Below are 54,251 nucleotides of genomic sequence, written 5' to 3'. Positions count from 1 at the left end.
GGCGCGCCGCGGAGACGGGACGGGACGCGCAATCGTGGACCTGTACGAGTACCAGGGGCGGGACCTGTTCGAGCGGCACGGCTTGCCCGTGCTGGCCGGCGGCGTCGCCACTACCCCGGAAGAGGCCCGTGCGATCGCCGAACGCCTCGGCGGTCGCGTGGTCGTCAAGGCGCAGGTGAAGGTCGGCGGCCGAGGTAAGGCCGGCGGCGTCAAGCTCGCCGAGGGCGCCGAGGAGACGGTGGCCCGCGCCACCGACATCCTCGGCATGGACATCAAGGGTCACACCGTCCACAAGGTCATGATCACGGTGACCGCGGACGTGGCCGAGGAGTACTACTTCTCGTACCTGCTCGACCGAGCGAACCGCACCTTCCTCTGCATCGCCAGCGTCGCCGGCGGCATGGACATCGAGCAGGTCGCCGCCGACACCCCCGACAAGGTCGTGAAGGCCCCGATCGACGCCGTTAAGGGCGTGGACGAGGCCAAGGCCCGCGAGATCGTGACCGCCGCCGGCTTCCCGGCCGAGGTCGCCGACCAGGTGGTCGAGATCGCCGTCGGCCTGTGGCAGGCGTTCGTCGCCGAGGACGCCACCCTGGTCGAGGTCAACCCGCTCGCCAAGAACGGCGACGGCCGGATGCTCCTGCTCGACGCCAAGATCAGCCTGGACGAGAACGCGGCGTTCCGGCACCCGGACCACGAGGCGCTGGTCGACCAGGCCGCGGTGGACCCGCTGGAGCAGGCCGCCAAGGCCAAGGACCTCAACTACGTCAAGCTCGACGGCGAGGTCGGCATCATCGGCAACGGCGCGGGTCTGGTCATGTCGACCCTCGACGTGGTCGCGTACGCCGGTGAGCGGCACGGCAACGTCAAGCCGGCCAACTTCCTCGACATCGGCGGTGGCGCGAGCGCCGCGGTGATGGCGAACGGGCTGGAGATCGTGCTCTCCGACCCGGCCGTGAAGAGCGTCTTCGTCAACGTCTTCGGCGGCATCACCGCCTGTGACGAGGTCGCGAACGGCATCATCCAGGCGTTGGCTCTGCTGGAGCAGCGGGGCGAGCAGGTCAGCAAGCCGCTCGTCGTCCGTCTCGACGGCAACAACGCCGAGGCTGGCCGGGCGATCCTGGACAGCGCGAACAACCCGCTCGTGCAGCGGGTGGACACCATGGACGGTGCGGCCGAGCGGGCCGCCGAGCTGGCAGCTGCGGGGGTCTGATCATGGCTATCTGGCTGACCAAGGACTCGAAGGTCATCGTCCAGGGGATGACCGGTTCCGAGGGTTCCAAGCACACCCGGCGGATGCTGGCCGCCGGCACGAACGTGGTGGGCGGCGTCAACCCGCGCAAGGCGGGCCAGAAGGTCGACTTCGACGGCACCGAGCTGCCGGTCTTCGCGTCCGTAGCGGACGCGATGGCCGAGACCGGGGCCGACGTCACTGTCATCTTCGTGCCGCCGCAGTTCACCAAGGCCGCAGTGGTCGAGGCGATCGACGCCGCGATCCCGCTGGCCGTGGTGATCACCGAGGGCGTGCCGGTGCACGACACCGCATCGTTCTGGGCGTACAACGTGGCGAAGGGTGAGCAGACCCGGATCATCGGGCCGAACTGCCCCGGCATCGCCTCGCCCGGCGCGTCCAACGCCGGCATCATTCCGGCCGACATCACCGGCTCCGGCCGGATCGGCCTGGTCAGCAAGAGCGGCACGCTGACCTACCAGATGATGTACGAGCTGCGCGACATCGGCTTCTCCACCTGCGTCGGCATCGGCGGTGACCCGATCATCGGGACCACCCACATCGACGCCCTGGCGGCGTTCGAGGCCGACCCGGAGACCGACGCCATCGTCATGATCGGTGAGATCGGTGGCGACGCCGAGGAGCGGGCCGCCGAGTTCATCAAGACCAACGTCACCAAGCCGGTGGTCGGCTACATCGCCGGCTTCACCGCTCCTCCCGGCAAGACCATGGGTCACGCCGGGGCGATCATCTCCGGCTCGGCCGGCACCGCCGAGGCGAAGCAGGCGGCGCTGGAGGCTGTCGGCGTCAAGGTCGGCAAGACGCCGACCGAGACCGCGAAGCTGATGCGGGAGATCATGTCCGGCAACTGAGCCGGTCAGGCAACACCGAAGGGGGTCGACCGCAACCGGTCGACCCCCTTCGGCGTACCTGCGCTGCCGGCGCGTCCCGCTGGTGGCGCAGCCCGCTCAGTCGTTGTTCCAGAACGGGTAGTTGCCGGTGGCGCGCAGGATCGCGCCGCCGATGATGTTGATCACGCCGAACACGATGGCGAGGTAGCCCAGTAACGGTGACTGCCCGTACCGACGGGCGTCGCGGATGGACAGGTAGCCGAAGATGATGCCCAGGATGCCGCAGCAGATCAGCCCAAGCACGATGCCCAGCACGCCCCAGAGCGTGGTCCGGTCCCGTCCCCGGGCCGGTGGGGGCGGGGATGGCGCGTATGGCGTTGTCACGGCGTCCTCCGGGCGGTCGTGGGCGGCGAGCCGGCCGGACCGCGACCGGCGGACCCGACCCGGGTGGCGGCGACTCGCGCCCCCTCTGGCCGAGGCTAGACCGGGCCGGATGGCCTGGGCCCCGGTTCGGTCAACTCGCCGCCCTTCGGGCGGCTTAACGGACTGCCACCGCCCGCGCGACGTGCCAGAGTAGAGCGGATGTCCCCCGTCACCCCTGACCGTCCCAGCCGTCCCGGCGGTGTGAGCGCCGACGACCGGCCGGTCGATCGTGCCGCCAGGGCCCGACGGGTGCCCGCGCCCCGCGCGGGCGGGGCGCCACGCGGGCGCGCGCCGTTGCCCGTCGCCGCGGGGGTGGCGGCCGGCTGGGCCGCCCTCACCTCCTACCTGCCGGTGGCCATCGTGCTCGGCCTGGTCCAGCTCGGCACGGATTCGACGACGCTGGTCAGCACCCTGCGCACGGCGCTGGCCGGTTGGCTGCTCGGCCACGGGGTGCCGCTGCACACCGACTCCGGCCCGCTCGGGCTCGCCCCGCTGGCGCTGACCGTGCTCGCGCTCTGGCGGCTCAGCCGGGCCGGTGTGCACGTCAGCCGCGCGATCGGCGCCCGGGACACCCGCTCACCGCGCCGCGCGCTGCTCGCCGCAGGCGCTGTCGGCATCGCGTACGCGCTGCTGGGCGCACTCGCGGCAGTGCTGGTGGGGGCCGGTGGGCCGACGGTGTCCCCGATCCGGGCGGGCGCCACGTTCGCGGTGGTCGGCACACTCGCCGCACTGATCGGCGCCACCCGCATCACCGCCGTGACCCGGCTCCTCGTCACCCGGCTGTCAAACCCGGTGCGGGACGGCATTCGCACCGGCCTGGTGGCAGGGCTGCTGCTGCTCGGCGCGGGTGCCGGTGCGGCCGGCCTGGCGGTGGCCACCGGCGGCGGCGACGCGGCGGACATGATCGGGGCGTACCGGACGGGGGTCGCCGGGCAGGCCGGAATCACCCTGGTCAGCGTCGCGTACGCGCCGAACGCGGCGATCTGGTCGGCCAGCTATCTGCTCGGGCCGGGCTTCGCGGTCGGCACCGACACCGCGGTTCGCACCAGCGAGGTGTCGGTCGGCGCACTGCCAGCCGTGCCACTGCTCGCCGGTCTGCCACGAGGCCCGGTGGACGGCTTGGGCGCCCTGCTGCTTGCGGTGCCGGTGCTGGCCGGAATGGTGGCCGGCTGCCTGCTCGCCCGCCGGGTGGCCCGACTCGCCGGGCCGGAGCGGGCCCCGCAGCGCTGGGCCGAGGTGCTGGCCCCGGCGGTGCTGGCCGGGCTGGTGGCCGGCGTGCTGCTCGGTGTGGCCGCCGCGGTGTCCGGCGGGTCACTGGGCGCCGGCCGGCTGGCACAGGTCGGGCCGGTGGGCTGGCAGGTCGGTGCGGTGGCCGCTGTCGTCATCGCGGTCGGCGCACTGCTCGGCGCCGCCGCCACCCGGGCCCTCACCCGCACCCCCGCCCAGTAGACGCGCGCGGGGCGCCCCGGACGAATCCGGAGCGCCCCGTCGAATCCGAGCTTGTCAGGGCTGGGTGGGCAGGGCCACGTTCGCCACGATGCCGAGGATGATCAGGATGATGCCCAACCCGACACCGACCGCGCCGCAGATCAGGCCGGCCTTGGCCTGCCCGGCGTTGTTCGCCTGGCCCTGGGCGACCTTCTGCCGGGCGAGGTAACCGGTCACCACGGCCGCGATGCCGACCGGGATGCCCAGGTAGAAGCAGCAGATCAGCGGGATCGACGCGATACCGAGGATCATCGACACCAGGCCGAGGGTGTTGTTCTGCCCCTGGCCCCCCTGCGGGTAGCCGGCGTTCGGGTACGTCGGACCGCCGCCGCCGTACTGGGGCTGCTGCTGGCCGTACGGGTCCTGACCGTACGGCTGTCCCGAGGTCGGCTGGCCGTACGGCTGACCCGAGGTCGGCTGCTGGCCGTACGGGGCCGCAGGCGGCTGGCCGTACTGCGGCGGCTGGGGTGCGTTCGGGTCCTGGTTGGGCTGCTGGCCGTACGGGTCCTGGCCGGGGTTACCGGGTTGCATTCGAGAGCTCCTTGAACTGGTTCCGTCAGTTACTGCTGTTGTTGCCACCCATGATCGCTGTCAGTCCTCGGAATGCACAGCGCGGCAGCACCACGACATCGTCACGGTGCTGCCGATCGACGGTTGCCGTTGGGGTGGTGACCGGGCGACACGCGGTGCTCCTCAGTGCAGCGACACCGCTGGTGTGCCGATCGGTGCGGGGGTTCGGACCGACGAGGTGTCAAGTCCGAGCGAGCGGCAGCGTACCGGGTCGATGCACGTCGGCACTGTCAAAGATCGGCGCGCCGCCCAGCCGGAGGGCTTCCTGACCTGCCCGATAGGGTGGCCCGGTGACCGAGCCCGCGCCTGTCGCCCGCATCGTCGTCCTCATCTCCGGCTCCGGTAGCAACCTCCAGTCGCTGCTGGATGCCGCCGTCGACCCCGCGTACGGTGCGCAGGTCGTCGCGGTCGGCGCGGACCGTGACGGCATCGCGGGCCTGGACCGGGCCGAGGCCGCGGGGGTGCCGACCTTCGTCGAGCGGGTCCGTGATCACGACACCCGGGAGGACTGGGACCGGGCGCTCACCGCACACGTCGCGAAGCACCAGCCGGACCTGGTCATCTCCGCCGGTTTCCTCAAGCTGGTCGGCCCGCACTTCCTCGCCGCCTTCGGCGACCGCTACCTGAACACCCACAACACCCTGCTGCCGGCGTTTCCCGGCATCCACGGCCCGCGTGACGCCCTCGCCTACGGCGTGAAGCTCACCGGGGCCACCCTCTTCTTCGTCGACGCAGGCATGGACACCGGGCCGATCGTCGCGCAGGTCGCGGTGCCGGTGCTCGACGACGACGACGTGGACACGCTCACCGAGCGCATCAAGGAAGCCGAGCGGCGCCAGCTCGTCGAGCAGGTCGGTCGCCTGGTCCGCGAAGGCTGGACCATCACCGGAAGGAAGGTCACGGTTCCGTGAGTCCCACTCAGGACGGGCGCCGCCCGATCAGGCGGGCGCTGGTCAGCGTCTACGACAAGACCGGGCTGGTCGAGCTGGCTCAAGCCCTGCACGCCGCCGGTGTGGAGATCGTGTCCACCGGAAGCACGGCGGGCACCATCGCCGCCGCCGGTGTGCCGGTGACGCCGGTGGAGACGGTGACCGGGTTTCCCGAGGTGCTCGACGGCCGGGTGAAGACCCTGCACCCGAAGGTGCACGCGGGTCTCCTCGCGGACCTGCGCAAGGACACGCATGTCGCGCAGCTCGACGAGCTGGGGGTTGCGGCGTTCGACCTGCTGGTCTCCAACCTCTACCCCTTCCAGGCGACCGTCGCCTCCGGCGCCGACGTCGAGGAGTGCGTGGAGCAGATCGACATCGGTGGCCCGGCCATGGTGCGGGCCGCCGCCAAGAACCACGCCTCGGTTGCCGTGCTCACCGACCCGGCCGGTTACCCGGCGCTGATCGGCGCGCTCGGCGAGGGGGGCTTCACCCTGGCCCAGCGCCGCGCGCTGGCCGCCCGGGCGTTCGCCGACATCGCCGAGTACGACGTGGCGGTGGCCCGGTGGTGCGCGCAGGAGCTGGCGCCCGCCGACGACTGGTGGCCGCAGTTCGCGGGGCTGGCGCTGCGCAGGTCGACGGCGCTGCGCTACGGCGAGAACCCGCACCAGCCGGCTGCGCTCTACACCGACCCGGACGCCCCGGCGGGGCTGGCCCAGGCCGAGCAGCTGCACGGCAAGGAGATGTCCTACAACAACTACGTCGACGCGGACGCCGCCTGGCGGGCGGCGAACGACTTCGTCGACCAGCCGGCCGTCGCGATCATCAAGCACGCCAACCCGTGCGGCATCGCGGTGGGCGTGGACGTGGCCGAGGCACACCGCAGGGCGCACGCCTGCGACCCGGTGTCGGCGTTCGGCGGCGTCATCGCGGTCAACCGGCTGGTCTCGGTCGAGCTGGCGCGGCAGGTGGCCGAGATCTTCACCGAGGTGGTGGTCGCGCCCGGCTTTGACGAGGGCGCGGTCGAGGTGTTGCAGGCCAAGAAGAACATCCGGCTGCTGCGGGCGCCGGCCTGGACGCCGGCGCTGGTGGAGTTGCGGCCGGTGACCGGTGGTGTGCTGGCCCAGGTCGCCGACCGGGTGGACGCCCCCGGCGACGACCCGGCGACCTGGCAGTTGGCGACCGGCGAGGCCGCCGACGAGGAGCTGCTGCGGGACCTGGCGTTCGCGTGGCGGGCGGTCCGTGCCGTGAAGAGCAACGCGATCCTGCTCGCGAAGGACGGCGCCACCGTCGGGGTCGGTATGGGTCAGGTCAACCGGGTCGACTCGGCGCAGCTCGCGGTCAACCGCGCCGGCGCCGAGCGGGCTCGGGGTTCGGTCGCCGCCTCGGACGCGTTCTTCCCGTTCGCCGACGGCCCGCAGATCCTCATCGACGCCGGCGTCCGCGCCATCGTGCAGCCCGGAGGCTCGATCCGCGACGAAGAAGTCATCGCAGCGGCCAAAAAGGCCAACGTAACGATGTACCTGACGAAAACCCGCCACTTCTTCCACTAGGCCGCCAAACCCCGCGAGACCCCGTTGATCATGAAGTTGTTGCCCGGCCGGTCGGCGTGTCGGGACAACAACTTCATGATCGACGTGTGAGGGGGCGGGTCAGGCCGTTGGGGTTGTGGGGCGGAGTTCGGCGAAGTGGCAGGCGGACGGGTGGGGGTCCGCCGCTCTCGGGACCGTTTTCGGGTCCTCCACGGCGCAGATCTCCTGGGCCTTCCAGCAGCGGGTGCGGAAGTGGCAGCCGCTCGGCGGGTCGGCCGGGCTGGGCACGTCGCCGACCAGCCGGATCATGTTGCGCTGGTCGCGGGCCTCCGGGTCGGGCACCGGCACAGCCGAGAGCAGAGCCTGGGTGTACGGGTGGGTGGCCCGCTCGTAGATCTCGTCCTCGGTGCCGATCTCGACGATCCGGCCGAGGTACATCACCGCCACCCGGTCGGCGATGTGCCGCACCACGGACAGGTCGTGGGCGATGAAGATGTACGACAGCCCCAGCTCGTTCTGCAACTGCTTCAGCAGGTTGATCACCTGGGCCTGGATGGAGACGTCCAGCGCCGACACCGGCTCGTCGCAGACGATCACCTCGGGTCGCAGCGCGAGCGCGCGGGCGATCCCGATGCGCTGTCGCTGACCGCCGGAGAACTGGTGCGGGTACCGGTTGATGTGCTCCGGGTTGAGCCCGACCACGTCGAGCAGTTCCTGGACCCGCTTCTGCTTGCTGCCCTTGGGCGCGGCATCCGGGTGGATCTCGAACGGTTCGCCGATGATGTCGCCGACGGTCATCCGCGGGTTCAGCGACGTGTACGGATCCTGCATCACCATCTGCATGTTGCGGCGCACCCGGCGCAGTTCACCCCCGGAGGCCTTGAACAGGTCCTTGCCCTCCAGGGTCGCGCCTCCGGAGGTGGGCGTCTCCAGGCGCATCAGCAGCCGGGCGAGGGTGGACTTGCCGCAGCCGGACTCGCCGACGACACCCAGCGTCTCGCCCCGACGCAGCTCGAAACTCACCCCGTCGACGGCCTTCACCGCGCCGACCTGCCGCTGGAACAGCACCCCCTGCGTGATCGGGAAGTGCTTCACCAGGTTGTCGACGGAGAGGATCGTCTCGCCGCGGACCTTGCCGGGGCTAGCGGGCGGCGCTGTCATCACGGACCTCCTGCGCGAAGTGGCAAGCGCTGGTCCGGCCGTCGCCGAGGACCAGGTCGTGCGGCACGACGTCCACGCAGACCTGCTGGACGTACGGGCACCGGGGGTGGAACGGGCAGCCGGACGGGATGCGCATCAGGTTCGGCGGCAACCCCTTGATCGTCGACAGTTCTTCGCCGCGGACGTCCAGGCGCGGGATCGACTCCAACAAACCCTTGGTGTACGGGTGGGCGGGCGCCTTGTAGAGCGAGCGGACGTCGGCGTGCTCGACGATCCGGCCGGCGTACATGACCGCGATCCGGTCCGCGACACCGGCGACCACGCCCAGGTCGTGGGTGATCAGGATCATCGCCATGTTGCGTTCCTGGCGCAGGTCGGCCAGCAGGTCCATGATCTGGGCCTGGACGGTCACGTCGAGCGCCGTGGTGGGCTCGTCGGCGATGAGCACCTTCGGGTCCAGCGCCAGCGCCATGGCGATCATGACGCGCTGCCGCATGCCGCCGGAGAACTGGTGCGGGTAGTCGCCGATCCGCTTGGCGGCACCGGGGATCTTGACCAGGTCCATCAGCTCGATGGCACGACGTCGGGCGTCGGACCGGGACATGCCGGAGCGCTGACGCAGCGTCTCACCGATCTGCCAGCCGACGGGAAACACCGGGTTCAGGGCCGAGAGCGCGTCCTGGAAGATCATCGCGATCTCCTTGCCGCGTACCTGCCTGCGCTGTTCCTCGGAGCGGGTGAGCAGGTCCTGACCCTGGTAGAGGATCTGGCCGGAGCGGACGAACGCGGGCGGGGTGTCCAGGATGCCCATGATTGCCTGGGCGGTGACCGACTTACCCGAGCCGGATTCGCCGAGCACGGCCAGTGTCTCGCCGGCGTCCAGGTGGTACGACACGCCGTTGATCACCCGGGCCACGCCCTCGTTGGTGCGGAACTCGACGTGCAGGTCCCGCAACTCCAGCAGGTGGCCGCCCTCGGGCGTGGCGGAGGCGGGCGTCGGTTGAACGGTCATGGCTGTGCCTGCCTTTCGCTCGCGACTGCGGGGCTCGCTTCGCTCACTCCTCGCGCTCGCATGAGTCACCGCAGCTTCGGGTCGAAGGCGTCACGGATCGCGTCGCCGAGCATGATGAACGCCAGCACGGTCAGCGCGAGGAACGCCGACGGGACGATCAGCGGCGTGGCCGCCTCGCGCATGTGGATGCGGCCGGTGTCGATGTCCTGACCCCACGAGATGGTGGGTGCCTTCAGGCCGATGCCCAGGAAGGAGAGCGTCGCCTCGGCCGCGATGAACGAGCCGAGCGCGATGGTCAGCACGACGATGACCGGGGCCAGCGAGTTCGGCAGGATGTGCCGCCACATGATCCGGCTGTTGCCGGCGCCGAGCATCCGGGCTGCCGCGACGTAGTCCTGCTCCTTTGCGGTGATCACCGAGGAGCGGACCACGCGGGCGGCGGTGGTCCAGCCGAGCAGGGCGAGCACGAAGACGACAGCGCCGATCCGTGCCCACTGGCTGTCACTGGAGACCCGCTTGAGCAGCACGATCGCGGCCAGCAGCAGCGGGATGCCGAGCACCACGTCGATCACCCGGGAGAGAACCGCGTCGACCCACCGGCCGAAGTAACCGGCCAGCATGCCGATCACCAGCGCGATGATCCCGGTGCCGAGAGCGGCGAGCGCGCCGACCAGCAGCGAGGCGCGGGTGCCGTAGACCGCACGGGAGTACGTGTCGCAGCCCTGGAAGTCGTACCCGAAGATGGCCCCGCCGGACGGCCCGGCGTGCTGCCGGGAGAGCAGGCAGTCGTTCGGGTTGTTGGCGGTGAACACCCCGGGGAGCAGCGCCATCAGGGTGAAGATGACGACCAGCGTCAGCGAGATCCAGAAGATCGGGTTGCGGCGCAGGTCCCGCCAGGCGTCTCCGGCCAGGCTGCGGGGCTTGTTCGCGGCGCCGACCTGATTGGGTGTGCCCGGCTCGCCCGAGGGGCCACGCCGCGCGGCCTGGTTCTCGGTCGCCGCCACAGTCTCGAAGTCACTCATGCGGCACCTCGCTGCGCTCACTCATAGCGGATCCTCGGGTCGAGTACGGCGTACAGGACGTCCACCACCAGGTTCGAGACCAGGTAGACCACGACGAGCACGCTGACGATGCCCACCACGAGGGGGCCGTCCTCGGTGCGGATGCCGCGGAAGAGGTTGAAGCCGACGCCGGGGATGTTGAAGACGCCCTCGGTGATGATCGCGCCGCTCATCAGGTTGCCCAGCTCCACACCGAGGAAGGTGACCACCGGGATCAGTGAGTTGCGCAGCACGTGGACGATGACGATGCGGCGCTTGACCAGGCCCTTGGACCGGGCGGTCCGGACGTAGTCCGCGCGCAGGTTCTCCGCCACCGAGGCCCGGGTGAGCCGCAGCGCGGTGGCCAGCGACAGCGAGCCGAGCACGATGCCCGGCAGCAGGAGCGCGTAGAACGTCGGGTCCGAGCCGGCGGTGGGCGGGAACAGCTGCCACTTGACGCCCAGGAAATACTGCGCCAGCGGCGCCAGCACGATCGTCGGGATGCCCAGCACCAGCAGGGTCAGCACCAGCGTCGAGTTGTCGAAGATGCTGGCTCGGCGGATACCGGCGATCACGCCCGCGCTGACTCCGAAGATGATCGCCACGGCGAGGGCGATGAGCGCGAGCCGCACGGTGACCGGCCAGGCCTGCTGGAGGATGTCACCGATGCTCCGACCGGTGAGCGACTCGCCCAGGTTGCCCTGGAGCAGGTCCTTCACGTAGTCGAAGTAGCGGTAGAAGAAGCCGCCGACGCCCGTCTGATCCAGGTTGTACTTCTCGGTCAGGTAGGCCCGTTGGGCTGGCGTCACCGGCCGCTCACCGGCGAGCGCCTGGATCGGGTCGCCCTGTCCGGCGAATGTCAGCGCGTAGACGATCAGGGTGGTCCCGAAGAACGCCAGGACCATCTGCAGTAGGCGCCGCAAGATGTAGCGGAACATGCTTAGCAGTCTCTCCGGAAATGTGCGAAAGGGTCGCAGGACGGCATCTCTGGTCGTACCCGAAATATCCGAGACGTGCCGTCAGGCCCGGGGGAGCCGGCACCACCGACGCCGGGTCCGCTGCTGCGGCCCGGCTCCGGTGGCGCGATTTGGGCCACCCGGGCGTCGTCGCCCGGGTGGCCCGCACCGTGGTCAGCTCAGCTGGCCGCTTCGATCTTGACGAGGTTGACCCGCTGGAACAGGTCCATCTGCACGTTCTTGACCTTGGACGAGTGGCCGAACACGTTCTCGCCGAAGCGGAGCGGGATCACCGGCATGTCCTTGGCCAGGATGTCCTCCGCCTGCTGGTACTTGGCGATCGCCTCGTCCTGCGTCTTGGCGGCGGAACCCTCCTTGACCAGCTTGTCGAACTCCGGGTTGCTGTAGCCGTAGTAGTTCGACGAGCCGTTCGTGCTGTACAGCGGGCCGAGGTAGTCCTCCATGGTCGGGTAGTCCATGACCCAGCCCATCCGGAACGCACCCACCGGCGTCTTCTTCTCGACCTTGGTCAGCAGGTCGGCGAACTTCGGCTCGGCCGAGCCGACGGCGTCGACACCCAGGTTGGCCTTGAGCTGGTTGACAGTGGCGTCGACCCAGTCCTTGTGGCCGCCGTCGCCGTTGTACGAGATGACGATCTTCGACGGACCACCCGCGGCCTGATAGAGCTTCTTGGCCTCGGTCGGGTTGAACTCGCCGGCGGTGCCCGCGGTGTTCTCCCGGTAGCCCGGCAGGACCGGCGAGACGAAGGAGCGCGCCGACTGCTGAGAGCCCTTGAAGACCGACTTGGTGATCTCGTCACGGTCGATCGCCATCGAGATGGCCTTACGCACGTCCGGGTTGCTGTAGTCCTTGTCGAACGTCGGGAACGCGAGGAACTGGAACGACGACATCGGGCTGGTCTGGTACCGGTCGCCCAGGTCGCTCGGCGCGGTGCTCAGGCTCTCGGTCGGGATCGTCGGCAGCACGTCCAGGTTGTCCGCCAGGACGTCCGCGTAGGCCGCGGTCAGCTGCTGGTAGATCCGGAACTCAACGTTCTTGACCTTGGGCTTCTCACCCGGGTACGCGTCGTAGCGCTCGACCTCGATCTTGCTGTCGTGCTGCCACGTGCCCTTCATCTTGAAGGGGCCCTGCCCGATCGGCGCCTGCTCGTAGGAGTCCTTGAGCACGCCCGGGGCCGAGAACGCGGCGTCCGGCATCGGGTAGAACGCGTTGTAGCCGAGCACCGTCTTGAAGTCGATGTACGGCTCGGAGAGCGTCACGGTGAAGGTGAGGTCGTCGACCTTCTTCAGACCGGACATCTCCTTGGCCTTCGGCGCCTTGCCCTGGAGGTCGTCGTAGCCAGCGATCTTCTCGAAGAAGTAGTTGCTGTCCTGACCGTTGGGGGCGTACGCGCCGTAGTTCCAGGCGTTGACGTAGTCCTCGGACGTGACCTTCTCACCGTTGTGGAAGGTGAAGCCGTCCTTGAGCTTGATCGTCCAGACCTTGTTGTCCGACGAGGTCACCGACTGGGCAGCGACCTCGTAAGGCTTGTTCTGGGCGTCGTAGTCGACGAGCGGGCTGAACAGGCCGGCGATCACCTGCGAGCCGGACGTCTCGGTGGTGTTGGTGGGAACCAGGTGCTTCGGCTCGCCGATCTGGATGCTGACCGCCGAATTGCCGTTGCCGCTGGATCCACCGTCTCCGCCGCTGCCGCAGGCCGCGAGGCCCAGCGTCACCGCGAGCGGGAGGGCGGTCCAGGCGGCGAGTCTACGAACTCGCATTGAGCCTCCTCATCTCCTCACGCTGCGCAGTCAGGCCCGACGCTGGGTTACGCTGCGCAACAAGCGGCAACGGTAGGTCGGGAATGGGCCTTTGACAACGACGCGGTTGCGGGTGGGTAACGGTCCGGGGGTGGTCCCCTTGTCGAAGGCGGATCCGCCTGCTAGCGAAAACCGCCGTAAACCTCGCCAGCCTGCAAAAGTCTTGCCTTTCGTGGGGGCGGCAGTGCCGGTCTGAGGCGGGATGGGGCTCTCTGGGCGGGCCATCCGATCTCCGTCGTGCTCGGCCCGCCTGTCTGGTTCGACGGTGACCGAATGAACAGAAAGTGACTGAGAGTGACGTGCAACACGTTACTTACGGTCATGTGCAACGGTGGCGGCCGAGGTGGCGACGAGCCGCGCGGGCGAGGTCCGTCGGAACTGCGGCCGGTGGCCGTGAGACGATCTGGACGTGACGGCGACGCTTCTGGACGGCAAGGCAACCGCGGCGGAGATCAAGGACGAGCTGCGAATCCGGGTGAAGGCACTCGCGGAACGCGGCATCACCCCCGGACTGGGCACGGTGCTGGTCGGGGCGGACCCGGGCAGCCAGGCGTACGTCAACGGAAAACACCGCGACTGCGCCGAGGTGGGCATCGCCTCGATCCGCCGGGAGTTGCCGGCCGACGCCACCCAGCAGCAGGTCGACGACGTGCTGGCCGAGCTGAACGCCGACCCGGCGTGCCACGGCTACATCGTCCAGCTGCCCTTGCCGGCCCATCTCGACACCCAGCGGGTGCTGGAGCTGATCGACCCGGACAAGGACGCCGACGGCCTGCACCCGGTCAACCTGGGCCGGCTCGTCCTCGGCTACGACGGCCCGCTGCCCTGCACCCCGCGCGGCATCGTGGAGCTGCTGCGCCGGCACGACGTGGCGCTGCGCGGCGCGACCGTCGCAGTGGTCGGTCGGGGCAACACCGTCGGCCGACCGCTCGGCCTGCTGCTCACCCGCCGCTCCGAGAACGCCACCGTCACCCTCTGCCACACCGGCACCCTCGACCTCGCCTCGCACACCCGGGCCGCCGACATCGTCATCGTCGCGGCCGGCGTGCCGGGCCTGCTCACCGCCGACATGATCAACCCCGGTGCGGTCGTGGTGGACGTCGGCATCACGCGCGTGATCGGCGCGGACGGCAAGGGCCGCTACACCGGCGACGTCGACCCGGAGGTGGCCGAGACGGCCGGCGCCCTGGTCCCCATGCCCGGTGGAGTCGGGCCGATGACCCGGGCCATGCTGCTCACCAACGTCGTCGAGCGCGCCGAGCGCGGCTGAGCCCGCGCGCCGGTAGCGCCGAACCAGGACGGCGGTGACGTTCGCCCCATCCCGGCGATGGCCGCCGCCCCTGGCCTGATCGGTGCCAGGATGACTGATACGGTCCGGAAAACCGACTGGTATCAGGGAGTGGGACGACCATGGGTAAGAAGGTCACTGTCGTCGGGGCTGGCTTCTACGGCTCCACCACCGCACAGCGCCTGGCCGAGTACGACGTCTTCGACACCGTAGTGATCACCGACATCGTGGAGGGCAAGCCCGCGGGCCTCGCGCTCGACCTCAACCAGTCCCGGGCCATCGAGGGCTTCGAGACCAAGGTGGTCGGTGTCACCACCGGCCCCAACGGTGAGGGCTACGAGCAGATCGAGGGCTCCGACGTCGTCGTGATCACCGCTGGTCTGCCGCGTAAGCCCGGCATGAGCCGGATGGACCTGCTGGAGACCAACGCCAAGATCGTCCGCCAGGTCGCCGAGAACGTCGCCAAGTACGCCCCGAACGCCGTCGTCATCGTGGTCTCCAACCCGCTGGACGAGATGACCGCGCTGGCGCAGCTCGCCACCCAGTTCCCGAAGAACCGGGTGCTCGGCCAGGCCGGCATGCTCGACACCGCCCGGTTCAGCAACTTCGTCGCCGAGGCGCTGAACGTGCCGGTGGCGTCGGTACGCACTCTGACCCTGGGCTCGCACGGGGACACCATGGTCCCGGTGCCCTCGAAGAGCACCGTCAACGGCAAGCCGCTGCGTGACGCGATGCCGGCCGAGCAGATCGAGGAGCTGGTCGTCAAGACCCGCAACGGTGGCGCTGAGGTGGTCGCGCTGCTCAAGACCGGTTCGGCCTACTACGCCCCGTCCGCCGCCGCGGCTCGGATGGCGAAGGCCGTCGCGGAGGACTCGGGCGAGGTCATGCCGGTCTGCGCCTGGGTCGACGGCGAGTACGGCATCTCCGGTGTCTACCTGGGTGTCGAGGCCGAGATCGGCGCCGAGGGCGTCAAGCGGGTCGTCGAGACCGACCTGGACGCCGACGAGCGCGCCAGCCTCCTGGAGGCGGCCGAAGCCGTCCGCGCCAAGCAGGGCGACATCTCCAGCATGTAGTTCCCCGAACCAGAACCACCCGAGGGGCCCGCCGGCAAACCGGCGGGCCCTTCCCCGTCCCCCGGGGCTCCCACCCCCGCCTGATTGATCAAGAGGTTTGCGTCACCGCGACCGCGATTCCTGACGCAAACCTCTTGATCACCCGGGTGGGGGTGGGACCGGCCGGTGATCACGGGGAGTGGGGTGGGGAAGCGGGGTGAAGGGGGTGGCCAGGTGGGGGGTGGCCAGGACGGTGGGGGAGTGGGTGCGCAGGGTGGCCCGCCGGGAGGTGCGGGCCAGGTCCGGGTCCACCTCGTGGGCGTACGCCAGGTCGGGGTCGACGAGTTGCACGGCGTGCACCAGCAGGTCGCCGGTGACCAGCATCCGTTCGTCAGCCGAGGTCAGGAGCACCGACTGGTGGCCCGGGGTGTGGCCGGGGGTGGGCAGCAGGCGTACCGCCGGGGTGACAGTGGTCTCGCCGTCGACCACCCGGAGCTGGCCGGCGGCGCGCAGGGGTGCGATCAGGCCGGCCGGCAGTCCGGGGTTGAGCGTCTCCGCCGCGTCCAGCTCGGCGCGCTGCACCAGATAGCTGGCGTTCGGGAAGTACGGCCGGCCCGGCGTGCCGGTGACGGCCCAACCGATGTGGTCGCTGTGCAGGTGGGTCAGCACGACAGTGTCGACGTCGGCCGGGTCGATGCCCGCCGCGGCCAGCTCGGCGGGCATCCGGCCGGGCACGGGCGCCCAGCTCGCGGCCAGCGCGTCGACGGGCCCGATGCCGGCGTCGACCAGGGTGACCGGCCCGTCGCCGGAGCGGATCGCAAAACTGCGGAACGGCAGCCACCACTGCCCGTCGGCGGTCACCGAGCCTGGGTCGCGCCGGTCGGCCTCCGCCCAGTGCGCCGCCGTGGCCTGCGGGAACGCCTCCGCGCGGGGCTGGAAGAAGGCACCCTCACCGTCGGTGAGTGCGGTGACCGTGATAGACCCAAGGGTGCGGTTCAGTGGCATCGGGCGATGATTCCAGGGCATTCCTGTTCCGCGCAGCCCGGTTTCCGCCGGTCGGTCGAGGCCGGCTGGGGGCTGCCGGCCCAATTGCAGTACGCTCGTACTGCTTGAGCACGTGTCCCCCGAGAGGAGCGCCGGTCGATGGCGAAGATCAAGGTAAACAACCCGGTCGTTGAACTCGACGGCGACGAGATGACCCGGATCATCTGGAAGCAGATCCGGGAGCAGCTGATCCTGCCCTACCTCGACGTCGACCTGCACTACTACGACCTGTCGATCCAGCACCGCGACGAGACCGACGACCAGGTCACGATCGACGCCGCCAACGCCATCAAGGAGCACGGCGTCGGCGTCAAGTGCGCGACCATCACCCCGGACGAGGCCCGGGTCGAGGAGTTCGGCCTGAAGAAGATGTGGCGGTCGCCCAACGGCACCATCCGCAACATCCTCGGCGGCGTCGTCTTCCGTGAGCCGATCATCATGTCCAACGTGCCGCGGCTCGTCCCCGGCTGGACCAAGCCGATCATCATCGGCCGGCACGCGCACGGTGACCAGTACAAGGCCACCGACTTCGTCGTCCCCGGCCCGGGCACGGTGACCATCACCTACACCCCCGCCGACGGTGGCGCGCCGATGGAGATGGAGGTCGCCAACTTCTCCGGCGGCGGCATCGCCATGGGCATGTACAACTACGACGAGTCGATCCGGGACTTCGCCCGGGCGTCGTTCCGCTACGGGCTGGACCGCAACTACCCGGTCTACCTGTCCACCAAGAACACCATCCTCAAGGCGTACGACGGTCGGTTCAAGGACCTCTTCGCCGAGGTGTTCGAGGCCGAGTTCAAGGCCGAGTTCGACGCCGCCGGCATCACCTACGAGCACCGGCTGATCGACGACATGGTCGCCGCCGCGCTCAAGTGGGAGGGCGGCTACGTCTGGGCCTGCAAGAACTACGACGGTGACGTGCAGTCCGACACCGTCGCGCAGGGCTTCGGCTCGCTGGGTCTGATGACCTCCGTCCTGCTCTCCCCGGACGGTCGTACCGTCGAGGCCGAGGCCGCCCACGGCACTGTCACCCGGCACTACCGGCAGTACCAGAAGGGTGAGAAGACGTCGACCAACCCGATCGCGTCGATCTACGCCTGGACCCGGGGCCTGGCCCACCGGGGCAAGCTGGACGGCACCCCGGCGGTCACCGAGTTCGCCAACACCCTGGAGCAGGTCATCGTCGACACCGTCGAAGGCGGCCAGATGACCAAGGACCTCTCGCTGCTCATCTCGCGGGACGCCCCGTGGCTGACCACCGACGAGTTCATGAACGCGCTCGACGAGAACCTGGCCCGTAAGATCGCCGCCTGATCCAGGCGTACCGCATCATCGGAGCCCGCCGGCGTCTCAGCCGGCGGGCTTCGGCGTGTCCGGGGCTGACGCGCCGAGGGTCGTCACCGCCGTCGGCGCGCCTCGTTGACCAGGATGGACGAGATGCCAGTCGCGTCCAGGAAGGTTGACCTCGGTCGACCCGCGGCACCCGTGCGCCGATCAGCCAGCCTTCCCGGCTGTGCCGTGCACAGCCAGCCGTCCCTTCCCTGCGGGGGGCCCTGTCCCGGGCCCCCCGCGCCCTGTTTCGCAGCGCTCAGCGCGGGGTTTCGCAGCGCTCACCGCAGGGCGGGAAAGCAGCTCGGCTCAGGCGGCGCGCAGCAGCTCGGCGGCGCGTTCCGGGGAGATGTCGTTGATGAAGACACCCATCCCGGACTCGGAGCCCGCCAGATACTTCAGCTTGTCCTTGGCGCGCCGGATGCTGAACAGCTGAAGGTGCAGGTGGCCGAGCTCCCGGTCGATGCGCACCGGCGCCTGGTGCCAGGCCGAGATGTACGGCATCGGCATGTCGAACAGGCCGTCGAAGCGGCGCAGCAGATCCAGGTAGAGCGGCCCGAAGGCGTCCCGCTCGCTGTCGCTGAGCGCCGGGATGTCCGGCACCACCCGGCGCGGCGCGACGTGCACCTCGAACGGCCAACGGGCCGCCGCCGGGACGAACGCCGTCCAGTGTTCGTTCTCGGTGACCACCCGGTCGCCGGTGGCGCGCTCGGCGGCCAGCACGTCCGCGTACAGGTTGCCCCCGCCGGTCCGCTCGGCGTGCCGGCGGGCCGCGGCCAGCAGCGCGCGGGTGCGCGGCGTTACGAAGGGGTACGCGTAGATCTGCCCGTGCGGGTGGTGCAGTGTGACGCCGATTTCGACGCCCCGGTTCTCGAAGCAGAAGACCTGCTCCACGCCGGGCAGGTCACCGAGCACCTCGGTGCGGTCGGCGAGCGCGTCCAGCACCGTGCGGACCCGGCGCGGGGGCAGGCTGGCGAAGGACGCGTTGTGGTCCGAGGTGAAGCAGACCACCTCGCACCGCCCGAGGCCCGGCCGGACCGACGTGAACGGGGTGATCTCCCCGGGCTCGTCGGCGACCCGGCCGCTCAGCGACGGGAACCGGTTCTCGAAGACCACCACGTCGTAGTCGGGCGCGGGGATCTCGGTCAGCCGGTCGCCCACCGACGGGTCGAGCGGGCACTCGTTCGCCGGCGGGAGGAAGATGCGGGTCTGCCGGTGCACGGCGACCGCCACCCACTCGTCGGTCAGCGGGTCGTAACGCAGTTGGGACGCGGGAGGCGGCGGCGGCAGGTCGCGGCGGTCCGGCTGGTCGCGGACGGCGTCGTCGCGCTCGTCGAAGTAGATCAGCTCCCGGCCGTCGGCCAGGTCGATCGCGGTGCGCTTCACGGCGCCGTCCCCTCACTCATCGGCGTGCGCGTCGCGCGGCCCGCCCCTGTTGCCTTCACCATGATCAATTCGCCCACGTGTTCGCCGAGTACCCGTCGAGCGGGCGGAGGCAACCGGTCGTCGCTGACCAGTACGTGTGCGGCGGCCAGCTCGACGATCGAGGAGATGCCCACCGTGCCCCACTTGGTGTGGTCGGCGAGCACCACCAACCGGTCCGCCGCGGCCACGAGCGCCCGGTCGGTCTCCGCCTCCATGAGGTTCGGGGTGGTGAAGCCGGCCCGCTCGGTGATGCCGTGCACGCCCAGGAAGAGCAGATCCAGGTGCAGCGACCGGACCGCACCGACCGCGAGTGGGCCGACCAACGCGTCCGACGGTGTGCGTACGCCCCCGGTGAGCACCACCGTCTGGTCCGGTCGACCTCCGGCGTGCAGGATCTCGGCCACCGGCAGCGAGTTGGTCACCACTGTCAGGCCGGGCACGTCCACCAACCTCCGGGCCAGCTCGGCGGTGGTGGTGCCGGCGGAGAGGGCGACCGCCGCGCCCGGCCGGACGAGCTGGGCGGCCCGGTCCGCGATGGCGGCCTTCTCCGGCAGTTGGCGGACCGACTTGGCGTGGAAGCCCGGCTCGTCGGTGGACCCCGGCCCGGCTGTGGTGGCGCCGCCGTGCACCTTGGCCAGCAGGCCGCGCTCGTGCAACGCCTCCAGGTCACGGCGGATGGTCATGTCGGAGACACCGAACTCGGTGGCCAGCTCGCTCACCCGGACGCCGCCGGTCGACCGGACCCGCTCCAGGATGGCCACCTGCCGCTGCTGAGCGAGCATTGCCGTGCCTCCCGGGGGTCCCCGTACTCTCACGCGGTCAAACGTGTTCCAACAAAGATGAACACTAGCGCGTGGCGGGCAGCTGTGGAAGGAACGGGGGCACGGCGACGCCTCAGGCGGAGGCGATCTTCAGCTCCACCCAGCCGGTCTCGGTCAGGTGGTGCAGCACCGCCTGCACCGCGTCCGGGACGCTCAGGTCGGTGGTGTCGAGCACCAGGTCGGCGTCGGTCGGCTCCTCGTACGGGTCGTCGATGCCGGTCATCCCGGTGAGCAGGCCCGCCCGTGCCCGCGCGTACAGGCCCTTGCGGTCCCGCCGCTCGCACACCTCCAGCGGGGTGGCGACGTGCACCAGCACGAAACCCGCACCGGCGGCCAGGGCCATCTCACGGGCAGTGGCGCGGGCGGCCGCGTACGGGGCGATCGGGCAGCAGATGCCCACCCCGTGGTGCCGGGCGACCTCGGCGGCCACCCAGCCGATCCGTCGGACGTTGAGATCCCGGTCGGCCTTGCTGAAGCCCAGCCCGGCGGAGAGTTCCCGCCGCACCACGTCCCCGTCGAGCAGTGTCACCGTCCGGTCGCCGCTCTCGCGCAACGCGTCCGCCAACCCTCGGGCGATCGTCGACTTGCCGGAACCGGAGAGGCCGGTCATGAAGACCACCAGCCCCCGGTGCCGGCGCGGCGGCCGGGCCCGGGCCAGCTCCCTCGCCACGGCTGGCGGGGTGTGCCACTCCGGCAACGGGAAACCCCGGTCGAGCAGGTCGTCGATCTCCTGCTGGGTCAACGCGAGCCGACGGTTGCGCGGTGGGATGTCCTCCCGCCAGCGCCACTGCCCGTCCCGGTTGTCGTACGCCAGCTCGCGCGGCACCAGCACCCGCAGCCCGGCACCGGAGAGCATCTCGCCGGTGGAGAGCAGGTGGGTGACCCCGTACGAGGCGGAGACCCGGGCGCGCAGCAGCGCGTCGCTGATCTCCTCCTGTCGGTGCGACAACGGCACCGCGACCAGGGTGGCGGGCGGCATCCGGTCGCGGGCGGCGAAGACGGCGCGTACCAGCGCCTCCGGCGGGAGTCCGCCGACGCCACCCTCACCGACCGGGATCATCACGAGCAGGTGCGCGGCCAGGGTGCGGGCGGCATGGGCGATCTGGGCGAGCTGCGGACGATGCAGCGGCCGATCGGCGATGACGCCGAGCACCCGGCCCGGGGGCAGCAGCGCGCGGACCTCTTCCGGGCTGCGGCGCAGCCGTTGGAACGGGCCGTGACCACCGTCGCCCAGTCGCCGGACCTGGCCGCCGACCCCCGCCACGCCTTCGCGGACCGGCCAGACGTCCGCCACGTCCAGGGCAGCCGTCGGGGCGCCCTCGCCGTCGGTGAGCACCAGCGCCCGACGGGCCGGGTCGCGCGGATCGAAACTCTGCGCCAGGGCGGCCGGCACCTGGAGGGTCACCGCGACCTGCCACGGCGAGCCGTCGGCCAGCCGGCCGCGTCGGCTCACCGAGACCAGGTCAGCGCGGGTCATGAAGCCGTTCAGAGGGGCGTACGCGCCAGTCAGCAGCAGCTCCAGATCCGCGAGCTCACCCGGACGCGGCGTGTACGCCGGTGCGTCCCGCAGCACCTCGTCGGGCAGCACCCAGCCGTTGCTCATCCACACCCCCCACTCGCTGACCGGCACACAGTTTCGCAGCCGACCGCCGATCGGTCGAGGGCGCCACTCCACGACCTCGACGGGCGGGAGCACCGCCGGATCGGATCCGCCAGCCCTCACTGACGACTGCCCGATTACTGCCCGTTGAACGGAACGTGAATCGTCCCACCCCCGATGGGCTTTTTCCGAGGTGGGGTGGCGCCGGGCGCCGGACTGCGGAAACACCTCCCCAGCAGCAGGGCAGGGGGACCTTAGGGGTCCGCTACGCCAAGGATCAGGGAAGCGCCGGGGGCGCGCCGGTGTCTCAGGCAGGCCCGCACTCCCTACGCTGGGCACCGTGACACTGATCGCGACCCAGTCGCTCACCAAGACGTACGGAGGTCGGGTCACCGCGCTCGCCGACCTCACCGTCGCCGTCGAGCCCGGGATCATCGGCCTGGTGGGCGCGAACGGCGCCGGTAAATCCACCTTGATCAAGATTCTGCTCGGCCTGATCGCACCAACCAGCGGTCAGGTCTCGGTGCTCGGCATCGACCCGACCGCAGACCCGGCGGCTGTCCGCAACCGGGTCGGCTACATGCCGGAGCACGACTGCCTCCCACCGGACCTGTCCGCCGCCGAACTGGTCACCCATCTTGGCCGGATGAGCGGCCTGCCCCGCACCGCGGCTCGCGAGCGGGCCTCGGAGGCGCTGCGGCACGTGGGGCTCTATGAGGAGCGCTACCGCCCGGTCGGTGGCTACTCGACCGGCATGAAGCAGCGGGTCAAGCTGGCCCAGGCGCTGGTGCACGACCCCGACCTGCTGCTGCTCGACGAGCCGACCAACGGCCTTGACCCGGCCGGCCGCGACGCCATGCTGGCCCTGGTGCACCGGATCGGCACCGAGTTCGGCATCTCCGTGCTGGTCTGCTCGCACCTGCTCGGGGAGGTGGAGCGGATCTGCGACACGTTGATCGCCATCGACGGCGGCAAACTGCTGCGCGCCGACCACATCTCCGCGATGACCTCGGCCACCGACGTGCTCGCCGTCGAGGTGAGCGAGGGCACCGAGGAGCTCGCCGCCCGGCTCGCCGAACTCAAACTGCCGGTGGCGCGGGACGGGCGACTGCTCCTCGTGCCACTCGCCGACGACGGCACCTACGACCTGATCCTCGGCGCGGTCGCCGAACTGGACCTGCCACTGCACCGACTGGACCAGCGCCGGCACCGGGTGGCCGAACTCTTCGCCACGAGGGAGCTCTCCCATGCCTGAGCCGACCGCCTCCGCCGTGCGCCCCGCGCCGACGGGCGTCATCCACGACATCGGCTACCAGCGCTACGAGGGCCCGAGGCTGGGCCGCCGGCAGGTCTTCGGCGCCCTCTACCTGCACGGGCTGCGCACCGCGTTCGGGTTCGGGCGCAGCGCCAAGGCCAAGATCTTCCCGTGGCTGGTGGTCGGCATCGTCTCCCTGGTCGCGGTGGCCCTGGCCGCGGTACGCAGCCAGATCGGCGAGCCGGTCGCCACGTACGCCCAGTTCGCCGACGCGATGAGCTGGCTTGTCATCTTCTTCGTCGCGGTCGTCGCTCCGGAGCTGGTCTCTCGGGACCTGCGCAGCGGTGTGCTGCCGCTGTACTTCTCCCGGCCGCTGCCGCGCAGCGACTACGCGCTGGCGAAGCTGCTGGCGCTGGTCACCGCCCTCTGGCTGCTGCTCGGCGGGCCACAGCTGCTGATGTTCCTGGGTGCAGCCTTCACCACCAAGCAGGGCATGCGCGGGGTGTGGAACGAGCTGCTCGACCTGCTGCCCGGGCTGCTCTACGCCGGGCTGTGGGCGGTGGTCTTCGCCTCGGTCGGGCTGCTGGTCGCCTCGCTGACCGGCAAGCGCGCCTTCGCCGCCGGTGGGGTGGTGGCGGTCTTCCTGATGACCACCCCGATCGTCGGGGTGCTGAGCATCCTGCCGTCGCGCGCCGCCAACGAGCTGGCCGGGCTGGCCTCGCCCTCCACGCTGGTGCAGGGGGTGGGCATCTGGTCGCTGGGTGACCTGCTGGTCGAGGGCGATCCGGGCGAGATGATGATCGGCGGGTTCGGCCCGGTCTATGCCCTGGCCGCGGTGCTGTTGGTCGCGGGCGCGACCGCCCTCCTGCTGGCTCGCTACCGGAAGGTCGCCTCCTGATGAGCACGCTGAGCCTGACCGGGGTGTCCCGGTGGTACGGCAACGTGGTCGCGGTCAACGACATCAGCATGGCCCTGGGGCCGGGCGTTACCGGGCTGCTCGGCCCGAACGGCGCTGGCAAGACCACTCTGCTGCACATGATGGCCGGTTTCCTGTCCCCGTCACGCGGCACGGTCACGCTCGACGACGAGCCGACCTGGCGCAACCCCGACGTCTACCGGCGGCTGGGGCTGGTCAGCGAGCGGGAGGCGGTGCAGGGCTTCCTCACCGCGTACGAATTCGTGCATGCCAGCGCGAAGCTGCACCGGCTGCCCGACCCGGCGGCAGCGGCCCGGCGGGCGATCGACCTGGTGGAGCTGGAGTCGGCACAGGACCGCCGGATCGGCACGTACTCCAAGGGCATGCGACAGCGGGCCCGGGTGGCCGCCGCGATGGTGCACGACCCACAGGTGCTGTTGCTCGACGAGCCGTTCAACGGGATGGACCCGCGCCAGCGGCTGCACATGATGGAGTTGCTGCACAGCCTGGGCGACGCCGGCCGGACGATCCTGTTCAGCTCGCACATCCTGGAGGAGGTCGAGCAGGTCTCCGGGACGGTGCAGGTGATGGTGGCCGGGCGGTTGGCGGCCTCCGGCGACTTCCGGACCATCCGTCGGTTGATGACCAATCGCCCGCACGTGTTCGCGGTGCGGTCGACGAACGACAGGGCGCTGGCCGTCGCGCTGATCGCCGAGCCGTCGGTGAGCGGAGTCGAGCTGGACCCGACGGGCCTGACCGTGCGCGCCGGTGACTATGGCGCCTTCACCCGGGCGCTACCCCGGATCGCGCTCAAGCAAGGCATCCGGGTGCGCCAGCTGGTGCCGTCCGACGAGTCTCTGGAGAGCGTCTTCTCCTACCTCGTGGAGGCCTGACCAGTGAGTGCGAGGAGTGAACGAGCGCAGCGAGTGAGCCCCGCAGTCACGAACGAAAGAAGCTGACATGTCGACCATTACCTGGATCACCGCGCGCGGGCTGTTCGGCCGGCGTCGGTTCCTGCTGCTGCTCCCGTTGCCGTTGGTGCTGCTCGGGCTGGCAGTGCTCTGCCGGTCGCTGGGGGTGGACCCGGGCGAGTGGGGGCCTCCGGTGCTGGTCGGCCTCGGGCTGGCCGTGGTGTTGCCGGTGGTCGCGCTGATCATCGGCACCGGCGTGCTGGGCGCCGAGATCGACGACGGCACTGTGGTGCACATCCTGACCAAGCCGCTGCCGCGCTGGCAGATCGTGCTGCCGAAGCTCGCGGTGGCCGCCGGGGTCACCGCGGCCACCGTGGTGGTGCCGCTCTACGTCGCGGGCGTGCTGGCCGCTTCGGTACGCCTCGGACTGGCACTGGCGGTCGCTGCGGCGCTCGGCGCGCTGGCGTACTCGGCGTTGTTCCTCGCGCTCAGCCTGGTCACCAGGCGGCCGGTGCTGCTCGGCCTGGTCTACGTGCTGATCTGGGAGGGGCTGCTGGGCAACTTCGTCAGCGGCACCAAGGTGCTGTCCATCCAGCAGTACGTGATCGCCCTCGCCGACCGGCTCGCCCCCACCGGGCTGCTGGAGACCACCGTGTCGGTGCCGGTGGCGTCGGTGATGACCGCTCTGGTCAGCGTCGGTTTCACAGTGCTGGCCATCGACCGTCTGCGCTCGTTCAGCGTGGCCGGCGAGACGAGCTGACACCGGTGCGAAGCGCTGTTCCGGCCAGCCCCCGCCTGGCGGTAGGGCTGGCCGGATGGACCGGTCAGGCCACCTCAGGCCAGGCTGATGGGCGTGAGCGTCGAAGCGGAGCAGACGTCGTTGGCTGAGCCGTACTCCCGGAGCAGCCGGCCCTGGCTGACCAGTCTGGCCGTCGCCGGGCTGGCCTGCGCCACGGTCGCCACGGCCGCTCAGGGCACCGGCCAGTTCCACTGGTGGGCCGTGTTCATCCTGATCCCGGCCGCCCTGATCGCGGCCAGCGGCGGGCCGTTGCTGGCCCGGGGTGGTGGCCGGGCGTTCGCCGGTTACATGCTCGCCTGCATCGGCACCTTGGTGTTCGCGGTGGGCGCGCTGCTGATGTTCGGCGTGATGGGGCGGGGTTGGCCCCTGCTGGTGGTGTTGCCCTGTCTTGCGGTCGCCGGCACCTACTACTGGCGGGCGGCCCACCCGCTGGCCCGTGGCCTGCACCGGGCGGTGGCCCTGCTCGCGCTGACCGGCGCCCTGCTCGGTCTGACGCTGCAACTGATCCGGGTGGACCTGATCGACCTGGAGACCGGCTGGTGGGGTGCGTTCCTGATGCTGGCCGGGGCCATCGTGCTGGGCAACGCGGGCGAGCTGACCCGGCACCGGATGCCGTACCGCCTCCAGGCGATCACCCTGCTGGTGGGGCCCGCGGTGGTTGCGTTCCTGCTCGGGCTGCGCTTCCTGCGTGGTTGGTGACCGACGGCCGTTCCGCCCCGGTTGGCCCGGTGTGCTGTCGGCACACCGGGCCGCCTGGTCAGGTGGTCACGGAGACGGTGACCGTGCCGATGACGATCCGGTGATCCGAACAGGGACCACCGCAGGTGGTCGCGATGGCGAGTGAGTCGCCGCTGTACGACCCGGCGATCCGGTCATTGCGAACGAAGATCAGGTCGATCTTCTTGCCCTGGCCGCAGAGGCCCTCGGTGTTGCCGTCGTAGACGGTGGTCTCGCCGTACCCGGGACAGCGGCTGTCGGTGTCGTCCAGTTCCCGGTAGGCGCCGGTGTTGGCGCCGTTGTTCGGCGTGTTCAGACTGGCCGAATACCAGGAGTCGAGCCGTCCGTAGTGCGGCTGGGCGTTGAAGTCACCCGCGATCAGGACGGTGTCGCCGCTGGCGGCGAAACTGTCGATCCTGCTGCGTACCTCGTCCAACTGGGTCACGTTGATGTTCTTGCCGTTGATCACCGCATTCGACGGTGTGATGTGGGTGGTGCAGAACCGCAGGTGCGGGCGCGTTTCGAGCGGCGCGCAGAGCAGCTTGCGCCGCTCGCTGGTGCCGTCCGCGGCCAACGCGTAGCGGTTGGCTGCCCCGAGGGGTGCCCGGCTGAAGAGGGCCACCCCGAACGGTTCACCGCCACACGCGGTCTCGCTGTGCGCCTCGAACCGGGAGAAGTTGGAGTCGTCCTGCGGCCAACCGGATCCGAGCAGGTTCGCCTGTACGGCCTTGTACTGGCTCCAACAGAGCTCGTTGAGGGCGGCGAAGTTGGCGGCCCGGTTCCGGATGGAGTCCGAGAGGGCCGGGATGAGGCCGTCGTTGGTGGCGCCTCGGTGGATGGTCCAGCCGGCGACGTTCCACGTCCAACTGGTGTAGGTGGCGGTGACCGTCGCCGCCTGGGCGGGTCCGGCCAGGCCGACGGCGACGAGCAGCCCGGCCGTGAGCCCGGCGACGAGTGTACGAATGCGCATGAATCCCCGTATTCACTGTGCTGGATGATGACCAGTGATCATCGCATCGGTCAGCGTGACCGTCCAGCACACGTACCGGGTCAGAAGGCGCAGGCGATCACGAGCTCCGGGGTGCGGTCGGGGAGCAGGTCGAGTTTGCCGATCCGGCCGGCTGCCCGCAGGTCGTCGGCGACCAGGGTGAGCTGTTCCAGGAGCGCCGCCGGGCCGAGCGCCTCGGCCAGCGGCACCTCCGCCCTCATCGACAGCTTCCGCTCCGACTTGGCCCGCCGCACCTGGCTCAACGCGTCGCCGGCGAGGCGCAGCAGCGCCGGGTCACCCGACCCCTCGATCGTCCGGGCCACCTCGTAGGTGGTGGGCCACGGCGCACGGTGCACCGAGCCGTACCGCCACCACGACCAGACCTCCTCGGTCACGTACGGCAGGAACGGGGCGAACAGTCGCAGCTGCACCGACAGCGCCGAGGCCAGCGCCGCCCGCGCCGAGTCGGCCCCCGCACCGGTGCCATAGGCGCGTTCCTTGACCAGCTCGATGTAGTCGTCGCAGAACCGCCAGAAGAACGCCTCGGTGGCCTGCAACGCCGCCGTGTGGTCGTACGAGTCGAAGGCGGTGCTGGCGGCGGTGACCACGGTGGCCAGCTCGGCGAGCATGGCCCGGTCCAGTGCAGTGGTCGCCGGTGCGCGTAACGCGTCCGCCGCACCCAGCCCGAGCGCGAACTTGGACGCGTTGAGCAGCTTGGTTGCCAGCCGCCGGCCGATCTTGATCTGTGCCGGGTCGTAGGCCAGGTCCATGCCGGGCTTGCCGCTGGCCGCCCAGTAGCGCACCGCGTCCGAGCCGTGCTGCTCCAACAGCGCCAGCGGGGTGACCACGTTGCCCTTGGACTTGGCCATCTTCTTGTGGTCCGGGTCGAGGATCCAGCCGGAGAGCACGGTGTCCCGCCAGGGCAGCACCCCGTGCTCGAAGTGCGAGCGAACCACGGTGTCGAAGAGCCAGGTCCGGATGATCTCCTGCCCCTGGGGGCGGAGGTCCATCGGGAAGACCGTGGCGAACAGGTCCGGGTCGGTCTCCCAGCCACCGACGATCTGCGGGGTCAACGACGAGGTGGCCCAGGTGTCCAACACGTCCGGGTCGCCGATGAAGCCACCCGGACGGCCGCGCTGCGACTCGTCGTAGCCGGGCGCCGGATCGCTGGATGGATCGACTGGCAGCGCGGACTCGTCCGGCGTGAGAGGGTGGGACCAGTCCGGCTCGCCAGTGTCGTCGAGCCGGTACCAGACCGGCACCGGCACCCCGAAGAAGCGCTGGCGACTGACCAGCCAGTCCCCGGTCAGGCCACCCACCCAGTTGTCGTAGCGGTGCTTCATGTGCCCCGGCACCCAGTGCAGCTCCTCGCCCCGAGCCAGCAGCGTCGCCCGCAGCTCGGTATCCCGGCCGCCGTTGCGCAGATACCACTGTCGAGTCGAGACGATCTCCAGTGGCCGGTCGCCGCGTTCGTAGAACTTGACCGGGTGGGTGATCGGGCGCGGCTCACCGATCAGGTCACCCGCGTCGGCCAGCATCCCGACGATCTCCCGGCGGGCGCCGTTGACGGTCTGCCCGGCCAGCGCCGCGTACGGCTGGGCCGGCACCCCGGCCGGCGGCTCGGGCAGCAGCCGGCCGTCCCGGCCGATCACCACCCGGGTGTCCAGTCGCAGCTCACGCCACCAGGTCACGTCGGTCAGGTCACCGAACGTGCAGACCATCGCGACGCCGGTGCCCTTGGCGGGGTCGGCGAGGGGGTGGGCATACACCGGCACCTCGACGGCGAACAACGGGCTGCGCACCGTGCCGCCCACCAGGTCGGCGTACCGCTCGTCGTCGGGGTGACAGACCAGCGCCACACAGGCCGGCAGCAGCTCGGGTCGGGTGGTGTCGATGAGCACCTCCCGCCCGTCGGGCGTGGCGAACCGCAGCCGGTGGTACGCGCCGGGGCGCTCCCGGTCCTCCAACTCCGCCTGGGCGACCGCGGTGGCGAAGCCGACGTCCCAGAGCGTCGGTGCCTCCGACTGGTACGCCTCGCCCCGCAGCAGGTTGCGCACGAAAGCCCGCTGACTGGTGGCCCGGGCGACCCGGCCGATCGTCGTGTAGGTCAACGACCAGTCCACCGAGAGCCCGAGCCGCCGCCACAACGCCTCGAACACCTGCTCGTCGGTGACCGTCAGTCGTTCGCACAGCTCGATGAAGTTGCGTCGGGAGATCGGGGTGGGGTCACGGCGGGCCGCGTCGTCGACCGGGGCCGCCGGTGGCCGCCACACCGGGTCGTACGCCAGCGCCGGATCGCAGCGCACCCCGTACACGTTCTGCACGCGCCGCTCGGTGGGCAGGCCGTTGTCGTCCCAGCCCATCGGGTAGAAGACTGCCTTGCCGCGCATCCGCTGGTAGCGCGCGACGGTGTCGGTGTGCGTGTACGAGAAGACGTGCCCCATGTGCAACTCGCCCGATACGGTCGGCGGTGGGGTGTCGATGGCGTACACGTCCTTACGCTCTTTCTTCGAGCGGTCGAACGCGTACGTGCCCTCCTCCTGCCAGCGGCGTGCCCAGCTCTCCTCGAGCCCGTCCAGGGTCGGACGCTCGGGAACGCCGGCGCGGGCCGTCCTCGCCGTTTCGGTCATCATGCGATCGTAGGCACCTCCCGGGTGCCCGGCCACGTAGTTGCCGCCGAACACACCGGCGGGCAGACGGGCGGGCATCGACCGGGGACAGGCAGTCAGATCAGCGAGTCGCGCCACTGCCGGTGCAGGTCCGCGTACCGGCCGTCGGCCTCGGCCAGCACGGCGGGCGGGCCGTCCTCGACGACCTTGCCGTCGTCGAGGACCAACACCCGGTCGGCGGTTTCCACAGTGGAGAGCCGGTGCGCGATCACCAGGGCGGTGCGGTCGCGCAGGATGGTGCCGAGGGCCCGCTGCACAAGCCGCTCGGTCGGCACGTCCAGCGACGACGTGGCCTCGTCCAGGATCAGCACTGCCGGGTCGGCCAGGAAGGCCCGGGCGAACGCGACGAGCTGCCGTTGCCCGGCGGAGAGTCGGCCGCCGCGCCGGTGCACCTGGGTGGCGTACCCCTCGGGCAGCGCCGAGATGAAGCTGTGCGCGCCGATCGCCCGCGCGGCGGCCTGGACCTCGGCGTCGTCCGCGCCCGGGCGACCGAACCGGATGTTCTCCGCGACGGTCCCACTGAACAGGTGGTTCTCCTGCGTCACCAGCACCACCGCCCGGCGCAGGTCGGCGTCGCGCACGTCGCGCAGGTCGACCCCGTCCAGCCGTACCGTCCCGGTGTCCGGGTCGTGGAACCGGGCGACCAGCTTGGCGATGGTCGACTTGCCCGCGCCGGTCGGCCCGATCAGCGCCACGGTCTGCCCGGCCGGCACGGTCAGCTCCAGCTCGGCGAGGATCGGGGTGTCCGGGCGGTAGCCGAAGGAGACCGCCCGGAAGGTCAGCTCGCCGCGGCCGGGGCCGGTCGGCAGCGGGGTGGGTCGGGCCGGCTCGGCGACGGCCGGTCGTTCGTCGAGCACCCCGGCCAGCTTCTCCAGAGCCGCGGTGGCCGACTGGAGCGAGTTGTAGAACTGGCTCAGCTCCTGCATCGGCTCGAAGAAGCGGCGCAGGTAGAGCAGGAACGCGGCGAGCACTCCAACCTCGGTCTGCCCGCCGAGCACCCGCCAGCCGCCGTAGCAGAGCACCACCGCCACTGTGACGTTGCCGATCAGCTTGATCGCGGGCGAGTACGTGGCGATCAGCCGGAACGCGTGCAGGCTGGTGCGGCGGTAGTCGTCGCCGAGCGCCACGAAGATCCGTTGGTTGCGCGGCTCCCGGCGGAACGCCTGCACCGCCCGGATGCCCCGCATCGACTCGACGAAATGCACGATGACCAGCGCGACAGCGTCCCGGGTCCGTCGGTAGGCGCTGGCCGAGGACCGGGCGAACCAGCGGGAGAGCCAGAACAGGAACGGGAAGGCGAGCAGCGTCACGGCGGCCAGCGGCAGGTCCAGCCAGAGCAGGATGGCGGCCACCGACAGGATGGACAGCCCGGCCAGCACCAGGCTGTCGATCCCGCCGTCGACCAGTTCGGCGATCGAGTCCAGGTCACTGGTGAGCCGGGAAACCATCCGGCCGGAGGTGTAGCGCTCGTGGAAACCCACCGACAGCCGCAGGAAGTGCCCGAACACCTTCTGCCGCAGGTCCAGCAGGACGGCCTGGCCGATGCGCGCGGAGAGGGTGAGGAATCCGCGACGGGCCACGTACTCGGTCACCGAGGCCGCCGCGAACGCCCCGGCGACGGCGACCAGCGGGCCGGGGTCGCCGGCCCGCAGCGGCGGGATGGCCCGGTCGATGCCGATCATGACCAGGTACGGGCCGGCCATCGCCGCGGCGTTCTGGGCCAGCAGGAGGCCGACCGCGACGGCGAGTCGCCCCCGGTGCGGGCGCAGCAGGTCGGCCAGCAGGACCCGGCTGAGCCGGCGTAGCCGGGTTACCGCCTCGGGCGCGGTGTCCTCGGCCCGGCTCCGGTCGGCCGCCGGGTCGGTGGCGGTTCCGCGCCAGCGGGTGAGTTCGGGCTCCTCCTCGGGCGGTGGGTCGGCCTGCTTCGGGACGGTCACGAGTGCACCAGCCCCCAGCCGTCCGAGGCGGACGGGCTCGACCCGGTGGCTCCGGACGACGGCGGGTGCCCGGCGGGCGGCCCGCCGGTCCTGGGTGGCGGTTCGGCGGCGAGCAGCGCCCGGTAGGCCGGCGTGGTGGCGAGCAGCTCGGAGTGCCGGCCGATCGCGGTGATCCGGCCGTCCTGGAGCAGCGCCACCCGGTCGGCCAGCGCGATCGTCGACGGCCGGTGCACGACCAACAGCGCGGTGCTGTCGCGCAGGACCCGACGCAGCGCCGCTTCGACCAGTGCCTCGGTGTGCACGTCGAGCGCGGACAGCGGGTCGTCCAACACCAGCACCGGGGGCCGGCCGAGCACGGCGCGCGCCAACGCGAGCCGCTGCCGTTGCCCGCCGGAGAGGGACAGCCCCTGCTCACCCACGCGGGTGGCCAACCCCCACGGCAGGTCGTACGCGAAGTCGGCCTGAGCCAGCGCGAGAGCGGCGCGTACGTCGTCGTCGCCGGCGTCCGGGTGACCCAGGGTGAGGTTCTCGCGGACCGACATGGAGAACAGCGTGGGTTCCTCGAACGCCACCCCGACCAGCCGGCGCAGCGAGGCCAGTCGCAGCTCGCGCAGGTCGTGCCCGTCCAGGGTGATCCGACCGGCGGTGACGTCGTGCAGCCGGGGCACCAGGGACAGCAGGGTGCTCTTGCCGGACCCGGTGGCCCCGACCAGGGCCAGCGTCTCACCCGGCTCGATGGTCAGGTCGATCTCGTGCAGCACCGGCGCGGCGGCACCCGGGTAGCTGAACGCGACGCGCTCGAAGCGGAGCCGCCCGTGGACCGCGTCGCGGGGGAGTGCGAGCGCGCCGGGGGAGTCCACGATCCGGGGTGGGGTGTCCAGCACCTCCTGGATCCGGTCGGCGGCGGTGGAGGCCTCCTGGCCGTTGGCGATGATCCAACCCAGCGACTGCACCGGCCAGATGAGCATCAGTTGGAGGCTGACGAACGCGACCAGCTCGCCGATGGTGAGCGCGCCTCTGGCGGCGGCGGCCGCCCCGGCCACCAGCACCACGCCCAGGGTCACGTTCGGCACCAGGTCGAGCAACGCCGAGGTGTTGGCCAGCAGCCGACCCTTGCCGACGCCCGTGTCGTGCAGCCTTCGGGCCCCACCGGCGAAGCGGGCGGCCAGTTCGGGCCCCCGGCCGTACGCCTTCATGGTGCGCAGGCCCTGCGCGGTCTCCTCGACCAGGGTCGCCACGTCGCCCTGCTGGTCCTGCATCCGTCGGGACGCGGCGTGGTAGTGCCGCCCGAACCGGCGGCTGATCAGCAGCAGTGGCACCGCGCTGGCCGCCACCAGCACCCCGAGTGCCGCGTGCAGGTTGATCAGCAGCACCACCACGACCACGTAGGTGGTCAGGTTGAGCACCAGGAAGAACACGCCGAAGGAGAGGAACCGGCGGATCACCGACAGGTCGCTGGTGATCCGGGAGAGCAACTGCCCGGACTGCCACCGGTCGTGGAAACTCGTCGGCAACCGTTGCAGGTGGGCGTAGACGTCGGCGCGCAGCGCCGCCTCCATGCCCACCGCCGAGGAGGACTGCACCCACCGGCGGATGAAGATGAGCACCGCCTCGGCCACGCCGAGCAGCAGCGCCAGGCCCCCGAGCTGGAGCAGCCCGGCAGGTTCGTGGCGGGCCACCGGCCCGTCCACCACCCGCTGCACGACCAGCGGTACGGCGATCCCGGCCGCCGTGCCGGCGAGCCCCGCGAGGAGCAACCAGGCGAACTCGGCCGCGTACGGGCGCAGGTAGGGGCGCAGCCGCCAGAGGTTGTGCACGGGGTGGCTGCCCGCGGCGACCCGGGCGGCCGGGTCGCCGTCGCTCTCCACAGGCACTACCAGACGGTAGCGTCTAACAGGTGTCGATGCCTCTGTCAGCTTGCTGTCAAGCGCCGCTCATGACCGAGAAGCCACTTCTTCACGTCCAGCCCCCAGCGGTAACCGCCGAGCGTCCCGTCGGTGCGGAGCACCCGGTGGCAGGGCACGAACAGTGCCGCCGCGTTCCGGGCGCAGGCGGCTGCGGCGGCCCGCACCGCCGGCGGCCGGCCGGCCAGTGCCGCGTACCCGGTGTAGGTGACCGGGGTGCCCGGCGGCACCTCACGCAGCACCTGCCAGGCGTGCGCCATGAACTCTCCGCCGGTGAGCTGACGGACCGGCACCGTGTCGATGGCGGCGAGGTCGCCGTCCAGGTAGGACCGGACTGCCGTGCTCACCGGGCCGAGGTCGGCCAGCTGTCGCAGTGGCGCCCGCAGGGTGGGGTGGACCAGGGGCAGCAGCGCCGCCGGGTCCGGGGTGAAGCCGGCCGCCCGTACGTCGCCGTCCGGGCCGATGAGGATGCTCAGCGGGCCGGTCGGTGTGCTCAGGACGGTGCTGTCGATGCTCATGCCGCTCTCCAGAGTCTGATCGTGGCGTAGGACCGCCAGGGACGCCAACGGTCGGCGTACCCGTCGAGGGTTTGTTGGGTGTCGGGCAGGCCGAGCGCGGCGGCGCCGCGCCGGACCGCGAGGTCGGTGCTGAGCAGGATGTCGGGGTCGCCGAAGGCGCGCATGGCCAGGTAATTGGCGGTCCACGGGCCGATGCCGGGCAGGGCGAGCAGCCGCCGCACGGCTTCCTCCCGATCCACCCCAGGCGCCAGGTCGACCGTCCCGTCGGTGACGGCCCGCGCCAGCCCTCGCAACGTCTCCCGCCGCCCCACCGGCATCCCGAACCCGGAGTCCGGCACGCGCAGCAGCTCGTCCGCGCTCAAAAACCCCCGCAGCCCGCCCTCGCCGCGTTGATCATGAGGTTGGCCTGGAGTTCGATCTCCATCGGCTTCGTCAACCTCATGATCAACGGGGTCATGGGCGGCCAGGAGACGGGTCAGGATCTTTTGGGCTGCGGTTACCGAGATCTGTTGGCCGACGACGGCGCGGACGGCCATTTCGAAGCCGTCCACCGCGCGGGGCACCCGAATGCCGGGCTCGGCGGCGACCGCCGGCGCCAGCGCCGGGTCCGCCGCGAGCGTGCCGTCGATCGCCACCGGGTCCGCGTCCAGGTCGAGCAGCCGGCGACAGCGGGCCACAGCGGGTGCCAGGTCGCGCAGGTCGGTCAGCCGCAGCGTCGCCGCCACGTGCCCGTCCGCCGGGGTCAGCGCCACCTCGCCGGTGCCGTGTGGCAACCGCAGACCCCGGTGGTACGTCCCGTCGCGAACCTCCTCCACACCGGGCAACGCCCGCACCGTGAGGAAGTCCAGCAGCGCCCGGGCGTGCAGCGGCGGGCGGTACGCCAGCCGGAGCGCGATGGTCCCCGCCCCGACCGCCGCCTGCTGGCGCCCACGGGCCGCGCGCAGGTCGGACGGGGCGCTCGCGTACACCTCGCGGAGCGTGTCGTTGAACTGTCGCACGCTGCCGAAGCCCGCGGCGAACGCGATCTCGGCCATCCCGAGGTCGGTCGTCTCGATCAGGATCCGGGCGGTCTGCGCTCGCTGGGCCCGGGCCAGCGCCAGCGGCCCGGCGCCCATTTCGGCGCTCAGCATCCGGTGCAGGTGCCGTTCGGTGTAGCCCAGACGGGAGGCCAACCCCGGTACGCCATCCCGGTCGATCACCCCGTCCGCGATCAACCGCATCGCCCGGCCGACCACGTCGGCGCGGATGTCCCACTGCGGCGAGCCGGGCGCGGCGTCGGGCCGGCAGCGGCGACAGGCGCGCAGTCCGGCACCCTGCGCCGCGGCGGCGGACGGGAAGAACCGGACGTTCTTCCGCTTCGGCGTGATCGCCGGACAGGACGGCCGGCAGTAGATGCCGGTGGACGTCACGCCGGTGTAGAACCAGCCGTCGAACCGCTGGTCACGGCTGTCCACAGCCCGGTAACACCGCTCGAAGTCCATCTCCATGTCACCGATGATGCCCCGCTCGGTGCGTTGTCGGCTGGCGGGAATCGGACCTCGGCGTACGCCCCGGCGTGGTCAGCGGCGACGCCGGTGAGGCTGGCCGGACCGGGCGGACTGCCCGGCGCGGTTGGGCTGGCCGGAGCGGGCCGGCTGGCCTGCGCGGGTGGACTGGCCGGACCGGTTGGGTTGGCCGGTCAGCAGGGCCGACCGGAACACGCCGTCCGGGTCGTAGCGCTTCCACAGCCGCCGCACCCGGGCCCCGGTCTCGCCCGGGTAGATCCGGGCGAACGCGGCCGGGTCCGGTCGGCTCTCGAAGTTGACGTACGCGCCGTCGGCGCGGGCACCGACGGCCCGCCAGGCCGCGTCCAACGCCCCGGCGCCCTGCGGCGGGAAAACCGAGGCGACCACCATCGTGTTCTGGTGGCGATGGGAGTACGCGGTCGCGTCGGGCGCGACGTCGTTGACCGCCCCACCCAACGAGCGGAGTTGGACCACCGCCCGCCCCGGCCCGGTCACCGCGCGCGTCACGGCCCGCGCGCCGGCGTCGTCCAGCCCGGTGAACAGACCGTTGGTGGTCGTGCCCCGCTGCTGCCCGACGTTCGGGTGCAGGTGCGCGGTCGGCACCAGCGTCGGGTAGGGCAGCAGGTCGGTCCGGTGTTCGAGCACCTTGCCGATGGCGAGCAGTGGCTCCACCGCCGGTCGGGCCCGGCGCAGGCTCTCGGCGGCCACCACGGCGGTGATGGACATGAGGACCGAGCGACCCTCGGCGTACACCACGGCGGCCGCGGACAGCTCCCGTGGGGCCTGCGCGAGGTAACTCGTCCACTCCCGGATGGTGCGACCGTCCGGGTGCGCCTCGACGACCAGTTGCGCCACGCCGACGTTGCGCTGCTCGGCCGCCTCGATCTCGAAGGCCACCACGATCCCCGCGCCTGCTCCGGCGCCCCGGACCAGCCAGAACAGCTCCGGCTCGTGCGCGGCGTCGGCGCGTACCAGCGTCCCGTCGGCGAGCACCACCTCGACCGCGCGGACGCGGTCGATGGTGAGGCCGTGGGCACGGACCAGCCACCCCACACCGCCGCCGGTGGCCAGGCCGCCGACGCCCACGCCGCCGTAGTCACCCGAGCTGACCACCAGGCCGTACGGGGCCAGCGCCTTCGCGACGTTCGCCCAGCGGGCACCGGCCTCGATCCGAACCAGCCCGGCCCGCTCGTCGAGGACCTGCACCCGGTTGAGCATGGACAGGTCGATGACCACGCCACCGTTGTTGGACGACGCCCCGGAGAAGCCGTGCCCGCCGCTGCGGACGGCGATGGGCAGCCGCTGTTCCCGCGCGTACCGGAGCGCGTCGACCACCTGCGCGGTGGTCTTCGGCAGCAGGACGGCGGCCGGCGACGCCGACGTGGTGTACGTCGAGCGCAGTTGCGCGTACCGGCGGTCGCCGGGTGTGACGAACTGCCCCCGGAGGGAGTCGGGCACCCGGGCCATGGCGGTGGTCATCGCTGCCCCTGAGCCGCTCGGCCGTCGTGGTCGGTCATGGCCCCAGGATGAGCGGGCATGCCGGCCTCGACAAACTCGGTGGTCCGATGCGTCGTGTTCGCCGGCACGCGCGGCGCTCGCCGGTACGGGGAGCGCCGCGCGATGGTGACCGGGATCTCCGACCGACTCCCTGCCCTGCGGCTCACGGAGGTCAATTGCGTCGTGGCACCGCCGGGGCCGGAGATGACCGTGGGGCGGCCGGTCAGACCGGTGCCGGGACGCCGCCGGCCTGACCGGTCCTGCTCATCTGGACGGGGTCGGACTGACAGTGGGTCGGCCCGGTACGCCGGGTGCGCCTCCCGGAACCGGGGTGACAGTGGGCCGGTCCGGTACGCCGGGTGGGCCTCCCGGAACCGGGGTGACAGTGGGCCGGCCCGGCACGCCGGGTGGGCCTCCCGGAACCGGCGTGACCGTCGGTCGGCCCGGCACGCCGGGCGGGCTCGGCACCGCTGTGGGGTCGGCGGGGCTTGGTGTGACGATCGGCACGCCGGGCGGCGGCCCGGACGGGACGGGGACGGCTGCCGGACCCGCCGGGCTCGGCACGGCTGGCGGAGGCCCGTCCGATCCGGTCGCGGCCAAGGCGATCGGCGTCGCGATCAGGATCGCCGCGAGAGTGCCCACCGCCCCCATGGCCACCGTGGCGCGGCGTCTGTTGCGAACCCGCCGTTCCGCTCGGTTCAACTGGTCATGCACGATCGGTGCCTCCTCGGCCAGGTCGGTGAGGGTGGAGCGGATGAGGCTCTCGAAGGGATCGATCATCGCCGTACCTCCAGCAACTCGATCTCCGGCAGCAGGTCGCGCAGGCGCTTGACCGCCCGGTGCGTACGGCTGCGGACGGTGCCCACCGAGCAGCCGAGCAGTTCGGCCACCCGGGCTTCGGGCAGGTCCTCGTAGTAGCGCAGGACCACCACCGCCCGCTGCGCCGGTGGCAGGTGGCGCAGCGCGGCACGCATCGCCAGCCGTACGTCGGAGCCACCGCTCGGGTCGGCGCCAACGGGCTCGTCGGCCGGCTTGAGCGGCGTCTCCCGCCGTCGGCGAAGTCGCCGCCACCAGCTGATCTGCTCGCGGTACATCACCACGCGGAGATACCCCTCGGGATCGGCGTGCCGGATGGTCTCCCACTTCGGGATGGTTCGCGCCAACGCCGACTGGAACAGGTCCTCGGCGGCGTTGCGGTCCCCGGTCAGCAGGTACGCGACCCGCATCAGCGCCGGTGTCCGGCTGCCGACGAACTCGGCCAGCCGAGCGCGTTCGTCCTCGTCCACCCACCACCCCCGTTTCGTTGTCACCCATACAGACGCCCCAGGTCATCGTCGCTATCCGCGATCCGGGGTGTTTTTTCGGTCCGGAAGTGTCGGTCGTGACGGGTACCGTCCGGCAACCAACTGAAGAAGGGGTGCGGGACATGACGAGCGTGGCGGGTTGGGCGGCGGCGTCGACACCGGGCGCGTTCCCGGCGCTGCCCCGCGCGGTGGCGCAGTCCTTCTACCGGCGGATGCGGGCCGTCGCACCGGCTGCCGTCGGCGCCATCGAACGGGACCGGGCGGCCGACCCCGATCAGGCCTTCTCCGACACCGCCTGCGGCCGGTTGGTCGGCTCACTCGACGACGCGGGCCTGCGGGCACTCGGGATGTGGACCCACCACTGGTGCATGCGCTTCTACGACGACGACACCCGCGTCGGCCGGCGGTTGGTGCGCGAGATCGCCGCGCGAGCCGGCTTGGGCTGGACGGCCGACGAGGTGCGCTGGATGCTGCGCGAGTCGTTCTCGGCAGGCCCGGCCGCCGCCGACCGGTTCACCCTGCCCCGCGCAGCCGCGGCGCAACTGCCCCCGGCCGACCGGCCGCCCGAGGCACACTGGCCCGAGGTCGAGGTGCCCCGCCAGCGCCGCGGCCGGCACGCGGGCGGGTAACCGGCTGCCTCGTGGCTGCGGCAGGATGGACGCCGCACCGCCCGGACGGAAGGACGCCCCGATGCCCGCCAGCGAACCGACCATCATCGCCACCAGCATGGGCTTCTCCCGGGGCGACCGAGGGCCGTACGACATGCGCCCCAGCCCGGTCTTCGAGCTGGCGGCGGAGCTCGCCGAGGCTGGTCCGCAGCCACGCATCTGCTACCTCGGGCAGGCCGTCGGTGACCAGCCCACCTCGCTGACCGCCGTCTACGGCGCGTTCGCCGACACCCGGTTCCGGCTGTCGCACCTCGCCCTCTTCCCCATGCCGAACGTCGAGGACGTCCGCGCCCACCTGCTCGCCCAGGACGTGATCTGGGTCGGTGGCGGCAGCGTGGCCAACCTGGTCGCCGTCTGGCGGGTGCACGGGCTCGACGACATCCTGCACGAGTGCTGGCAGGCCGGTGTGGTGCTGGCCGGTGTCTCCGCCGGCTCGATCTGCTGGCACGTCGGCGGTGCCACCGACAGCTTCGGTCCCCGGCTGCGCGGCTTCACCGAGGGGTTGGCCTGGTTGCCGTACGGCAACGGGGTGCACTACGACAGCGAGGGCCAGCGCCGCCCGCTGATGCACGAGCTGGTGGGCAACGGGACGCTCCCGACCAGCCACTGCACCGACGACGGGGTCGGTCTGGTCTACCGGGGCATCCGCCTGGTCGAGGCAATCGCGGACCGCGAGGGCGTCTCGGCGTACGAGGTCAGCCGTGGCGCGGACGGCAGCGTCCGCGAGGCGGTCATCGCCCCACGCCTGCTCGGCTGACGACCGGTCAGCGCCGCCCCTCGCCGGGGGCCGTGCCGTCGGAAACCGAGCCGCCTGGACCGGTCCGGTCGGCACCCGCGTAAGCTGGCCGGTCGTGAGTCTTTCCATCGGCATCGTCGGCCTGCCCAACGTCGGCAAGAGCACGCTTTTCAACGCGTTGACCAAGAACGACGTGCTGGCGGCGAACTACCCGTTCGCTACCATCGAGCCCAACGTCGGCGTGGTCGGGCTGCCCGACGAGCGGCTGGGCAAGCTGGCCGAGATCTTCTCCTCGCAGAAGGTGCTGCCGGCCCCGGTGTCGTTCGTCGACATCGCCGGCCTGGTCCGCGGCGCCTCCAAGGGGCAGGGCCGGGGCAACGCCTTCCTGGCCAACATCCGGGACGCTTCGGCGATCTGCCAGGTCGTGCGGGCCTTCTCCGACCCGAACGTGGTGCACGTCGACGGCAAGATCTCCCCGGCCGACGACATCGAGACGATCAACACCGAGCTGATCCTCGCCGACCTGCAGACGCTGGACAAGGCGCTGCCCCGGTTGGAGAAGGAAGCCAAGCTCCGCAAGGACCGGGCCGCCGCGGTCGCCGCCGCGAAGGCCGCGATCGAGGTGCTCGACGGCGGCACCACCCTCTACTCCGGGGCCGCCGCCGCCAAGATCGAGCTGGAGCACCTGCGCGAGCTGCACCTGCTCACCACCAAGCCCTTCCTGTACGTCTTCAACGTCGACGAGGCCGAACTGGCCAACGAGTCGTTCCTCGACGAGCTGCGCGCCCTGGTCGCCCCCGCCGAGGCCGTCTTCATGGACGCCAAGATCGAATCTGAGCTGGTGGACCTGCCCGAGGATGAGGCCCGCGAGCTACTGGAGTCGATCGGGCAGAACGAGCCCGGCCTCAACCAGCTCGTCCGGGTCGGCTTCCGCACGCTCGGCCTCCAGACGTACCTCACGGCCGGCCCCAAGGAAGCGCGCGCCTGGACCGTCCCGGTCGGCGCCACCGCGCCGGAGGCCGCGGGCGTCATCCACAGCGACTTCCAGCGCGGCTTCATCAAGGCCGAGGTCGTCTCGTACAACGACCTGGTTGAGTACGGTTCGATGGCGGCGGCCAAGGCGGCGGGCAAGGTCCGCATCGAGGGCAAGGAGTACGTCATGCAGGACGGCGACGTGGTGGAGTTCCGCTTCAACGTCTGACCCCTGTGGTTCAAGCCGTCCAGCCGGGCAGGTCTGGCTGACACGCGGACGTCGGGCGCTCAGAGGGCGACGGCGAGCCAGGTGACGATCGCGGCGACCGCGGCCAGAACCAGGTTCAGCCACACGTCCTTCCGTTCGCCTCGGGAGAGGTGGAATCCGGCCCCGAGGACCTGCAGGATCGTCAGCCCGGCGGCTGCCGCGACTGCGAGGACGGGTGCGATTCCCGTGAGCGGCGGCAGGATGAGGCCGAGGGCGCCGAGCACCTCTGCCAGGCCGATGGCGCGTACGCCGGCCATCGGGACCGCGGTGCCTGCCCACGCCATCATCGGTGCGAGCTGTGCCTGGCTCCGGACCATCTTCATGCCGCCCGAGTACAGGTAGAACAGCGCGAGCAGCCCGCTGACGATCCAGTACGCGATCTCCATCAGTCCCCCGTGGTCACGAGTAGTAAGTAACCAGATCCTCGGGCATGATCGAGGGCTCTACAAAAGGCACATCCCTGTGCCCTACCCACATCGAGGGGTCATGTCGAAGTACGGGAAGTCGTGTCTGATCCGTGGCGACGGCGGCCGTGCCATTCGCGGCATCCTCAACCGGATCGGGGACAAGTGGAGCCTGCTGGTCGTGGCGACCCTCGACGGCGAACGCATGCGCTTCAGCGAGTTGCAGCAGCGCATTCCGGGGGTTTCTCAGCGCATGCTGACCCGGACCCTTCGGCACCTGGAACGCGACGGCCTCGTCTCCCGGCACGTCTTCGCCGAGGTGCCTCCGCGCGTCGAGTACCAGCTCACCGACACCGGCCGCACCCTGATCGAGCCGGCGGTGACCCTCGCCGAGTGGGCTGTCGAACACAACGCCGACATCGAGCGCAATCAGCACACCTACGACCTGCGCGAGCACTGACCCGCGGGTGGTTGCGGCTCCGAGGGCCGGGGTAACCGCCCGTCACGGCGGGCCACGGTCCGCGCGGATCTCCTGTATTACTCGGACGGACGGTGTCGGCGGTGTGGTCTACGGTCGTGGCGTGACGCGGGTGATGGAGGACCCAGATGAGATCGCCGCCGCGCTCCGGGGGACGGTGCTGGATGGGCTTCCGATTGAGGAGGGCCTGGGCGAGACGTGGGTGGTCACCGGCATCGAGCAGAGCCAGCTTCTCTCCGCCTGGCGCGCGGCTCGAGCGGCGGTTTCCGAGACCGGCCGGTGGCCCGTTCTCACTGGTGTGAACGAGGAATGGCACGACGCGACGGCCGAAGAGATTGAAGCCCTCGACCAGGAGTCTCGAACAGTCGACCCCTGGACGGTCTTTCGCTGGTGGGGCACGAACTCGCCGCTCGACCGCGAAGAGGTGCACCTGTGGCTGCCCCACCAACTCGGTGAGGACTTCGCCCAGCAGGTGGGGCGAGACGTGACTCTGCCGACGACACTCTTGGCGGTCGAACGTCTGACCTGGGAGAGACTGTTAACCGACCCTGCCGCGGTCGAGCGGGGTTGGCGGGCAGCGGCGAATTTTGTCGGCACCCGGTACTGGTTCACGCCCCCCGAAGGGGTGCAGCTCGTGCTGTTGCCAACCCCGAGGCAGTGGTTGGCCCCCGCCTGGCTCAATTACTTCGGAGCCCTCAGACCACAGGGGCCGGAGGGACTGGCGGCCGCACTCCGCCAATGGGAGCAGCAGTGGGGCGCCGAACTCGTGGCGTCCTGGGGGACGATGCTGCAATTCGTGGTCAACAGGCAGCCGGCTCTGGGTGAGCAGGCGTGGCAGCTTGCCCTCCAGATCCTGGCGCTAGCCAGCAATCTCGAATCGAACCCCTGGGAGCTCGCGCTCGCGTTGACCCGTAGCGACGCCTGGTTCCTGCACGACCGCCCCTGAGACGTCCGGACGTCGGCCTCGTCGTGCTTTCACACCGGCAGGCGCGGTCAGGGACGGATGGCCTTCTCGCCATGTACGGCGGCGTACTCCGCTGCGAGCCATGGCCCCAGGTCGTCGATGAGCTGGCGTAGGACAGCCGGATCCGCCGACGGTGCACGGCCGATCCTGGCAGCCCCGAGCATCTGCTCGGCACGTGCCGGGTAGTAGGTGCCAAACGCCTCGGCGGACTCGGTGAGGTCGCTCGTCCAACCTCCCCAACGAGGCATGACCAGAGTGAATCCGGTCCTGACGATGCGACGAGCGACGAGCCTGCTGAGGCCCCTACGTTGGTTGTCAGTGGTCGCCCTGGCTGCCTGCCTGCCCCATTCCGGCAGCGCCGATGACAGGTCGCCGTTCGTCTCCCGGGCGAGCAGGGCAGTGGGCCGGTAACGGGGAAGTTCCTCGGCGAGGTCGTCGCCGAGCAGTGGAGTGCACAGGCAGGCGACGAAGAAGCCGAGATCGTGGCGTGCAAGCTCGCTGAGCAGGGTGCGTGTGCTGAACAGCAGGATCCCCACGCCGTCGATCTGGTCGAAGGACTGGTCGAGGGCCTGCTCGATCCTCGCCGCATCCAGCCGGTCGCCCTCGGTCGGTTCGGCGTGCAGAGCGAGCAGCAGGTCGAGATCGGAGATCCCGAGCTTGGCGGTGCCGCGCGGGATGCTGCCGTAGATGTAGGCGCTGTGCAGCCGACCGTCGCCGAAACGCCTGGCTATCCGATCGCGTGCGGCGTCGACAACATCGGCGAATGCGCCGGGCACCTGACTCAGGGCCCCTTCGCGGGCAATCGATCCGTCGACGCGCAGTCCTCTTCCGGTCACGCGACCACTCTGCCGGAGCACCCGATCTCCGCGAACCGGTTAACGGGCGTCGAGTGGTACGGAGATGGCGTCCCGGATCATGGCCACAGCTCGGTCGACCTCCTGCGCTATGGCGGAGGAGTCGTCCTGCTCGGACTCGTGCACGAATGCGGTGACGCCACGGCGGCTGCCGCAGTAGTCCACGATCCCGTGTTCGATCTGCGTCCGCAGGGCCTGCCCATACCCGTGGCGCTCGTAGAGCCCCGCGTCGTCACCGGCTATGGGGAGCAGGTGGGTGGTGAGCCGTTGCAGCCTCGGTTGGATGCCGGTGGAGGGGGCGTAGTCGAAGGCCCAGCCGTTGATGAAGACACGGTCGATCCATCCCTTGAGCAGGGCCGGCATCGACCACCAGTAGACCGGGAAGACCAGCACGAGGTCGGTGGCGCGGTCGAGGCGCTGCTGCTCGCGGCGCACGTCGGGCGGGGGCTCGCCACGCTGCTGGTATGCCCGACGGTCGGCCACACCGAACCTCGGGTCGAAGTCCTCGTCCGCCAGGTCGGCGATCTCGACCGAGCCCGGGCGCAGCGCCGCCGCGAGCTGCCGAACTGTGTGGTGCGTGAGGGACCCGGGCTCCGGGTGCACGGCTACCAGCAGGGTGTGCACGGGTGCGCGTCCCTACCGCTCGGCCCAGACGCCCAGCTCGTTGCCGCTGGGGTCGGTGAAGTGGAACCGGCGGCCACCGGGGAACTCGTACGGCCCGTTCACCACCTGCCCGCCGGCCTCCTTCACGGCTTGGACGGAGCGGTCGAGGTTAGCCGAGTAGAGCAGCACCAGCGGGCCGCCCGCCTGGACGGCCTGATCCTCGCGGAGACCGCCGACCTCCGCCGCGGAGTCGCCGTGCGGGCTGCGGATGCCGGCGTACGCCGGCCCGTAGTCGTTGAACTCCCAGCCGAACGCGTCGGCGTAGAAGCGCTTGGCCTCGGCGAGGTTGGTCACCGTGAACTCGACGTAGTCGATGGCGTGGTGCCGGTGCGGCGATGGCTCAGACATGCACGGCATTGTGCTCCCCGGGTACGACGCGACCGCAACATGCAACTAAAGGTTGCGCGAGGGCGTTGAGCTGTCGTAGGTTGAGTGCAACCAAAGGTTGCGAAAGGTTGAGGCTCATGGAGCAGGGAACCATCGAACGCGACATCCACGTCGACGCGTCACCCGAGGTGGTCTTCGAGGTGGTCAGTCAGCCCGAGCACATGCGGGAGTGGTGGCCCGACGACGCGCGGTTCGAGTCGGTCGCGGGCGCGCCCGGCGAGCTGGTGTGGCGCGACACTGACACCGGTGAGACGAAGACCGTCGCGCTCGCGGTCGTCGAGGTCGACCCGCCGAAGCGATTCTCCTTCCGGTGGTGCTTCACCGAGCCGGGCCGCAGTGGGCAGGCGCTGCTCGTCACCTTCGACCTGATCCCCGACGGCACGGGGACGCAGATCCGGATGACCGAGACCGGGTTCCGCGAGATGGGCTGGGAGATCGCCGTTCTGGAGGCGCAGTACCAGGACCACGAGAACGGGTGGGACCACTACATGCCCCGGCTGGGCGCGTACGTCGCGCGGCTGGTCTCCACCCCATGAGTACGGCGGTCGACGACGAGTTGTGGTCGGCGATCGGCGACCCGATTCGGCGTACGATGATCGATCTTCTTCTCGCTGACGGGCCGGGCACGGCCACTTCGTTGAGCAGGCGGCTACCCGTCACCCGCCAGGCCGTCTCGAAGCACCTGGCCGTCCTGGACCGGGTCGGGCTGATCCACGCCGAGTCGGCCGGTCGCGAGCGTCACTACCAGGTCGACGAGGCACAGCTCGCCCGCGCCGTCGCGCAGCTGTCGGCTGTGGGCTCCACCTGGGACGTCCGACTCCGCCGGATCAAGCGGATCGCCGAGGCGATCGAACGCACCCGCACCAACGACGAAGGAGAATGAGAATGGTCGACATCCTGCACCGGGTCGGCGTCGTCGCACCGCTCGACGACGTCTACCGAGCGGTGGCAACGCCGGAGGGCCTCGCCGCCTGGTGGACCACCGACACGGTGGGCAAGAGCGAAGTCGGTGGAAAGCTGGCCTTCCGGTTCGGCGATGCCGGCGGCTTCGACATGGAGGTCCTGGAGCTGAACCCCGCCGGGCGGGTGCGGTGGCGCGTCGTCGACGGCCCCGAGGAGTGGGTCGGCACCGAGGTCGACTGGCGTCTCGACCAGCGCGGCGAGTACACGATCGTCCAGTTCGCGCACCAGGGCTGGCGCGAGCCGGTCGAGTTCATGCACCACTGCAGCACCAAGTGGGCGCTGTTCCTGATGAGCCTCAAGGAGCAGGTCGAGACCGGCCACGGCCGACCGGCCCCGGACGACGTCCGGATCAGCGACTGGCACTGACCTCGGTGACGGCTGCATCGCCGGGCAATCGCGAGCTCCGCCTGGGGATAGCGATTGCCCCGGCGATCAGGCCGAGGGCCACGATCGCCACGGCGCAGACCAGCAGCGTCGGTCGGGGGCCGATGGCACCCACCAGCGGCCCGCCCAGCATGGTGCCCAGCGGCACCGCCAGCACGAGGATGGCACCGTTCGCGGCGAGCACCGCGGGCAGCTGGGCGGTCGACGTGCTGCGCTGGAACAGCGCCATCGACGTGGACATGTACGGCGCCCAGATGAAGCCCGCCAGGGCGAACGCCGGCAACGACACACCGACCGGTGCGCCCAGGCCGAGCGGCAGCATGGCGACGCCGAACGCGACGACGATGCCGATGGTGGTGGCTCGCAGTGGCCAGCGGCGGAGGTAACCGGCGACCAGACCTCCAGTGAGGCCGCCGACGCCGAACGCGGTGTAGTAGGCCCCGAGCAGCATCGCGGTGGCGTGCAGGTCGTCGGTGATGTGGATCGGCATCGCCACGTACACCGGTCCGAAGAGGAAGAAGAACCCGAGGCTCAGCACGAGCAGGCCCAGCAGGGCCGGGTTCTGGCGGATGACAGCGAAGCCGGCCGTTCGCGAAGCGCCGCTCTCGGACCGTGCGGGTCCGTCGTTGGCGGGAAGGGCGAGACGGTACGTGAGGGCCAGCGCGGCGAAGGTGGCGGCGTCGATGGCGATGACCCAGACCGGCCCCACCCAGCCGATCAGGATGCCCGCCAGTGGCGGGCCGACGATGGTGGCGAACCCTCCGATGGTGCTGAGCACGGCATTGGCCGGCAGATGGTGCCGCTGCGGCAGCAGTTCGGCGATCAGGGTGAACCGGCCGGCGGAGCCCCACGAGTGCAGCAGCGCCGACGCGGCCAGCAGGGCCACGTACAGCCCGATGGTGAGCACGCCGGCGAGGTGGGCGAGAGGGATCGCCGCGAGGGCGGAGGCCCGCAGGATCGCGTCCCACCCGGCGAGCTGCGCGCCACCGCGCCCACGCAGCAACCGCCCGAAGACGACCGTCCCGGCCGCGCTGGGCACTGTGTACGCCGCCATGGCCACCGCGATCCAGAGGCCGCGCTGACCGTGCGGGGCGAGTTGGATGGCGAGCCACGGCACCGCGACCACCGCCATGCCGTCGCCCAACGCGGACACGGCTAGCCCGGGCAGGACGCGCCGGAGTTGTGGGTGACTGACCACCGGCCAGTACGGCGAGGAGCGTGGGAAACGGGCGGCGTCTGTTGGCATGCTGCCAGCTCACCCGGCGCGGGCCCGACGATTCAAGAAAGGCTGCTGGCAGCAGAATCAGCCGAGCGCGAAACGTTCGAACTACCGGTCCGGGTGGGTGTCCTCGGCGCGAGGCTGGCCCGGGCGCTCGTCTGCAACGGGTGCGGTGTCGCCGCCGAGCAGTACCGCTCGTAATCGGTTGTTCTCGCGCCTGGCGCGGCGAGCGGGGCCGATACCGGCGATCATGCCGCAGATGTAGCCGAGCGGCACCAGCACCCGGCCGACCGTTGCGGCCGTGCCGTGCACGTCGTCCCGCAGGATGTAGCCGACGATCAGCAGGCCGAGCGCCAGCGTCAGGACGGCCAGATCGGCTCGTTTGAACATCATGGGCAGTCGCTTCCGCTGGCGGAGATCGACCCCGTCCCCTCGGTGGCGGGGCGTCGTACCCACAGTGACACATCCACGCCCGTGCCCTTGTGGACCGAAATCCATCTACCGCTGAGCTGACCGCGCTGTCCTCATCGGCCCGGACGCGCAGCTCGTTGCCGCTGGGATCCGTCTGATCGGGCAGCGCGACAGCCGGATCACCGGTGCGGGCTGTCGTCCTCGCGGGCAGCGCGGAAGGACGAGCCGATGGCGGCCACGATCGAACCCACCGAGGCGAGCGACACCGCCACCGTGCCGGCGGTGTCGGCGCCGCCGTCGCCGGTCACTTTGAGGATGATGCCGGTGGCCATCAGGACGACCGACAGGGCCAGGACTGCCTGGATGGCTCGTTTGCTCATGGCGGCACCTCACTTTCGACCGAACCGTTACTCCGCCCGGTAGACGGAGATGTGCGACGGGCTGTCGGCGTGGAACGGTCGCCGCTGCCAGTCGGCGTACCGTTCGGTGAGCCGGAGCCCCGCCTGCTGCGCCATCTCGTCGATCTGGTGTGGCCAGGCGTACCGCATGGCGAACGGCAACAGGTGCACACCCTCGGCGTCGAAGGTGATGGTCTGCCGGATGAACCGCTGCGCCGGCCGGTCGTACTTGTGCAGCCGGATCGTCGCGGAGTCTTCGGTCACGGACCGCACCTGCACCTGCTCGTCCGAGTCGAAGTCGCGCGGGTCGGGCACGAACGTCTCGATGACGAACGCGCCGCCGGGCGACAGCACGCGGGCGACGTTGCGGAAGCAGTCCGCCTGCCGCTCGGCGTCCACCAGGTTGAACAGCGTGTTGAAGACCAGGTACGCGAGCCGGAACTCACCCTTCACCGGCACGTCCGCCATGTCGGCGACGACGACCGGGATCTGGTCGCCGCCGGGCTTGGCCCGCAACTGCGCCACCATCTCCTCGGACGCCTCGACACCGTGCACGGTGAGACCGCGCTCGGCCAGCGGAAGTGCGACCCGGCCGGTGCCGATCGCCAGTTCGAGAACCGGCCCCCCGTCGGCCAGATCGGCCAGGAAGTCCACCGCTGGCGCCGGGTCGGGGTTGCCGGGGCCGTCATAGTCGGCGGCCCAGAGCCGGCCGAAGAGGCCGGGATCGTCGAAGACCGACATCAGCGGCCTCCGGGGTTGGGTTCAGTGGCGCTCAGCGCCAGGGGAGCGGTAGTGCTCACGAAGCCTCGATTCCTCAGGTCAGATGACGGTGGGTTCGTGGGACCTCGTCGTGTCTGGCATGGTGGCTGCTCCCTTCGCACGGCTGTCGACCGAGGACACCAGAGACGCCGCAGGCCCGGCAAGGCAATTACGCCAGCCGGGCCCAGGACGGGACGTGCGGTCAGGAGATGTGGTGCAGGATCACGTTGTGCACGTGGTGGCTCTTCTGCGCGCCACGGAACTCCACCTCGTAGGTGTGCGTGCCGACGTGGATCGCGATCGCCCCGGTGGAGAAGAACGAGCCACCCCAGGACTTGTTGCTGACCACACTCACGCTGGTGATCTTCGAGTACGGGATGCTGGTGATCGCGAACCGCTTCCCGACGAAGGAACGGTCCTGGATGATCACCCGGCGGTCGGTCAGCCCGATGAACCCGGTGCCGGTGCCGACCGCGTCGTAGACGGCGATGATCTGCTCACCCTCGAGAAGGCCACTCTCGATCTGCTGGACCTGCTCTTTGCGGTCGTACGCGATGTTCGCCATGAGATCCAGGCTAGAAAACCGGTGCCAACGTGCCGGCGTTCGCGTCGGTCGCGGCGCGGACGAACTCGCGTACCCGGGTGGTGGTGTTGCTGGGCAGCCAGACCGGCCCTCGCTCGATCGGTGGCGCGTCGTGGATGGGCACGTACGCCACGTCGGGGCGGGGGTAGTAGCGCCTCGTGTGCTCACCCACCGGCAGGACGCCCCGGCCCAGTGCGACCAGGGACAGCATCTCGGAGAAGGTGTTCCCGGCGGGTCCCTTCGGCACCGGCCGGCCGGCCGGGGTGCGCTCCGGGGTGCGGTCCCGTTTGAACTCCACCGAGGTCACTGCCGGGTACTGCACCACCGGGTGGTCGGCGAGGACCTCCAGCGACACCGAGCGTTCCCGGGTGAGCGGGTGACCCGCCGCGACCGCCAGCGCCCGGTCCTCGGAGAGCAGCGCCGGGCCGGTGGCCATCCCGTCGAAGGGAAACGAGGCGATGAGTACGTCGGTGGAGCCGTCCAGGAGGCCGGACCGCGTGTTGGCCAGCTGCGCCTCCCGCACCTCGACCTGGCAGTCGGGATGCCGCTCGCTGAACAGGGCCACGGCCCGCAGCAGCACCGGTGCGGTCCACTCGCCGAGGAACGCCACCCGTAGGGTCCCGGTGACGCCCCGGCCGGCGTCGACGGCCCGGAGGACGGCCTCCTCCATCCCGGCAACCAGTGGGGCCAGCTCGTCGGCGAGTTGCCGGCCGATCGGGGTGAGCCGGACGACCCGGCTGGTGCGGGCGAACAGCGGTGCGCCGATCCGACGCTCCAGCTTCTTGATCACGTGGCTGACCCGGCCGGTGCTGACGGTCAGTCGCTCGGCGGTGCGGCCGAAGTGCAGCTCCTCGGCGAGGGTCAGGAACGTCTCGACCTCGTACCGCTCCAGCACGTCCGCCCCCATCGTTGACCTGTGGGCAACAATCGTAGCGATATCGGCTCTTGGTCGGCGTCTCCCGTCCGGGGATCGTGAACGCGGCAGGAAACACCGAGCGAAAGGCTGCGACATGAGCATCCACGAACAGCGGGCGGACGTCAGCGCGGTACGGGTAACCGGCTTCGACCACCTGGTGCTGACCGTCGCCGACGTGGAACGGGCACTGGGCTTCTACTGCGGCCGACTCGGCCTGGAGTCGGTGCGGGTCGATGAGTGGCGCGCGGGCACCGTCCCGTTCCCGTCCGTGCGGATCAGCCGCGACAGCATCATCGACCTGGTCCGTGGCGAGCGGCAGGGCACGAACGTCGACCACTTCTGCCTGGTGGTGGCACCGCTGGACTGGGCCGAAGTAACCGGATCAGGGGTCTTCACGGTGCTGACCGGGCCGGTGGACCGGTTCGGTGCCCGTGGTTCGGCGACCTCCATCTACGTGCAGGACCCGGACGGAAACTCGGTGGAGCTGCGCTGGTACCCGCAGGACGCCGTAGCCGACCGGTGAGCCCCAGCTGCCTGACGGACATGCGGAAGCCCCGCGCCTGCCTGTCAGAGACGGGCGGGCGCGGGGCTTCGGCGACAGGTCAGTGGTCGCTGCGCGGGTCGTGGTCCGTGCTGCGGCTGCCGGCCTTGGCCAGACCCCGGCTCACCAGGTAGCCGATGGTGAGCAGGGTGATGTACCACCAGGCCTTGTCGGCGGCGAAGTAGTCGCCGCCGTCGTTCGCGGCGCCGTCGCCGACGGCGTTCGAGGCGATCAGCACACCGATGACGGCGAGCACGTAGATCGCCAGCTCGCTGGTCTTCCAGGACGGCTTCGTCTCGTCGCCGCGGCGGTTCACGCGGCGGACGTCGTGCTGGCCGGCGTGCTCGACGTGGTCGTTGGCGCGGTTCTGCGTGGGGGTGGTCATGTCAGCTCCTGAAAAGCACTGTTTGAGTAGTTCGGTCCTTCGCGAGAGCTTTGTCAACTCCCGCGTGGAACTGGTACCCCAGTGCTTTTCAGGAAAACCTCAGACTTACCAACCAGTAGAAGCTCAGGCCTCGGTGACCGCCCGGTAGGCGTCCTCGATGCGGGCGGCCAACAGGACCTCGCCCTCGGTCAGCGGTTCACCGTTGCCGTGCCCGACCCGGATCTGGGTGCTGTCGGACTGCCGGCTGATCTCCGGGCGAAGGTGCAGCGCATCTGCGACCACCTTGACCCGTTCAGTTAGTGCCGCGTGTTGGGTATCGTCGATCGCGAGCGTCCGTCGGATCTGCTCCCCCTCGCGTGTCCAACCAGACAGCAAGGTCAACGCGTCGGCAAGGTAGTCGTGCTTGGCCCTGCTGTTGAACAGCACGCGCATCACCGCACCCCCCAAGCGCCGTTGCCGGCTTGTGGCCAAATCGTCGCCATCCCGTGTCTTGTCGGTGTCCTCTAGTCTCTCGCCGCGCGGAGGGGGTGTCCACGCCCACACTTCCGTGTTCTGTTGGCCTAGCGGACGGCTACGGTACCCAAACCGCCGATTGATCTGGCACCCTGGACGCCCGTGCGGACCGAACGGGCGAATGGTGGCGGGCAGGTCGAACGACGGGACCTGAAGGTGATCGTCGGCGCGGCGATAATCCGGGACGGGCGGGTGCTCGCCTGCGCGCGTTCCGCCCCACCCGAAGTGGCAGGAATGTGGGAGTTTCCGGGCGGAAAGGTCGAGCCGGGCGAGGCGGAGATCGACGCGCTGATCCGGGAGTGCGTCGAGGAGCTGGCCGTACGCGTCGAGATCGGCGACCGGGTCGGCCGTGACGTACGGATGGCGCACGGCCGTTCGGTGCTCAAGGTGTACGCGGCCCGCCTGCTCGACGGCGAGGAGCCCCAGGCGTTGGAACACGAGGCGCTGCGCTGGCTCACGGCCGACGAACTGGACTCGGTCACCTGGCTCCCCGCCGACGCCCCCATCGTCGCCGCCCTCCGCCCCCTCCTGCGGCCCCCCAGCTCCCGTTGATCATGAAGTTATTGCCGCGACACGCCGATTGAGCTGGCAATAACTTCATGATCGACCGCGGTGGGGCGGGGCCGGGGCCGGGGTGGGTGGGGTGGGGGTATGCGGACGGGGGCCGCGGCTGCCGCCGCGGCCCCCGTCTTCGTTGAGGTTTCTAGTGCTTGTTGTCCTGGTCCGGGTGCGCGAAGTTCAGGTGCTCCGGAGGCAGCGGGAAGGTCACGTCGTCACCGAACGGCGACGGCGCGGCAGCCCGGTCGAAGGTGAGCTCGGTCAGCGGAAGCTTGCCCCGGTCGTCCACCGCCGGAGCGGTCGGGTGGGGCACCTCCCGGTGCCAGTTGACGCCGCTCTGCGCCTGCGCCTCAGCCTGCGAGTCGTGGGAGCCACCCGCATGCGAGTGCAGCCCACCACGGGCTGAGCCCGGCGTCGGCGAGCCCTGACGGGCGGTGGTCACGCTGGTCTGGGGCGTCTCGCCCCGACGGAAGATCTTGCTACCAAGCCACACAAGGGGATCGTACCTGCGGTCGACGACCCGTTCCTTCATGGGGATGATCCCGTTGTCAGTGATCTTGATGTGCTCGGGGCAGACCTCGGTGCAGCACTTGGTGATGTTGCAGAAACCGAGGCCCTGTTCGGCCTGTGCGTACTCCTTGCGGTCCGTCCGGGCGTCCAGCGGGTGCATGTCGAGCTCGGCCGCCCGAATGAAGTACCGCGGGCCGGAGAACGCCTGCTTGTTCTCCTCGTGGTCGCGGATCACGTGGCAGACCGTCTGGCACAGGAAGCACTCGATGCACTTGCGGAACTCCTGCGAGCGCTCGACGTCGACCTGCTGCATCCGGTAGTCACCCGGGGCGACGTCCGCCGGTGGGGCGAACGCCGGCGTCTCCCGTGCCTTCTCGTAGTTGAACGAGACGTCGGTGACCAGGTCCCGGATGACCGGGAAGGTACGCAGCGGGGTGACCGTGACCGTCTCCTCGTCGCCGAAGGTCGACATCCGGGTCATGCAGCCCAGTCGCGGCTTGCCGTTGATCTCCATGGAGCAGGAGCCGCACTTGCCGGCCTTGCAGTTCCACCGGCAGGCCAGGTCGGGAGCGTCGGTGGCCTGCAAGCGGTGGATGACGTCGAGGACCACCTCGCCCTCGTTCACCTCCACCATGTAGTCCTGCAGGTCCCCGCCGGTCTCGTCGCCCCGCCAGATCCGGAACTGACGCTTCGCGCTCATCGGTTGTCCGCCTCTCCAGCGTCGACGACGAGGGCGTCGAAGTCGGCCAGCTCCTCGTCGGTGAGGTACTTGGAAAGCTCCGCACGGTCGAAGAGGCCGATCAGCTCCGGCCGCATCTTCGGCAGCGGCTTACGCGTCAGCCGTACGCTGTCGCCGTCCAGCGAGCAGACCAGGTTGACCTGCCGCCACTTCGGCTCCATCGCCGGGTAGTCCTCCCGGGTGTGCCCGCCGCGCGACTCCTGCCGCTCCAGCGCCGCCTTCGCGGTGCACTCCGAGACCACCAGCATGTTGCGCAGGTCCAGGGCCAGGTGCCAGCCCGGGTTGTAGCGCCGGCCGCCGAACGCGCTCACCTTGGCGACCCGCTCGCGCAGCTCGGCCAGTCGCACCAGCGCGTCGGCCAGCTCGCCCTCGCGCCGGATGATTCCGACCAGGTCGCCCATGACCGCCTGGAGGTCCTGCTGAAGGGTGTACGGGTTCTCGCCGGTGTCGCGCTGGAGCGGGGCGAGTGCGGTCTCCACGGCCGCC

General features: G+C 70.6%; 57 protein-coding genes (1 of these 57 cut by a window edge). 23 read left to right on the top strand and 34 right to left on the bottom strand.

Annotated elements, in window-relative coordinates; all coding sequences use genetic code 11:
* The first annotated feature begins 34 nt into the window (after positions 1–34).
* Complete coding sequence (sucC, locus tag GA0070619_RS23995) at positions 35–1,213, top strand: ADP-forming succinate--CoA ligase subunit beta (protein ID WP_088950144.1); 1,179 nt, start codon at positions 35–37, stop codon at positions 1,211–1,213.
* A 2-nt stretch (positions 1,214–1,215) separates the two neighbouring features.
* The gene (sucD, locus tag GA0070619_RS23990; protein WP_088950143.1) at positions 1,216–2,103 is read left to right on the top strand and encodes a succinate--CoA ligase subunit alpha; all 888 of its coding nucleotides are present in this window, start codon (positions 1,216–1,218) and stop codon (positions 2,101–2,103) included.
* A gap of 96 nt (positions 2,104–2,199) precedes the next feature.
* Here the strand turns inward: sucD and GA0070619_RS23985 are convergent, their stop codons facing one another.
* Positions 2,200–2,466, bottom strand: coding sequence for a hypothetical protein (locus GA0070619_RS23985; RefSeq protein WP_088950142.1), 267 nt, complete (start codon positions 2,464–2,466; stop codon positions 2,200–2,202).
* A 198-nt stretch (positions 2,467–2,664) separates the two neighbouring features.
* On the opposite strand from GA0070619_RS23985, the gene GA0070619_RS23980 reads away from it, so the two are divergent.
* Entirely contained in the window at positions 2,665–3,954 is a 1,290-nt protein-coding gene (locus tag GA0070619_RS23980; RefSeq protein ID WP_088950141.1) for a cell division protein PerM, read from the top strand.
* Between the two features lie 54 nt (positions 3,955–4,008).
* Here the strand turns inward: GA0070619_RS23980 and GA0070619_RS23975 are convergent, their stop codons facing one another.
* On the bottom strand, positions 4,009–4,524 hold the full coding sequence (locus GA0070619_RS23975; RefSeq protein ID WP_088950140.1) for a DUF4190 domain-containing protein: 516 nt from the start codon (positions 4,522–4,524) through the stop codon (positions 4,009–4,011).
* A gap of 329 nt (positions 4,525–4,853) precedes the next feature.
* Here GA0070619_RS23975 and purN point away from each other — a divergent pair, with 329 nt between their 5' ends.
* Complete coding sequence (gene purN, locus GA0070619_RS23970) at positions 4,854–5,474, top strand: phosphoribosylglycinamide formyltransferase (RefSeq protein WP_088950139.1); 621 nt, start codon at positions 4,854–4,856, stop codon at positions 5,472–5,474.
* Positions 5,471–7,042 (top strand): bifunctional phosphoribosylaminoimidazolecarboxamide formyltransferase/IMP cyclohydrolase, encoded by a 1,572-nt coding sequence (gene purH / locus GA0070619_RS23965; protein ID WP_088950138.1) that lies wholly within the window; start codon positions 5,471–5,473, stop codon positions 7,040–7,042. Before purN ends, purH begins: the two co-directional genes overlap by 4 nt.
* A 99-nt stretch (positions 7,043–7,141) precedes the next feature.
* Here the strand turns inward: purH and GA0070619_RS23960 are convergent, their stop codons facing one another.
* The 5 genes from GA0070619_RS23960 to GA0070619_RS23940 all read right to left on the bottom strand — a co-directional run bounded on the left by GA0070619_RS23960 (position 7,142) and on the right by GA0070619_RS23940 (position 12,971).
* The gene (locus tag GA0070619_RS23960; RefSeq protein WP_088950137.1) at positions 7,142–8,182 is read right to left on the bottom strand and encodes an ABC transporter ATP-binding protein; all 1,041 of its coding nucleotides are present in this window, start codon (positions 8,180–8,182) and stop codon (positions 7,142–7,144) included.
* Entirely contained in the window at positions 8,163–9,194 is a 1,032-nt protein-coding gene (locus GA0070619_RS23955) for an ABC transporter ATP-binding protein (protein WP_088950136.1), read from the bottom strand. Before GA0070619_RS23955 ends, GA0070619_RS23960 begins: the two co-directional genes overlap by 20 nt.
* Before the next feature lie 65 nt (positions 9,195–9,259).
* A complete protein-coding gene (locus tag GA0070619_RS23950; RefSeq protein WP_088950135.1) occupies positions 9,260–10,216 on the bottom strand; it encodes an ABC transporter permease in 957 nt (318 codons plus the stop codon).
* A gap of 17 nt (positions 10,217–10,233) precedes the next feature.
* On the bottom strand, positions 10,234–11,172 hold the full coding sequence (locus GA0070619_RS23945; RefSeq protein WP_088950134.1) for an ABC transporter permease: 939 nt from the start codon (positions 11,170–11,172) through the stop codon (positions 10,234–10,236).
* Between the two features lie 197 nt (positions 11,173–11,369).
* Positions 11,370–12,971, bottom strand: coding sequence for a peptide ABC transporter substrate-binding protein (locus tag GA0070619_RS23940; protein WP_088950133.1), 1,602 nt, complete (start codon positions 12,969–12,971; stop codon positions 11,370–11,372).
* A 448-nt stretch (positions 12,972–13,419) separates the two neighbouring features.
* Between GA0070619_RS23940 and GA0070619_RS23935 the strand changes: the two genes are divergently transcribed.
* Together GA0070619_RS23935 and GA0070619_RS23930 are read left to right on the top strand one after the other, a co-directional pair.
* Complete coding sequence (locus tag GA0070619_RS23935) at positions 13,420–14,280, top strand: bifunctional methylenetetrahydrofolate dehydrogenase/methenyltetrahydrofolate cyclohydrolase (RefSeq protein WP_088950132.1); 861 nt, start codon at positions 13,420–13,422, stop codon at positions 14,278–14,280.
* 140 nt (positions 14,281–14,420) lie between these two features.
* Positions 14,421–15,371 carry a malate dehydrogenase gene (locus GA0070619_RS23930; RefSeq protein ID WP_088950131.1) on the top strand — a complete coding sequence of 317 codons (951 nt, stop codon included), beginning with the start codon at positions 14,421–14,423 and terminating at the stop codon, positions 15,369–15,371.
* A gap of 138 nt (positions 15,372–15,509) precedes the next feature.
* On the opposite strand, the gene GA0070619_RS23925 is transcribed toward GA0070619_RS23930, so the two are convergent.
* Entirely contained in the window at positions 15,510–16,355 is an 846-nt protein-coding gene (locus tag GA0070619_RS23925; RefSeq protein WP_088950130.1) for an MBL fold metallo-hydrolase, read from the bottom strand.
* Between the two features lie 138 nt (positions 16,356–16,493).
* On the opposite strand from GA0070619_RS23925, the gene GA0070619_RS23920 reads away from it, so the two are divergent.
* On the top strand, positions 16,494–17,711 hold the full coding sequence (locus tag GA0070619_RS23920; protein WP_088950129.1) for an NADP-dependent isocitrate dehydrogenase: 1,218 nt from the start codon (positions 16,494–16,496) through the stop codon (positions 17,709–17,711).
* A 324-nt stretch (positions 17,712–18,035) separates the two neighbouring features.
* Here the strand turns inward: GA0070619_RS23920 and galT are convergent, their stop codons facing one another.
* The 3 genes from galT to cysC all read right to left on the bottom strand — a co-directional run bounded on the left by galT (position 18,036) and on the right by cysC (position 21,575).
* Positions 18,036–19,112, bottom strand: a complete 1,077-nt coding sequence (gene galT / locus GA0070619_RS23915; RefSeq protein ID WP_088950128.1) for a galactose-1-phosphate uridylyltransferase — start codon at positions 19,110–19,112, stop codon at positions 18,036–18,038.
* Entirely contained in the window at positions 19,109–19,933 is an 825-nt protein-coding gene (locus tag GA0070619_RS23910; protein ID WP_088950127.1) for a DeoR/GlpR family DNA-binding transcription regulator, read from the bottom strand. The genes galT and GA0070619_RS23910 overlap by 4 nt, the downstream gene beginning before the upstream one ends.
* A 112-nt stretch (positions 19,934–20,045) precedes the next feature.
* Positions 20,046–21,575, bottom strand: coding sequence for an adenylyl-sulfate kinase (gene cysC / locus GA0070619_RS23905; RefSeq protein WP_088952014.1), 1,530 nt, complete (start codon positions 21,573–21,575; stop codon positions 20,046–20,048).
* A 337-nt stretch (positions 21,576–21,912) separates the two neighbouring features.
* Between cysC and GA0070619_RS23900 the strand changes: the two genes are divergently transcribed.
* The 5 genes from GA0070619_RS23900 (at position 21,913) to GA0070619_RS23880 (ending at position 26,152) form a co-directional block, all read left to right on the top strand.
* On the top strand, positions 21,913–22,827 hold the full coding sequence (locus tag GA0070619_RS23900; protein ID WP_088950126.1) for an ABC transporter ATP-binding protein: 915 nt from the start codon (positions 21,913–21,915) through the stop codon (positions 22,825–22,827).
* Positions 22,820–23,725: an ABC transporter permease gene (locus tag GA0070619_RS23895; RefSeq protein WP_088950125.1), complete on the top strand. Its 906-nt coding sequence runs from the start codon at positions 22,820–22,822 to the stop codon at positions 23,723–23,725. Before GA0070619_RS23900 ends, GA0070619_RS23895 begins: the two co-directional genes overlap by 8 nt.
* A complete protein-coding gene (locus GA0070619_RS23890) occupies positions 23,725–24,636 on the top strand; it encodes an ABC transporter ATP-binding protein (RefSeq protein ID WP_088950124.1) in 912 nt (303 codons plus the stop codon). The genes GA0070619_RS23895 and GA0070619_RS23890 overlap by 1 nt, the downstream gene beginning before the upstream one ends.
* 67 nt (positions 24,637–24,703) lie before the next feature.
* A complete protein-coding gene (locus tag GA0070619_RS23885; protein ID WP_088950123.1) occupies positions 24,704–25,414 on the top strand; it encodes an ABC transporter permease subunit in 711 nt (236 codons plus the stop codon).
* An 87-nt stretch (positions 25,415–25,501) separates the two neighbouring features.
* Positions 25,502–26,152 carry a hypothetical protein gene (locus GA0070619_RS23880; RefSeq protein ID WP_247671908.1) on the top strand — a complete coding sequence of 217 codons (651 nt, stop codon included), beginning with the start codon at positions 25,502–25,504 and terminating at the stop codon, positions 26,150–26,152.
* Between the two features lie 58 nt (positions 26,153–26,210).
* Here GA0070619_RS23880 and GA0070619_RS23875 read toward each other — a convergent pair whose 3' ends face one another.
* The 9 genes from GA0070619_RS23875 to GA0070619_RS23835 form a co-directional block, all read right to left on the bottom strand.
* Positions 26,211–27,140 carry an endonuclease/exonuclease/phosphatase family protein gene (locus GA0070619_RS23875; protein WP_088950122.1) on the bottom strand — a complete coding sequence of 310 codons (930 nt, stop codon included), beginning with the start codon at positions 27,138–27,140 and terminating at the stop codon, positions 26,211–26,213.
* 80 nt (positions 27,141–27,220) lie between these two features.
* Positions 27,221–29,788 carry a valine--tRNA ligase gene (valS, locus tag GA0070619_RS23870; RefSeq protein WP_088952012.1) on the bottom strand — a complete coding sequence of 856 codons (2,568 nt, stop codon included), beginning with the start codon at positions 29,786–29,788 and terminating at the stop codon, positions 27,221–27,223.
* 95 nt (positions 29,789–29,883) lie between these two features.
* Entirely contained in the window at positions 29,884–31,764 is a 1,881-nt protein-coding gene (locus tag GA0070619_RS23865) for an ABC transporter ATP-binding protein (RefSeq protein ID WP_088950121.1), read from the bottom strand.
* A complete protein-coding gene (locus GA0070619_RS23860; protein WP_088950120.1) occupies positions 31,761–33,638 on the bottom strand; it encodes an ABC transporter ATP-binding protein in 1,878 nt (625 codons plus the stop codon). Before GA0070619_RS23860 ends, GA0070619_RS23865 begins: the two co-directional genes overlap by 4 nt.
* A 38-nt stretch (positions 33,639–33,676) precedes the next feature.
* On the bottom strand, positions 33,677–34,186 hold the full coding sequence (locus tag GA0070619_RS23855; RefSeq protein WP_088950119.1) for a methylated-DNA--[protein]-cysteine S-methyltransferase: 510 nt from the start codon (positions 34,184–34,186) through the stop codon (positions 33,677–33,679).
* The gene (locus GA0070619_RS23850) at positions 34,183–35,673 is read right to left on the bottom strand and encodes a DNA-3-methyladenine glycosylase 2 family protein (RefSeq protein WP_088950118.1); all 1,491 of its coding nucleotides are present in this window, start codon (positions 35,671–35,673) and stop codon (positions 34,183–34,185) included. Before GA0070619_RS23850 ends, GA0070619_RS23855 begins: the two co-directional genes overlap by 4 nt.
* Before the next feature lie 72 nt (positions 35,674–35,745).
* A complete protein-coding gene (locus tag GA0070619_RS23845) occupies positions 35,746–37,170 on the bottom strand; it encodes an FAD-binding oxidoreductase (protein WP_088950117.1) in 1,425 nt (474 codons plus the stop codon).
* Positions 37,171–37,452: 282 nt separating this feature from the next.
* Positions 37,453–37,968, bottom strand: coding sequence for a hypothetical protein (locus GA0070619_RS23840; protein ID WP_088950116.1), 516 nt, complete (start codon positions 37,966–37,968; stop codon positions 37,453–37,455).
* A complete protein-coding gene (locus tag GA0070619_RS23835; protein WP_088950115.1) occupies positions 37,965–38,474 on the bottom strand; it encodes a SigE family RNA polymerase sigma factor in 510 nt (169 codons plus the stop codon). Before GA0070619_RS23835 ends, GA0070619_RS23840 begins: the two co-directional genes overlap by 4 nt.
* A 140-nt stretch (positions 38,475–38,614) precedes the next feature.
* Here GA0070619_RS23835 and GA0070619_RS23830 point away from each other — a divergent pair, with 140 nt between their 5' ends.
* The 3 genes from GA0070619_RS23830 to ychF all read left to right on the top strand — a co-directional run bounded on the left by GA0070619_RS23830 (position 38,615) and on the right by ychF (position 41,097).
* Positions 38,615–39,121 (top strand): hypothetical protein, encoded by a 507-nt coding sequence (locus tag GA0070619_RS23830; protein WP_231927142.1) that lies wholly within the window; start codon positions 38,615–38,617, stop codon positions 39,119–39,121.
* A gap of 61 nt (positions 39,122–39,182) precedes the next feature.
* A complete protein-coding gene (locus GA0070619_RS23825) occupies positions 39,183–39,917 on the top strand; it encodes a Type 1 glutamine amidotransferase-like domain-containing protein (protein WP_088950114.1) in 735 nt (244 codons plus the stop codon).
* A gap of 94 nt (positions 39,918–40,011) precedes the next feature.
* Positions 40,012–41,097, top strand: coding sequence for a redox-regulated ATPase YchF (ychF, locus tag GA0070619_RS23820; protein ID WP_088950113.1), 1,086 nt, complete (start codon positions 40,012–40,014; stop codon positions 41,095–41,097).
* A 59-nt stretch (positions 41,098–41,156) separates the two neighbouring features.
* Here the strand turns inward: ychF and GA0070619_RS23815 are convergent, their stop codons facing one another.
* Complete coding sequence (locus GA0070619_RS23815) at positions 41,157–41,522, bottom strand: DoxX family protein (RefSeq protein WP_088950112.1); 366 nt, start codon at positions 41,520–41,522, stop codon at positions 41,157–41,159.
* Positions 41,523–41,622: 100 nt separating this feature from the next.
* On the opposite strand from GA0070619_RS23815, the gene GA0070619_RS23810 reads away from it, so the two are divergent.
* Both GA0070619_RS23810 and GA0070619_RS23805 read left to right on the top strand, forming a co-directional pair.
* Positions 41,623–42,000 carry a winged helix-turn-helix transcriptional regulator gene (locus GA0070619_RS23810; RefSeq protein WP_088950111.1) on the top strand — a complete coding sequence of 126 codons (378 nt, stop codon included), beginning with the start codon at positions 41,623–41,625 and terminating at the stop codon, positions 41,998–42,000.
* Positions 42,001–42,121: 121 nt separating this feature from the next.
* Entirely contained in the window at positions 42,122–42,964 is an 843-nt protein-coding gene (locus tag GA0070619_RS23805) for a DUF4253 domain-containing protein (protein ID WP_088950110.1), read from the top strand.
* A gap of 47 nt (positions 42,965–43,011) precedes the next feature.
* Here the strand turns inward: GA0070619_RS23805 and GA0070619_RS23800 are convergent, their stop codons facing one another.
* The 3 genes from GA0070619_RS23800 to GA0070619_RS23790 are packed head-to-tail and all read right to left on the bottom strand — an operon-like array spanning position 43,012 to position 44,847.
* Positions 43,012–43,839, bottom strand: a complete 828-nt coding sequence (locus tag GA0070619_RS23800; protein ID WP_197699568.1) for a hypothetical protein — start codon at positions 43,837–43,839, stop codon at positions 43,012–43,014.
* A gap of 18 nt (positions 43,840–43,857) precedes the next feature.
* Entirely contained in the window at positions 43,858–44,460 is a 603-nt protein-coding gene (locus tag GA0070619_RS23795) for an NAD(P)H-dependent oxidoreductase (protein WP_088950109.1), read from the bottom strand.
* 12 nt (positions 44,461–44,472) lie between these two features.
* Complete coding sequence (locus GA0070619_RS23790) at positions 44,473–44,847, bottom strand: VOC family protein (protein WP_088950108.1); 375 nt, start codon at positions 44,845–44,847, stop codon at positions 44,473–44,475.
* A gap of 116 nt (positions 44,848–44,963) precedes the next feature.
* Between GA0070619_RS23790 and GA0070619_RS23785 the strand changes: the two genes are divergently transcribed.
* The 3 genes from GA0070619_RS23785 to GA0070619_RS23775 are packed head-to-tail and all read left to right on the top strand — an operon-like array spanning position 44,964 to position 46,215.
* Positions 44,964–45,422, top strand: a complete 459-nt coding sequence (locus tag GA0070619_RS23785; protein ID WP_088950107.1) for an SRPBCC domain-containing protein — start codon at positions 44,964–44,966, stop codon at positions 45,420–45,422.
* Complete coding sequence (locus tag GA0070619_RS23780) at positions 45,419–45,769, top strand: ArsR/SmtB family transcription factor (protein ID WP_088950106.1); 351 nt, start codon at positions 45,419–45,421, stop codon at positions 45,767–45,769. Before GA0070619_RS23785 ends, GA0070619_RS23780 begins: the two co-directional genes overlap by 4 nt.
* A gap of 2 nt (positions 45,770–45,771) precedes the next feature.
* Positions 45,772–46,215 carry an SRPBCC family protein gene (locus GA0070619_RS23775; RefSeq protein ID WP_088950105.1) on the top strand — a complete coding sequence of 148 codons (444 nt, stop codon included), beginning with the start codon at positions 45,772–45,774 and terminating at the stop codon, positions 46,213–46,215.
* Here the strand turns inward: GA0070619_RS23775 and GA0070619_RS23770 are convergent.
* The 6 genes from GA0070619_RS23770 to GA0070619_RS23745 form a co-directional block, all read right to left on the bottom strand.
* Positions 46,199–47,479 (bottom strand): MFS transporter, encoded by a 1,281-nt coding sequence (locus GA0070619_RS23770; protein ID WP_088950104.1) that lies wholly within the window; start codon positions 47,477–47,479, stop codon positions 46,199–46,201. The genes GA0070619_RS23775 and GA0070619_RS23770 overlap by 17 nt on opposite strands.
* Before the next feature lie 81 nt (positions 47,480–47,560).
* Positions 47,561–47,845, bottom strand: a complete 285-nt coding sequence (locus GA0070619_RS23765) for a hypothetical protein (protein ID WP_088950103.1) — start codon at positions 47,843–47,845, stop codon at positions 47,561–47,563.
* 197 nt (positions 47,846–48,042) lie between these two features.
* Positions 48,043–48,243 (bottom strand): hypothetical protein, encoded by a 201-nt coding sequence (locus tag GA0070619_RS23760; protein WP_088950102.1) that lies wholly within the window; start codon positions 48,241–48,243, stop codon positions 48,043–48,045.
* 27 nt (positions 48,244–48,270) lie between these two features.
* Positions 48,271–49,002, bottom strand: coding sequence for a class I SAM-dependent methyltransferase (locus GA0070619_RS23755; RefSeq protein ID WP_088950101.1), 732 nt, complete (start codon positions 49,000–49,002; stop codon positions 48,271–48,273).
* A 220-nt stretch (positions 49,003–49,222) separates the two neighbouring features.
* Positions 49,223–49,585, bottom strand: a complete 363-nt coding sequence (locus tag GA0070619_RS23750) for a PH domain-containing protein (RefSeq protein WP_030337500.1) — start codon at positions 49,583–49,585, stop codon at positions 49,223–49,225.
* Positions 49,586–49,595: 10 nt separating this feature from the next.
* Positions 49,596–50,498, bottom strand: a complete 903-nt coding sequence (locus GA0070619_RS23745) for a LysR family transcriptional regulator (protein WP_088952009.1) — start codon at positions 50,496–50,498, stop codon at positions 49,596–49,598.
* 115 nt (positions 50,499–50,613) lie between these two features.
* On the opposite strand from GA0070619_RS23745, the gene GA0070619_RS23740 reads away from it, so the two are divergent.
* Positions 50,614–51,042, top strand: coding sequence for a VOC family protein (locus GA0070619_RS23740; RefSeq protein ID WP_088950100.1), 429 nt, complete (start codon positions 50,614–50,616; stop codon positions 51,040–51,042).
* Between the two features lie 79 nt (positions 51,043–51,121).
* On the opposite strand, the gene GA0070619_RS23735 is transcribed toward GA0070619_RS23740, so the two are convergent.
* Together GA0070619_RS23735 and GA0070619_RS23730 are read right to left on the bottom strand one after the other, a co-directional pair.
* On the bottom strand, positions 51,122–51,445 hold the full coding sequence (locus tag GA0070619_RS23735) for a hypothetical protein (protein ID WP_088950099.1): 324 nt from the start codon (positions 51,443–51,445) through the stop codon (positions 51,122–51,124).
* 123 nt (positions 51,446–51,568) lie between these two features.
* Positions 51,569–51,877, bottom strand: coding sequence for a 4a-hydroxytetrahydrobiopterin dehydratase (locus tag GA0070619_RS23730; protein ID WP_088952008.1), 309 nt, complete (start codon positions 51,875–51,877; stop codon positions 51,569–51,571).
* 183 nt (positions 51,878–52,060) lie between these two features.
* Between GA0070619_RS23730 and GA0070619_RS23725 the strand changes: the two genes are divergently transcribed.
* A complete protein-coding gene (locus tag GA0070619_RS23725) occupies positions 52,061–52,510 on the top strand; it encodes a (deoxy)nucleoside triphosphate pyrophosphohydrolase (RefSeq protein WP_088950098.1) in 450 nt (149 codons plus the stop codon).
* 151 nt (positions 52,511–52,661) lie between these two features.
* On the opposite strand, the gene GA0070619_RS23720 is transcribed toward GA0070619_RS23725, so the two are convergent.
* Both GA0070619_RS23720 and GA0070619_RS23715 read right to left on the bottom strand, forming a co-directional pair.
* Positions 52,662–53,726, bottom strand: a complete 1,065-nt coding sequence (locus tag GA0070619_RS23720) for a succinate dehydrogenase/fumarate reductase iron-sulfur subunit (RefSeq protein WP_088950097.1) — start codon at positions 53,724–53,726, stop codon at positions 52,662–52,664.
* Positions 53,723–54,251 carry the 3' portion of a fumarate reductase/succinate dehydrogenase flavoprotein subunit gene (locus GA0070619_RS23715; RefSeq protein WP_088950096.1) on the bottom strand. Its footprint extends 1,400 nt past the window's final position, so only the last 529 of its 1,929 coding nucleotides appear in the window; its start codon lies off the right edge, out of view; it ends in the stop codon at positions 53,723–53,725. The genes GA0070619_RS23720 and GA0070619_RS23715 overlap by 4 nt, the downstream gene beginning before the upstream one ends.

The sequence above is a fragment of the Micromonospora zamorensis genome, assembly GCF_900090275.1.
Lineage (GTDB): Bacteria > Actinomycetota > Actinomycetes > Mycobacteriales > Micromonosporaceae > Micromonospora > Micromonospora zamorensis.
The sequence above is the reverse complement of the archived record's forward strand: the minus strand, read 5'-3'. Positions and strand labels throughout refer to the sequence as shown.

Excerpts from the sequence above, each read along its gene's own strand:
- sucD (WP_088950143.1), top strand. The coding sequence starts at position 1,216 with ATGGCTATCTGGCTGACCAAGGACTCGAAGGTCATCGTCCAGGGGATG.
- GA0070619_RS23980 (WP_088950141.1), top strand. The coding sequence starts at position 2,665 with ATGTCCCCCGTCACCCCTGACCGTCCCAGCCGTCCCGGCGGTGTGAGC.
- GA0070619_RS23975 (WP_088950140.1), bottom strand. The coding sequence starts at position 4,524 with ATGCAACCCGGTAACCCCGGCCAGGACCCGTACGGCCAGCAGCCCAAC.
- GA0070619_RS23960 (WP_088950137.1), bottom strand. The coding sequence starts at position 8,182 with ATGACAGCGCCGCCCGCTAGCCCCGGCAAGGTCCGCGGCGAGACGATC.
- GA0070619_RS23955 (WP_088950136.1), bottom strand. The coding sequence starts at position 9,194 with ATGACCGTTCAACCGACGCCCGCCTCCGCCACGCCCGAGGGCGGCCAC.
- GA0070619_RS23950 (WP_088950135.1), bottom strand. The coding sequence starts at position 10,216 with ATGAGTGACTTCGAGACTGTGGCGGCGACCGAGAACCAGGCCGCGCGG.
- GA0070619_RS23945 (WP_088950134.1), bottom strand. The coding sequence starts at position 11,172 with ATGTTCCGCTACATCTTGCGGCGCCTACTGCAGATGGTCCTGGCGTTC.
- GA0070619_RS23940 (WP_088950133.1), bottom strand. The coding sequence starts at position 12,971 with ATGCGAGTTCGTAGACTCGCCGCCTGGACCGCCCTCCCGCTCGCGGTG.
- GA0070619_RS23930 (WP_088950131.1), top strand. The coding sequence starts at position 14,421 with ATGGGTAAGAAGGTCACTGTCGTCGGGGCTGGCTTCTACGGCTCCACC.
- GA0070619_RS23925 (WP_088950130.1), bottom strand. The coding sequence starts at position 16,355 with ATGCCACTGAACCGCACCCTTGGGTCTATCACGGTCACCGCACTCACC.
- GA0070619_RS23920 (WP_088950129.1), top strand. The coding sequence starts at position 16,494 with ATGGCGAAGATCAAGGTAAACAACCCGGTCGTTGAACTCGACGGCGAC.
- GA0070619_RS23910 (WP_088950127.1), bottom strand. The coding sequence starts at position 19,933 with ATGCTCGCTCAGCAGCGGCAGGTGGCCATCCTGGAGCGGGTCCGGTCG.
- cysC (WP_088952014.1), bottom strand. The coding sequence starts at position 21,575 with ATGAGCAACGGCTGGGTGCTGCCCGACGAGGTGCTGCGGGACGCACCG.
- GA0070619_RS23895 (WP_088950125.1), top strand. The coding sequence starts at position 22,820 with ATGCCTGAGCCGACCGCCTCCGCCGTGCGCCCCGCGCCGACGGGCGTC.
- GA0070619_RS23890 (WP_088950124.1), top strand. The coding sequence starts at position 23,725 with ATGAGCACGCTGAGCCTGACCGGGGTGTCCCGGTGGTACGGCAACGTG.
- GA0070619_RS23885 (WP_088950123.1), top strand. The coding sequence starts at position 24,704 with ATGTCGACCATTACCTGGATCACCGCGCGCGGGCTGTTCGGCCGGCGT.
- GA0070619_RS23880 (WP_247671908.1), top strand. The coding sequence starts at position 25,502 with ATGGGCGTGAGCGTCGAAGCGGAGCAGACGTCGTTGGCTGAGCCGTAC.
- GA0070619_RS23875 (WP_088950122.1), bottom strand. The coding sequence starts at position 27,140 with ATGCGCATTCGTACACTCGTCGCCGGGCTCACGGCCGGGCTGCTCGTC.
- valS (WP_088952012.1), bottom strand. The coding sequence starts at position 29,788 with ATGACCGAAACGGCGAGGACGGCCCGCGCCGGCGTTCCCGAGCGTCCG.
- GA0070619_RS23855 (WP_088950119.1), bottom strand. The coding sequence starts at position 34,186 with ATGAGCATCGACAGCACCGTCCTGAGCACACCGACCGGCCCGCTGAGC.
- GA0070619_RS23850 (WP_088950118.1), bottom strand. The coding sequence starts at position 35,673 with ATGGAGATGGACTTCGAGCGGTGTTACCGGGCTGTGGACAGCCGTGAC.
- GA0070619_RS23845 (WP_088950117.1), bottom strand. The coding sequence starts at position 37,170 with ATGACCACCGCCATGGCCCGGGTGCCCGACTCCCTCCGGGGGCAGTTC.
- GA0070619_RS23840 (WP_088950116.1), bottom strand. The coding sequence starts at position 37,968 with ATGATCGATCCCTTCGAGAGCCTCATCCGCTCCACCCTCACCGACCTG.
- GA0070619_RS23830 (WP_231927142.1), top strand. The coding sequence starts at position 38,615 with ATGACGAGCGTGGCGGGTTGGGCGGCGGCGTCGACACCGGGCGCGTTC.
- GA0070619_RS23825 (WP_088950114.1), top strand. The coding sequence starts at position 39,183 with ATGCCCGCCAGCGAACCGACCATCATCGCCACCAGCATGGGCTTCTCC.
- GA0070619_RS23815 (WP_088950112.1), bottom strand. The coding sequence starts at position 41,522 with ATGGAGATCGCGTACTGGATCGTCAGCGGGCTGCTCGCGCTGTTCTAC.
- GA0070619_RS23810 (WP_088950111.1), top strand. The coding sequence starts at position 41,623 with ATGTCGAAGTACGGGAAGTCGTGTCTGATCCGTGGCGACGGCGGCCGT.
- GA0070619_RS23790 (WP_088950108.1), bottom strand. The coding sequence starts at position 44,847 with ATGTCTGAGCCATCGCCGCACCGGCACCACGCCATCGACTACGTCGAG.
- GA0070619_RS23785 (WP_088950107.1), top strand. The coding sequence starts at position 44,964 with ATGGAGCAGGGAACCATCGAACGCGACATCCACGTCGACGCGTCACCC.
- GA0070619_RS23780 (WP_088950106.1), top strand. The coding sequence starts at position 45,419 with ATGAGTACGGCGGTCGACGACGAGTTGTGGTCGGCGATCGGCGACCCG.
- GA0070619_RS23775 (WP_088950105.1), top strand. The coding sequence starts at position 45,772 with ATGGTCGACATCCTGCACCGGGTCGGCGTCGTCGCACCGCTCGACGAC.
- GA0070619_RS23770 (WP_088950104.1), bottom strand. The coding sequence starts at position 47,479 with ATGCCAACAGACGCCGCCCGTTTCCCACGCTCCTCGCCGTACTGGCCG.
- GA0070619_RS23765 (WP_088950103.1), bottom strand. The coding sequence starts at position 47,845 with ATGATGTTCAAACGAGCCGATCTGGCCGTCCTGACGCTGGCGCTCGGC.
- GA0070619_RS23760 (WP_088950102.1), bottom strand. The coding sequence starts at position 48,243 with ATGAGCAAACGAGCCATCCAGGCAGTCCTGGCCCTGTCGGTCGTCCTG.
- GA0070619_RS23755 (WP_088950101.1), bottom strand. The coding sequence starts at position 49,002 with ATGTCGGTCTTCGACGATCCCGGCCTCTTCGGCCGGCTCTGGGCCGCC.
- GA0070619_RS23750 (WP_030337500.1), bottom strand. The coding sequence starts at position 49,585 with ATGGCGAACATCGCGTACGACCGCAAAGAGCAGGTCCAGCAGATCGAG.
- GA0070619_RS23740 (WP_088950100.1), top strand. The coding sequence starts at position 50,614 with ATGAGCATCCACGAACAGCGGGCGGACGTCAGCGCGGTACGGGTAACC.
- GA0070619_RS23735 (WP_088950099.1), bottom strand. The coding sequence starts at position 51,445 with ATGACCACCCCCACGCAGAACCGCGCCAACGACCACGTCGAGCACGCC.
- GA0070619_RS23730 (WP_088952008.1), bottom strand. The coding sequence starts at position 51,877 with ATGCGCGTGCTGTTCAACAGCAGGGCCAAGCACGACTACCTTGCCGAC.
- GA0070619_RS23720 (WP_088950097.1), bottom strand. The coding sequence starts at position 53,726 with ATGAGCGCGAAGCGTCAGTTCCGGATCTGGCGGGGCGACGAGACCGGC.